47 protein-coding genes (2 of these 47 cut by a window edge) are annotated in these 57,671 nt (G+C 66.5%); 17 read left to right on the top strand and 30 right to left on the bottom strand.

Annotation, left to right across the window (positions count from 1 at the left end):
- From E1832_RS10655 to E1832_RS10625, 7 genes are all read left to right on the top strand, one after another.
- On the top strand, positions 1-287 hold the 3' portion of the coding sequence (locus tag E1832_RS10655; protein WP_133359736.1) for a TRAP transporter small permease subunit. Its footprint begins 265 nt before the window's first position; only the last 287 of its 552 coding nucleotides appear in the window; the start codon falls outside the window, past its left edge; it ends in the stop codon at positions 285-287.
- Complete coding sequence (locus tag E1832_RS10650; RefSeq protein ID WP_133359735.1) at positions 275-1,642, top strand: TRAP transporter large permease; 1,368 nt, start codon at positions 275-277, stop codon at positions 1,640-1,642. Before E1832_RS10655 ends, E1832_RS10650 begins: the two co-directional genes overlap by 13 nt.
- Positions 1,639-2,418: an SDR family NAD(P)-dependent oxidoreductase gene (locus tag E1832_RS10645; protein WP_133359734.1), complete on the top strand. Its 780-nt coding sequence runs from the start codon at positions 1,639-1,641 to the stop codon at positions 2,416-2,418. Before E1832_RS10650 ends, E1832_RS10645 begins: the two co-directional genes overlap by 4 nt.
- 290 nt (positions 2,419-2,708) lie before the next feature.
- Positions 2,709-3,779 carry an extracellular solute-binding protein gene (locus E1832_RS10640; protein ID WP_133359733.1) on the top strand — a complete coding sequence of 357 codons (1,071 nt, stop codon included), beginning with the start codon at positions 2,709-2,711 and terminating at the stop codon, positions 3,777-3,779.
- A 71-nt stretch (positions 3,780-3,850) separates the two neighbouring features.
- On the top strand, positions 3,851-4,951 hold the full coding sequence (locus E1832_RS10635) for an ABC transporter ATP-binding protein (protein ID WP_133359732.1): 1,101 nt from the start codon (positions 3,851-3,853) through the stop codon (positions 4,949-4,951).
- The gene (locus E1832_RS10630; protein ID WP_133359731.1) at positions 4,952-5,809 is read left to right on the top strand and encodes an ABC transporter permease; all 858 of its coding nucleotides are present in this window, start codon (positions 4,952-4,954) and stop codon (positions 5,807-5,809) included.
- Between the two features lie 13 nt (positions 5,810-5,822).
- Entirely contained in the window at positions 5,823-6,674 is an 852-nt protein-coding gene (locus E1832_RS10625; RefSeq protein WP_133359730.1) for an ABC transporter permease, read from the top strand.
- 42 nt (positions 6,675-6,716) lie between these two features.
- Here the strand turns inward: E1832_RS10625 and E1832_RS10620 are convergent, their stop codons facing one another.
- Positions 6,717-7,406 carry an FCD domain-containing protein gene (locus E1832_RS10620; RefSeq protein WP_133359729.1) on the bottom strand — a complete coding sequence of 230 codons (690 nt, stop codon included), beginning with the start codon at positions 7,404-7,406 and terminating at the stop codon, positions 6,717-6,719.
- Positions 7,407-7,551: 145 nt separating this feature from the next.
- Between E1832_RS10620 and E1832_RS10615 the strand changes: the two genes are divergently transcribed.
- The 3 genes from E1832_RS10615 to E1832_RS10605 are packed head-to-tail and all read left to right on the top strand — an operon-like array spanning position 7,552 to position 10,307.
- Positions 7,552-8,673, top strand: coding sequence for a cupin domain-containing protein (locus E1832_RS10615; RefSeq protein WP_133359728.1), 1,122 nt, complete (start codon positions 7,552-7,554; stop codon positions 8,671-8,673).
- A 10-nt stretch (positions 8,674-8,683) separates the two neighbouring features.
- Complete coding sequence (locus tag E1832_RS10610; protein WP_133359727.1) at positions 8,684-9,625, top strand: fumarylacetoacetate hydrolase family protein; 942 nt, start codon at positions 8,684-8,686, stop codon at positions 9,623-9,625.
- A 52-nt stretch (positions 9,626-9,677) separates the two neighbouring features.
- Positions 9,678-10,307: a flavin reductase family protein gene (locus tag E1832_RS10605; RefSeq protein ID WP_133359726.1), complete on the top strand. Its 630-nt coding sequence runs from the start codon at positions 9,678-9,680 to the stop codon at positions 10,305-10,307.
- A gap of 68 nt (positions 10,308-10,375) precedes the next feature.
- Here E1832_RS10605 and E1832_RS10600 read toward each other — a convergent pair whose 3' ends face one another.
- The 5 genes from E1832_RS10600 to E1832_RS10580 form a co-directional block, all read right to left on the bottom strand.
- Positions 10,376-12,490, bottom strand: a complete 2,115-nt coding sequence (locus E1832_RS10600; RefSeq protein ID WP_133359725.1) for a DEAD/DEAH box helicase — start codon at positions 12,488-12,490, stop codon at positions 10,376-10,378.
- Positions 12,491-12,710: 220 nt separating this feature from the next.
- Positions 12,711-13,829, bottom strand: coding sequence for an ABC transporter permease (locus tag E1832_RS10595; RefSeq protein WP_133359724.1), 1,119 nt, complete (start codon positions 13,827-13,829; stop codon positions 12,711-12,713).
- Positions 13,830-13,831: 2 nt separating this feature from the next.
- On the bottom strand, positions 13,832-16,660 hold the full coding sequence (rbbA, locus tag E1832_RS10590) for a ribosome-associated ATPase/putative transporter RbbA (protein ID WP_133359723.1): 2,829 nt from the start codon (positions 16,658-16,660) through the stop codon (positions 13,832-13,834).
- The gene (locus tag E1832_RS10585) at positions 16,657-17,709 is read right to left on the bottom strand and encodes an HlyD family secretion protein (protein ID WP_133359722.1); all 1,053 of its coding nucleotides are present in this window, start codon (positions 17,707-17,709) and stop codon (positions 16,657-16,659) included. The genes rbbA and E1832_RS10585 overlap by 4 nt, the downstream gene beginning before the upstream one ends.
- Positions 17,710-17,895: 186 nt before the next feature.
- Positions 17,896-18,519, bottom strand: coding sequence for a TetR/AcrR family transcriptional regulator (locus E1832_RS10580; protein WP_133359721.1), 624 nt, complete (start codon positions 18,517-18,519; stop codon positions 17,896-17,898).
- A 284-nt stretch (positions 18,520-18,803) separates the two neighbouring features.
- Between E1832_RS10580 and E1832_RS10575 the strand changes: the two genes are divergently transcribed.
- A complete protein-coding gene (locus tag E1832_RS10575; RefSeq protein WP_133359720.1) occupies positions 18,804-19,232 on the top strand; it encodes a hypothetical protein in 429 nt (142 codons plus the stop codon).
- Between the two features lie 118 nt (positions 19,233-19,350).
- Here the strand turns inward: E1832_RS10575 and E1832_RS10570 are convergent, their stop codons facing one another.
- The 4 genes from E1832_RS10570 to E1832_RS10555 all read right to left on the bottom strand — a co-directional run bounded on the left by E1832_RS10570 (position 19,351) and on the right by E1832_RS10555 (position 25,483).
- Positions 19,351-19,695, bottom strand: a complete 345-nt coding sequence (locus tag E1832_RS10570; protein WP_133359719.1) for a hypothetical protein — start codon at positions 19,693-19,695, stop codon at positions 19,351-19,353.
- A gap of 150 nt (positions 19,696-19,845) precedes the next feature.
- On the bottom strand, positions 19,846-22,974 hold the full coding sequence (locus E1832_RS10565; protein ID WP_133359718.1) for an efflux RND transporter permease subunit: 3,129 nt from the start codon (positions 22,972-22,974) through the stop codon (positions 19,846-19,848).
- On the bottom strand, positions 22,971-24,179 hold the full coding sequence (locus E1832_RS10560) for an efflux RND transporter periplasmic adaptor subunit (RefSeq protein WP_133359717.1): 1,209 nt from the start codon (positions 24,177-24,179) through the stop codon (positions 22,971-22,973). The genes E1832_RS10565 and E1832_RS10560 overlap by 4 nt, the downstream gene beginning before the upstream one ends.
- Before the next feature lie 623 nt (positions 24,180-24,802).
- Positions 24,803-25,483 carry an IclR family transcriptional regulator gene (locus E1832_RS10555; protein ID WP_133359716.1) on the bottom strand — a complete coding sequence of 227 codons (681 nt, stop codon included), beginning with the start codon at positions 25,481-25,483 and terminating at the stop codon, positions 24,803-24,805.
- Between the two features lie 222 nt (positions 25,484-25,705).
- Between E1832_RS10555 and E1832_RS10545 the strand changes: the two genes are divergently transcribed.
- The 4 genes from E1832_RS10545 to E1832_RS10530 all read left to right on the top strand — a co-directional run bounded on the left by E1832_RS10545 (position 25,706) and on the right by E1832_RS10530 (position 31,023).
- Positions 25,706-28,060 (top strand): cytochrome P450/oxidoreductase, encoded by a 2,355-nt coding sequence (locus E1832_RS10545; RefSeq protein ID WP_133359715.1) that lies wholly within the window; start codon positions 25,706-25,708, stop codon positions 28,058-28,060.
- Positions 28,061-28,120: 60 nt separating this feature from the next.
- Positions 28,121-29,161: a TRAP transporter substrate-binding protein gene (locus E1832_RS10540; RefSeq protein WP_133359714.1), complete on the top strand. Its 1,041-nt coding sequence runs from the start codon at positions 28,121-28,123 to the stop codon at positions 29,159-29,161.
- Positions 29,162-29,237: 76 nt separating this feature from the next.
- Positions 29,238-29,729, top strand: coding sequence for a TRAP transporter small permease (locus tag E1832_RS10535; protein ID WP_206021040.1), 492 nt, complete (start codon positions 29,238-29,240; stop codon positions 29,727-29,729).
- Positions 29,722-31,023: a TRAP transporter large permease gene (locus E1832_RS10530; protein WP_133359713.1), complete on the top strand. Its 1,302-nt coding sequence runs from the start codon at positions 29,722-29,724 to the stop codon at positions 31,021-31,023. The genes E1832_RS10535 and E1832_RS10530 overlap by 8 nt, the downstream gene beginning before the upstream one ends.
- A 181-nt stretch (positions 31,024-31,204) precedes the next feature.
- Here E1832_RS10530 and E1832_RS10525 read toward each other — a convergent pair whose 3' ends face one another.
- The 14 genes from E1832_RS10525 to clpS form a co-directional block, all read right to left on the bottom strand.
- A complete protein-coding gene (locus tag E1832_RS10525) occupies positions 31,205-31,978 on the bottom strand; it encodes an SDR family NAD(P)-dependent oxidoreductase (RefSeq protein WP_133359712.1) in 774 nt (257 codons plus the stop codon).
- Between the two features lie 40 nt (positions 31,979-32,018).
- The gene (locus E1832_RS10520; RefSeq protein ID WP_133359711.1) at positions 32,019-33,170 is read right to left on the bottom strand and encodes a thiolase family protein; all 1,152 of its coding nucleotides are present in this window, start codon (positions 33,168-33,170) and stop codon (positions 32,019-32,021) included.
- A gap of 18 nt (positions 33,171-33,188) precedes the next feature.
- Positions 33,189-33,614: a Zn-ribbon domain-containing OB-fold protein gene (locus E1832_RS10515; RefSeq protein ID WP_133359710.1), complete on the bottom strand. Its 426-nt coding sequence runs from the start codon at positions 33,612-33,614 to the stop codon at positions 33,189-33,191.
- Positions 33,611-35,170, bottom strand: coding sequence for an AMP-binding protein (locus E1832_RS10510; RefSeq protein WP_133359709.1), 1,560 nt, complete (start codon positions 35,168-35,170; stop codon positions 33,611-33,613). Before E1832_RS10510 ends, E1832_RS10515 begins: the two co-directional genes overlap by 4 nt.
- A gap of 6 nt (positions 35,171-35,176) precedes the next feature.
- Complete coding sequence (locus E1832_RS10505) at positions 35,177-37,243, bottom strand: hydantoinase B/oxoprolinase family protein (protein ID WP_133359708.1); 2,067 nt, start codon at positions 37,241-37,243, stop codon at positions 35,177-35,179.
- Between the two features lie 59 nt (positions 37,244-37,302).
- On the bottom strand, positions 37,303-39,441 hold the full coding sequence (locus E1832_RS10500) for a hydantoinase/oxoprolinase family protein (protein ID WP_133359707.1): 2,139 nt from the start codon (positions 39,439-39,441) through the stop codon (positions 37,303-37,305).
- A gap of 28 nt (positions 39,442-39,469) precedes the next feature.
- Positions 39,470-40,276: a hypothetical protein gene (locus E1832_RS10495; RefSeq protein ID WP_133359706.1), complete on the bottom strand. Its 807-nt coding sequence runs from the start codon at positions 40,274-40,276 to the stop codon at positions 39,470-39,472.
- Complete coding sequence (locus tag E1832_RS10490) at positions 40,273-40,614, bottom strand: acetone carboxylase subunit gamma (protein WP_133359705.1); 342 nt, start codon at positions 40,612-40,614, stop codon at positions 40,273-40,275. The genes E1832_RS10495 and E1832_RS10490 overlap by 4 nt, the downstream gene beginning before the upstream one ends.
- Before the next feature lie 3 nt (positions 40,615-40,617).
- Positions 40,618-42,591, bottom strand: coding sequence for a hydantoinase/oxoprolinase family protein (locus E1832_RS10485; protein ID WP_133359704.1), 1,974 nt, complete (start codon positions 42,589-42,591; stop codon positions 40,618-40,620).
- A gap of 62 nt (positions 42,592-42,653) precedes the next feature.
- The gene (locus E1832_RS10480) at positions 42,654-43,235 is read right to left on the bottom strand and encodes a TetR/AcrR family transcriptional regulator (protein ID WP_133359703.1); all 582 of its coding nucleotides are present in this window, start codon (positions 43,233-43,235) and stop codon (positions 42,654-42,656) included.
- Positions 43,236-43,709: 474 nt separating this feature from the next.
- Positions 43,710-44,606 carry an oxygen-dependent coproporphyrinogen oxidase gene (gene hemF, locus E1832_RS10475; RefSeq protein WP_133359702.1) on the bottom strand — a complete coding sequence of 299 codons (897 nt, stop codon included), beginning with the start codon at positions 44,604-44,606 and terminating at the stop codon, positions 43,710-43,712.
- Positions 44,607-44,796: 190 nt separating this feature from the next.
- Positions 44,797-45,600 carry an SDR family NAD(P)-dependent oxidoreductase gene (locus E1832_RS10470; protein WP_133359701.1) on the bottom strand — a complete coding sequence of 268 codons (804 nt, stop codon included), beginning with the start codon at positions 45,598-45,600 and terminating at the stop codon, positions 44,797-44,799.
- A 24-nt stretch (positions 45,601-45,624) separates the two neighbouring features.
- The gene (locus E1832_RS10465) at positions 45,625-46,635 is read right to left on the bottom strand and encodes a class I SAM-dependent methyltransferase (RefSeq protein WP_133359700.1); all 1,011 of its coding nucleotides are present in this window, start codon (positions 46,633-46,635) and stop codon (positions 45,625-45,627) included.
- Between the two features lie 9 nt (positions 46,636-46,644).
- Positions 46,645-46,986, bottom strand: a complete 342-nt coding sequence (clpS, locus tag E1832_RS10460; RefSeq protein ID WP_133359699.1) for an ATP-dependent Clp protease adapter ClpS — start codon at positions 46,984-46,986, stop codon at positions 46,645-46,647.
- A gap of 98 nt (positions 46,987-47,084) precedes the next feature.
- Between clpS and E1832_RS10455 the strand changes: the two genes are divergently transcribed.
- Together E1832_RS10455 and E1832_RS10450 are read left to right on the top strand one after the other, a co-directional pair.
- Positions 47,085-47,792, top strand: coding sequence for an HAD family hydrolase (locus tag E1832_RS10455; RefSeq protein WP_133359698.1), 708 nt, complete (start codon positions 47,085-47,087; stop codon positions 47,790-47,792).
- Positions 47,793-48,019: 227 nt separating this feature from the next.
- Positions 48,020-49,549, top strand: coding sequence for a D-alanyl-D-alanine carboxypeptidase family protein (locus tag E1832_RS10450; RefSeq protein ID WP_425358967.1), 1,530 nt, complete (start codon positions 48,020-48,022; stop codon positions 49,547-49,549).
- Positions 49,550-49,725: 176 nt separating this feature from the next.
- On the opposite strand, the gene E1832_RS10445 is transcribed toward E1832_RS10450, so the two are convergent.
- From E1832_RS10445 to E1832_RS10420, 6 genes are all read right to left on the bottom strand, one after another.
- Positions 49,726-52,836, bottom strand: coding sequence for an efflux RND transporter permease subunit (locus E1832_RS10445; RefSeq protein ID WP_133359696.1), 3,111 nt, complete (start codon positions 52,834-52,836; stop codon positions 49,726-49,728).
- A 1-nt stretch (position 52,837) separates the two neighbouring features.
- On the bottom strand, positions 52,838-54,178 hold the full coding sequence (locus tag E1832_RS10440; protein ID WP_133359695.1) for an efflux RND transporter periplasmic adaptor subunit: 1,341 nt from the start codon (positions 54,176-54,178) through the stop codon (positions 52,838-52,840).
- Positions 54,179-54,284: 106 nt separating this feature from the next.
- Positions 54,285-55,262 (bottom strand): ornithine cyclodeaminase family protein, encoded by a 978-nt coding sequence (locus E1832_RS10435; RefSeq protein ID WP_133359694.1) that lies wholly within the window; start codon positions 55,260-55,262, stop codon positions 54,285-54,287.
- Entirely contained in the window at positions 55,259-56,110 is an 852-nt protein-coding gene (locus tag E1832_RS10430; protein WP_133359693.1) for an alpha/beta fold hydrolase, read from the bottom strand. The genes E1832_RS10435 and E1832_RS10430 overlap by 4 nt, the downstream gene beginning before the upstream one ends.
- Positions 56,107-57,558 (bottom strand): M81 family metallopeptidase, encoded by a 1,452-nt coding sequence (locus E1832_RS10425; protein ID WP_133359692.1) that lies wholly within the window; start codon positions 57,556-57,558, stop codon positions 56,107-56,109. The genes E1832_RS10430 and E1832_RS10425 overlap by 4 nt, the downstream gene beginning before the upstream one ends.
- A gap of 9 nt (positions 57,559-57,567) precedes the next feature.
- Positions 57,568-57,671 carry the 3' portion of a TRAP transporter small permease gene (locus E1832_RS10420; RefSeq protein ID WP_133359691.1) on the bottom strand. The gene runs 454 nt beyond the window's last position, so only the last 104 of its 558 coding nucleotides appear in the window; the start codon falls outside the window, past its right edge; the stop codon is at positions 57,568-57,570.

Genomic DNA, 57,671 nt, shown 5'->3' with positions numbered 1-57,671 from the left:
TCCGGCTGTGGCTGGAGTTCTGGGTCCTGCTGCTGCTGGTCATCCCGTTCTTCGGCTTTATCGTCTGGTACGGCTATGAGTTCGCCGAGCGCGCCTTTGTCCGCGGCGAGGGCGCCAATGGCGGGCGCGGCCTGCCCTATCGCTGGATCATCAAATCCGTGGTCCCGATCTCGGCGCTGCTGACCATCGCCGGATGCGTGGCAGTGGCGCTGCGCATCCTGGCGGTGCTGCGGCGGCCCGACCTTGTGCAAACACCATTCATCGAGCGGGGCCTATGGAAACGTTGAGCGAGATCCTTCCCGGGCTGATGTTCCTGGCCCTGATCGCAGGGCTGTTCACCGCCCTGCCCGTCCCGGTGGTGCTCTGCGCCATCACCCTGATCTTTGCGGTGATCGCCATGGCCCTGGGCGAGATGCGGTTCGTGCATTTCTCGCTGATCCCCACCCGCATCTACGGCGGGGTGATCGACAACGCGGTGCTGGTGGCGGCGCCGATGTTCATCTTCATGGGCGTGGTGATGGAAAAGACGCGGATCGCCGAGGATCTGCTGATGACCCTGCAAAAGCTGCTGTCGCGGGTGCCCGGCGGGCTGGCCCTTGCCGTGGTGCTGATGGGCACGATCCTGGCCGCCGCCACCGGCATCATCGGCGCCTCGGTGGTGATGCTGACGGTGATGGCGTTGCCGACGATGCTGCGGGCGGGCTATTCCCCGGCGCTGGCGACCGGCACCGTGGCCAGCGCCGGCACGCTGGGCATCCTGATCCCGCCCTCGGTGATGCTGGTGTTCATGAGCGATCTGCTGTCGCTCAACCTGGCCAAGGTCTTTGTCGCGGCCTTTCTGCCCGGGCTGTTCCTGGCCGGGGTCTATCTGGTCTATCTGGTGCTGCGCGCGATGCTGCGCCCGGGCGAGACGCCCGCCGCCGGCGCGCTCAGCTCCGAGGATCGCAAGGGACTGTGGCGCGAGGCGGTGCTCTCGGTCTCTTTCCCGCTGATCCTGATCGTCGCGGTGCTGGGCTCGATCATCGGCGGCTTTGCCAGCCCGACCGAGGCCGCAGGCGTCGGCGCCTTTGCCGCGCTGCTGCTGGGACTGGTGCGCGGCCGGCTGTCGCTGGATGTGCTGGGCGAGGCGACCGACAGCTCGCTGCGCACCATCGCGCTGCTGTTCTTCATCTTCGCCGCCGCCACCGCCTTTTCCTATGTGTTCCGCAAGATCGGCGGTGACGATTTCATCATCGATCTGGCGCGCAGCATGGCCTTGGGCGACTGGGGGCTGCTGTTCGCGATGATGGCGATGGTGTTCATCATGGGCTTTTTCTTCGACTGGATCGAGATCACGCTGATCCTGCTGCCGATTTTCGCCCCGATCGTGAACCTGATGGACCTGGGCACGCATATTCCCAAGGCGGATCTGGTCTATTGGTTCACCATCCTGGTGGCGGTCAACCTGCAGACCTCTTTCCTGACCCCGCCGTTCGGCTTTGCGCTGTTCTACATGAAGGGGGCGGCGGGCGATCTGGTGTCGATGCGCCAGATCTATCGCGGTATCGTCCCCTTTGTGCTGGTGCAGGTGGCGGTCCTGTTCATCCTGATCTGGCAGCCCGACATCGCCATGTGGCTGCCCCACCAGGTGCTGAGCGATTGACCCGGCTCGCGGGCAAGCGTGCCGCGATCATCGGCGCGGGTTCGGTCGGGCCGGGCTGGGGCAACGGCAAGGCGACGGCGGTCCGTTTTGCCCAGGAAGGGGCGCGGGTGCTCTGCGTTGACCGCGACGCGGCGGCGGCGGACGAGACCGCGCAGCTGATCCGCGCCGGGGGCGGCGCCGCCGAGACCCTCGAGGCCGATGTCACCGCCCCCGGGACCGGCGCGGCGGTGATGGAGGCGATGCGACGGCACTGGGGCGGCATCGACATCCTGGATTACAACGTCGGCATCAGCGCGCCGGGCGGCATTCTGGAGACCAGCGACGAGGACTGGGCGCGGATCTTCGAGATCAACCTCAACGCCGCGATGCGCCTCACCCGCGCCACCCTGCCGGCGATGCGCGATCAGGGCAGCGGCGCCTATATCTATGTCTCCTCGCTGGCCGCGGTCTATTCGGCGCCCTACAGCTATCTCTCCTACGAGGTGTCCAAGATGGCGCTGATCCGGCTTGCCCGGTCGGTGGCCCGCGAAAACGCCGCCCATGGCGTGCGCGCCAACGCGATCCTGCCGGGGGTGATCGAGACCCCGCACGTGACGGCCTTTGTCGACGGGCAGACCGACCCGGAGGAGCTGGCCGCAAAACGCGCCGCGATGGTTCCGATGGGCCGCCAGGGCACCGCCTGGGACGTTGCCAATGCCGCGCTCTACCTCGCCTCGGACGAGGCCGGCTTCGTCACCGGGGTCGAGCTGCGGGTCGATGGCGGGCTGACCGCCTGAACCGGGCGCCGCCGGCCCCGGCCGGATCCCGGTCGCACGACCATTCGTGAAAGGATTTTTCCAATCCATCACGTCTCTGTCATTATCTTGACATATGGGCCGGATATCAGGGAAACTCTGAGTGCCGCGCGCGTTTGCGCGCCGGCCCGCTGTGTTGCGTCAGCCCGTCTGGCACGGCTTGAAATGCCGCGCCATGTAATGTGAAACTTTTATTATCCCATTGACATAAAAGGGTTTTTCGCCGAATCTTCCGCCACCGTTAATCCGAAACGTTTCACTGGGAAAGTACGATGAAACATGTTGCCACGGCGGTCTGCTCCGCCCTTACGATCGCCTTTGCCTGCGGCACGACGCCGGCATCCGCTGATACCCTGCGCCTGCTGACCTGGGGCGGTTACGCCCCCGAGAACGTGGTGGCCAAATTCGAGGAAGAGACCGGCCACACCGTCGAGGTCACCAAGTCGAACAACGAAGAGATGATCGCCAAGCTGCGCGCCACCGGCGGCGGCGGCTTTGACCTTGCCCAACCCAGCCAGGACCGGATCGCCGGCCCGCAGGCCGAGTTCGGCATCTACAAGCCGATCGACCTGTCCAAAATCGACGCTGCGCTGTTCATCCCCTCGATGCTGGCGGCCACCAAGGCCAACACCACCGTCGGCGGCGAAATCTATGGTGTGCCGCATGTCTGGGGCACCTCGGGCCTGGTGGTCGACACCAGCAAGGCGCCGTCGGTCAAGGATTACACCGACCTGTGCGGCGCCGACGTGGCAGGCAAGGTTTCCTACCGGCTCAAGCGTCCGACGCTGATCGGTTTCGCCTTTGCCATGGGCATGGACCCCTTCGCCGCCTATGGCGACGAGGCCGCCTACAAAGAGGTCATGGACAAGGTCGAGGCCAAGCTGGTCGACTGCAAGCCCAACGTTAAGACCTATTGGGGCGGCGGCGACGAGCTGATGGGCCTGATGCGGTCGGGCGAAACCGTGGCCGCGATGGCCTGGGACACCGGCGGCTGGAAACTGAACGCCGACAACCCCGACATCACCTTTGTCGCCCCGGCTTCGGGTGCGCTGGGCTGGGTCGACACCTTTGCCCTGCCGGCCAAGGGCCGCGCCGATGATGCCGCCTATGCCTGGATCAACTTTGTGATGCGCCCCGAGATCGCCGCCATGATCACCGAGGCCGCCGGCAACTTCACCGCCTCCAAGGGCGCCGACGAGTTTGCCGCCGCCGACCTCAAGGCGCGCTACCAGGCCAGCTTCCCGCCGGAAGCGCTGGACAACATCAAGTGGTATCCGCCGGTTCCCGCCGGTCTGGAGGCCATCGAAGGTGGTGTGCTGGACCGCGTCAAAGCAGCCCAGTAACCCGAACGTCACGAAAACCAGCGGCACCCGGACCCGGTCCGGGTGCCGCATGTTCAATTCCGGAAGCCTCCATGACCCCCGATCTCGAATGCCTGAACCTGGTCAAGCGGTTCGGTGACACGACCGCAGTGGACACTGTCTCGTTCGACGTGCCGCGCGGCTCGTTCTTTTCCATCCTCGGTCCCTCGGGCTGTGGCAAGACCACGATCATGCGCATGATCGCGGGCTTTCTCGAGCCCACCTCCGGCGACATCCAGATCCGCGGCCGCTCGGTCCTGAACACGCCGCCGAACAAGCGCCCGGTGAACATGGTGTTCCAGCATCTGGCACTGTTCCCGATGATGACCATCGCCGAGAACATCGGCTATGGCCTGCGCCGCAAGGGGATGCCCAGGGACGAGATCGCCCGCAAGGTCGACGAGGCGCTGGAGCGGATCGGCCTGCCGGGCATCGGAAATCGCAAGGTCGATGAGCTGTCCGGCGGCCAGAAACAGCGCGTGGCCATCGCCCGCTGCATGGTGCTGGAGCCCGACGTGCTGCTGCTGGACGAACCTCTGGGCGCGCTGGATCTGAAACTGCGCGAGCGGATGAAGGTCGAGCTCAAGGCGTTGCAGGCGGCCTTTGACACCACCTTTATTTATATCACCCACGACCAGTCCGAGGCGCTGGTGATGTCCGACCAGATCGCGGTGATGAACAACGGCCGGTTCGAACAGATCGGCTCGGGGCAGGATCTGTATTACCGCCCCGCCTCGGCCTTTGTTGCCGGATTCGTCGGCGACACCAACCGCTGGTCCGGCCAGGTCACCCGCATCGAGGGCGACGAGATGGAGATCCGCACCGACAGCGGGCTGCTGCTGCGCGGGGCCAGCCATGGCCGGCCGCTGAGCGCCGGGGACAGCGCCCAGATCTTTGTCCGCCCCGAGGCGATCCGTATCGCCCATGATACCGAGGAGCTGTCCCATTTCGATAACCGGATGACCGGGCGCGTCGCCTCGCTTCTGTTCAACGGCGCGGCCAGCCGGATCATCGTGCAGGATCCCGACGGGCGCGAAGAGATCGAGGTGAACCTGCCGCAATCGGGCGAATTCGCCGGGCTCAAGCGCGGCGCCGAGGTGCATATCGGCTGGTCCGGCGCCCAGGGCAACTGTTTCGCCGCCGGAGTCCGTTGAATGCGCGCACAAGCGAAACTGGGTCTGTTCCTGCTGCTCTCGCCGCTGCTGCTGTGGCTGACGCTGTTGATCCTGATCCCGCATGTGGACATGCTGCTGGTGTCGCTGCGCGAACGCATCGGCGTCGGCCAGTACCAGATCGGCCTGGGCAATTACTTCACCTTCTTTAGCGAACCGCTGTATCTGCGCACCTTCCTGCGCACGGCGGTAATGTCGATTCTGGCCACCGCGATCACCCTTTTGATCGCCTTCCCGGTCTCCTACTACATCGCCAAGATGGCGCGCGGGCGGGTGCGCTCGGCGCTGTTCCTGCTGTGTCTGGTGCCGTTCTGGGTATCGGAACTGGTGCGCACCTTCGGCTGGATGATCCTGCTGCGGGAAACCGGCATCATCTCGAACCTGCTGCAGATCCTGAACCTGACCGACGGCCCGGTCGAGCTGCTGTACAACGACGCCGCGATCATGGTCGGGCTGGTCTATACCTCGATGCTGTTCATGGTGGTGCCGCTAGTGACCACGCTGGAAAGCCTGCCGGACGAGGTGATCGAGGCCGGCTATGACCTGGGCGGCAGCGGCCTCTCCGTGCTGCGCGAGATCGTGATCCCGCACGCCATGCCCGGCATCGTCTCGGGGTGCATCGTGGTGTTCATGCTGAGCCTGGGCAATTACCTGACGCCGACCATGCTGGGCGGCAAGGACAGCCTGTGGTTCACCGAGCTGATCTATTCCCAGTTCATCGTCCGCTTCAACTGGGAGCTGGGCGCGGCCTTTGGCTTCATGCTGCTGATCCTGTCCTCGACCATCGTCTGGGGGATGCTGAAGCTGACCGGCCAGTCGCTGGAAAAGACAATGGGTTGAGGACACTGTACAAATGATCCCCTCGATTCCCCGATCCCGCTTTCTCACGGCCAGCTACACGGCCTATATCGTGCTGTTCTTCATCTTCCTCGCGCTGCCGCTGGTGGTGGTCGCGGTCTTTGCCTTCAACGACAGCCAGTTTCCCTCGCTGCCGTGGGAGGGGTTCACCTGGTCCTGGTTCTTTGGCGATGCGCGGCCGATGATCGGCGTCTTCCACGAGCGCCCGATCCTGCGCGCCATCGGCACCTCGGCCATCGTCGCCGTCTTCGTGTCGATCCTGTCTGTCGGCGTCGGGCTGTCCAACGCCTTTCTGTTCAACCGCTACCGCTTTCCGGGGCAAGGCATCCTCTATGTCTTCATGCTGCTGCCACTGGTGATCCCGGGCATCGTGCTGGGCATTTCGATCCTCGTCGCCTCCAGCCGCGCCGCCGAGGGGCTGTGGGATATGGCGCAATGGGATGTGGCGGCGCTGCGTCCCGGGCTGACACTGGTGATCCTCGGGCAGTTCTCTTTCGTCGCCACCATCGCCACGCTGGTCATCGCGGCACGGTTGCAGAAGTTCGACCAGACGCTGGAGGAGGCGGCGCTGAACCTGGGCGCGAACCGGCTGACGGCGGTGCGCACGGTGACCCTGCCCTATCTGATGCCCGCAATGATCGGCGCCTTTGTGGTGGCCTTCCTGATGAGCTTCGAGAACTTCAACACCACGCTGATGCTGGTGGGCTCGGACGCGCCGCTGACCATCGCCATGTTCGACCGGCTGAAGGAAGGCTCGACGCCTCTGCTGAACGCGGTATCCCTGTTGCTGATGCTGGTCTCCAGCGGGCTGGCGTTGATCATGATCTTTGCCCAACGCCGCGACTGACGCAGCGCGAAATCCCGCCGGAGCTGTTGCGGAGGCGCCGGGTCAGGACGCGGCGGTTCCGGCGTCCTGCAACACCTGCTCCAGGAAATGGCCGGTTTCGCGGTAATGGGCGTCCAGAAGGTCGGCGGCCCGCTCCGGATCACGTGCCAGCGCGGCGTCAAGGATCGCCCTGTGCTCGGCCCCGACGTCGCGTTCGCGCCGCAGCGTGGCGCAGCGCAGGGCGAGGACACGATAGCGTTCGGTCTCGGTGTTCAGCTTGGCGGCAAAATCCAGCAGCCAGGTCGAGCCGCAGGCGGAAATCAAGGCCAGGTGAAATTCCCGGTGCCGCCGCTCCAGCTCTTCCAGCGCGGCCGTGTCGGCCCCGTCGGCCGCACCTGTGCCCAGCCGCTGCACGATCAGCGACAGCGCGTGGAAACTGGCGACCAGCGTCGCCTCCCAATCGTCGCCGCCCTGATCGATCGACAGCCGCAGCGCCTCGGCCTCGATAAGGATACGGCTGTTCACCGCGTCCCACATTTCCGCAACCGAGAGCGAACGGACGCGAAAGCCGCGCTGCGCGGCGGAGACCACCAGCCGTTCCCCCTGCAGCCGGTTCAGCGCCTCGCGCAGGGGCGAGAAGCCAACGCCGTAGTCCCGCTTCAACTGCTCCAGCCGCAGCGGTTGCAGCGGTGGAAACCGGCCCTGCACGATATCGGTGCGCAGCCTTTCATAAACGGTGTCGGACAGGGTCATGATGCCTCCCGCAGGGATGCCCGGCGGCCCCGGGGTTGATCCATCCTTGCCCGGGAAATCGATGTTTGTCCAGATTTTCGAAATTTCTTCTTTACATCGAATATCTGCTCACACAGGCTTGGGCCGATTGCAGAGGGAGGGCCCCATGTCCAGGCATGACCAATACCGCGAGGAGGTGGCCGGCCGGGCCAATGTCGAAGACACGCCCGAGCTGGTCGAATATTATGGCGATCTGAAGCGGAAGGGCGCCGGGGCGCTGTGGACCGTGGCGAACAAGATCGAACCGTGGGAGCCGGCCTCCAGCTCGGTGCCGATGCTGTGGCGCTACAGGGATCTGCGCGCGGACGTTCTGCGTTCGCTCGATCTGGTGACGCCGGAAAAGGCCGGGCGGCGGGTGATCTATCTGGACAACCCCGGCCGCTCGGACGTGGCCGCCGCCGTCGGCTGGATCTATGCCGGGCTGCAGGTGATGCGGCCGGGCGAGCGCGCATCGGCGCACCGCCATTCGGCCAGCGCGATCCGCTTCATCATGGAAGGATCAGGCGCCTATACGGTGGTCGACGGGCACAAGATGACGCTGGGGGCCAACGATTTCGTGCTGACGCCCAATGGCACCTGGCACGAGCATGCCGTCTCCGAGGACGGCAGCGAGTGCATCTGGCAGGACGGGCTCGACATTCCCTTCGTCAACGCGATGGAGGCCAATTTCTATGAGGTGCATCCGGACCTGCAGCAGGCGGTGACCCATCCGGTCAACGACATGACCCGCACCTGGGGCAACCCCGGCCTGAAACCGGGCGGGGGTAAGTGGGAAAAGGGTTACAGCCCGCTGTTCAAATACGAATGGGATCGTACGCACGAGGCGTTGCATAACCTCGCGGGCGTCTGCGACGGCTCGCCCCATGACGGCATCCTGATGGAATACGTGAACCCGGTCACCAACGGGCCGGTGATGCAAACGATGGGCGCCTCAATGCAGATGCTGCGCCCCGGCGAGAAGACCAAGGCCCATCGCCACACCGGCAGCTACCTTTATCAGGTCTGCAAGGGGTCCGGGCATTCGGTGATCAACGGCCAGAGGTTCGACTGGAACGAGCGTGACATCTTCTGCGTACCGAGCTGGGCCTGGCATGAACATGCCAATGCCTCGGCCAGCGAAGAGGCCTGCCTGTTCTGCCTGAACGACCTGCCGGTGATGCGGGCGCTGGGGCTCTACCGCGAAGAGGCTTTGGCCGAAAACGACGGGCATCAGCCCGTGACCGTCTGAGGAGACATATATGAAACTGGTGACTTTCCGCGCCGCCGCCGACGCGGCGGGCCGTCTGGGTGTGGTGCTGGACGATATCGTGGTGGATGTGGCGGCGCTGGGGGCGGCGATCGGCCAGCCCCTGCCCGGCGCCATGCTGGAGCTGATCGATCTGGGCCGCCCCGGCCTGGATGCGCTGCAGGCGGTGATCTATGAGCAGAGCAATCTCTGGCCGATGGGCACGGCGCGGCCGCTGGCCAATGTGACGCTGCTGGCGCCGATCCCGCGCCCGCGCAAGAACATCTTTGGCATCGGTCTGAACTATGCCGAGCATGTAGAGGAATCGAGCCGGGCGCTGGATACCGCCAAGGAAATGCCGAGCGAGCCGGTGATCTTTTCCAAGCCGCCGACCGCCGTCACCGGCCCGGGCGCGCCGGTGCAGCATGACATCACCATGACCCGGCAACTCGACTGGGAGGTGGAGCTGGCGGTGATCATCGGCAACCGGGCCACCAAGGTCCGTGAGGACAATGCGATGTCCCATGTCTGGGGCTATTCGGTGATGATCGACATCTCGGCCCGCGACAACCGCCGCGCCGGGCAGTGGATCTATTCCAAGGGAATGGACAGCTATGCCCCCTTCGGGCCGATGATCGTGACGGCGGATGAAATCGACGATCCGCACGGGCTGGACCTGTGGCTGACCGTGAACGGGGTCGAAAAGCAGCGCTCGAACACCAAGCACATGTACTTCAAGATCCCGGCCCTGATCGCGGATCTGAGCAAGGGGATCACGCTGGAGCCCGGCGATATCATCGCCACCGGCACGCCCGAGGGCGTCGGCGCGGGGCGCGATCCGCAGGAATGGCTCTGGCCCGGGGATGTGATCGAGGCCGGCGTCGAGGGGATCGGCGTGCTGCGCAACCCGGTGATCGCCGCCGGTCCGGCGGAAACCGGCGGCCAGCGCGGATAAATGCACTGGCGCGGGCGGTTTTTCCTGCCCGCGCCGCAACAGGCCGAGGCCCATGTTCTATAACTGCGCGGACCATCCCGACCAATTCGTCTACAAGCTGATGACCGCGACGATCACGCCGCGCCCGATCGCCTGGGTCACCACGCGGTCGGCGGATGGGGTGGTGAACGCCGCGCCCTACAGTTTCTTCAACATGATGGGGCACGAGCCGCCCACCGTGGCGCTGGGGTTGTTGCGCGATCCGGACAAGGGGCTGAAGGACACCGCCGAGAACATCTCGGCCACCGGGGAATTCGTGGTCAATCTGGTGGCGCGGGGGATGGCGGAGGCGATGAATGTCACCGCGATCAACGCGCCGAGAGGCGTGAGCGAGGTGGATCTCGCGGGGCTGGAAACGGCGCCCTCAACCCTGATCGCACCGCCTCGGCTGGCGGAGGCTCCGGTGTCTTTCGAATGCCGGCTGCTCAGCGCGGTGATGACCGGGCCGAAACAGATGATCGCCATTGGCCGGGTGGTGGCGATCCATATCGCCGACCGCTTTATGCTCGATGCCGGGCGGGGCCATGTGGACACGCCCGCGCTGGACCTGATCGCGCGGATGCACGGCAGCGGCTGGTACAAGGCCGGCGGCGCGATGTTCCAGATGGACCGTCCGGTCTATGCGCCGGAGCGGGACGGTTAGCATGGGCGCGACCGCAAAGACACGATAGCGGCCCGCACCCGGATTCCGTCGCCCCGACGCCCTGACCTTTACCGTTTTCCGCGCCGCGGCGTGTCAAAGCCGCCCGGGCGGGCGGCGCCCGGTTTGCGGGGCTTGCCCGGCGCCTTGCCCGGTCCTTTGCCCGCCCCCTTGGGCGAAAACCGCTTGGAGACATCGCGGGCGTCGCCGGGCGATGCCGACGGTTTGCCCTTGGGCTTGTCCTTTGGCTTGTGCGCCGGTTTCCCAGCGGGTTTTCCTTCGAATTTTCCGGCGGTCTTTCCGGCCGGTTTTCCCGGGGACGCCTTGCGTTTTTCCGGTGCCGGCTTGTCCTCGGTCCAGGCACGGGGTTTCGCGGCGGCGGGGCTCGCCGAGTGCCGCGGCTTTTTCTTGCCCTCGGGCTTGGGGGATGGGCCGGCATCGGAGCGCACCTCGTCCCGGACCGGGGCCGCCGGGGTCACCGGGGCCGCCGGAGCCGGCGCGGGCGCCCTGCGCGGGGCGCCTTCGTTTCGGGGTTTGTCCCCGGTGCCGGCAGCCCTGGGCGCGCGCGGCCGTGCGGCGTCCGGCCGCGGGCCGCGCCGTTGCGGCGACAGGTCGGGCGCGCTGTCCAGCAGCCGCGCGGCAATCCCTTTTTCAAGCACCCCATCCGCGCCCAGAGCGGCCATGAACCCCTCGACGCTTGCTTCGGACAACTCAACAAAGGTTTCGCTGTCCTGTACCCGGATGGCGCCGATCGCGGATTTGTCGAGGTTGCCCGCGCGGCACAGAAGCGGTAGGAGCCAGCGCGCCTCGGCCCGGTCTTTGTGACCGGCGGAGAGCGCGATCCAGCGGCTCGGACCAAAGTCTCGGTCGGCGCGCGCCGCGGGTTTCGTGTCGGGCGGAAGCAGTTCCTCGGGGGCCGCGTGGCGCGACCGGTACAGGCGCAGATAGGCGGCGGCGATCACCTCGGGGCTGTGAAGCGCAAGCAGTTTGGCGGCGAAATCGGTCTGCGCCTCGGTCAACGGCTCGTTCCAGGCGGGATCGGACAAAAGACGCTCTTCGTCCTGCCGCAGGATGCCTTCGGCCGAGGGGGCAACCGTCCATTCGGCGGAAATCTTGGCCCATTTCAGCAGCCGCTCGGCCTTGTTGACCGCCTTCGGCGGCACGATCAGCGCCGAGATGCCCTTGCGCCCGGCCCGCCCGGTGCGGCCCGAGCGGTGCAGCAGCCCTTCGGTATTGCTTGGCAAATCGGCATGGATCACCAGGTTGAGGTTCGGCAGGTCGATGCCGCGCGCCGCCACATCGGTGGCCACGCAGACCCGCGCCCGGCCGTCGCGCATCGCCTGCAGCGCGTGCGAGCGCTCGCTCTGGCTCAGCTCGCCCGACAGGCTGACCACGGCCAGGCCGCGGTTGGACAGCCGCGCGGTCAGATGGTTCACCGCCGCGCGGGTATTGGCGAAGACGATGGCGCTTTCATCATGGTGAAAGCGCAGCAGATTGAAGATCGCATGTTCGCTGTCCGGCGCGGCAACCCGCAGCGCCTGATAGGAGATGTCGGCATGCTGCTCGGTGCCGCTCAGCGTATTGATCCGCCGCGCGTCGCGCTGGAACTTCTGCGCCAGCTTGGCGATCGTCGGCGGCACGGTGGCCGAGAACAACAGGGTTCGCCGGTCTTCCGGCGCCGCGCCGAGAATGAATTCGAGATCCTCGCGGAACCCCAGATCGAGCATCTCGTCGGCCTCGTCGAGGATCGCAACCCGCAACCCGCTGAGATCGAGCGAGCCGCGCTCGATATGGTCGCGCAGACGCCCCGGCGTGCCGACCACGATATGCGCGCCCCGATCCAGCGCGCGGCGTTCGTCCCGCATGTCCATGCCGCCGACGCAGGAGGCAACCACCGCCCCGGTCCGCGCGTAAAGCCAGGCCAGCTCGCGTTTGACCTGAAAGGCCAGCTCCCGGGTCGGCGCGACGACAAGGGCCAGCGGTTCTGCCGCAGGGCCAAACACGACCTCGTCGCCCAGAAGCGTGGGGGCGATGGCAAGACCGAAGCCGACAGTCTTTCCCGAGCCGGTTTGCGCCGAAACCAGGAGATCGGATGTCGCGACGTCCGGCGCGATCACCGCCTCTTGCACAGGGGTCAATTTGTCGAAACCACGCTCGGCGAGCGCCTCGGACAGGGGGGTGATCATAAGGGACATTCCATGGACGGCGGAGTAAGGAACCGCGAAGAGGGCCAAAGCGGCACGAGACCCTGCCCCATAGAGGCTGCGGCGGGGGAAGTATACGACATAACGTGACGGATGGGGCGATTTCTTGCCGGCGATCCGATTTGAATTTGGATCCGGCAAGCGACAGGACTTCAAGAGTGCCGGGCATCCATTGGCGTCCTCTGCCGGCGCTGGTCGCGGCCTACAGGCTCATGGACCGGCGAAACAGCGCCAGGCTCGCGCTGAAAAACAGCAGCCCGAGCCCGCCCATGAGAGCCAGTTGCGGCCACACCGCCCCGACGCCCGCTCCGCGGAACACCACGGCCTTGGCGAAAGCCAGGAAATGGCGTGACGGCAGCGCGAGAGTAAGACGCTGCACGATGTCCGGCTGGCTTTCTATCGCCCCCATCCCGCCAGAGAGCATGATGATCGGGATGATCACCATGATCACCAGAAGCGCGAACTGGGCCATGCTGCGCGCCGTGGTGCCCAGGAACATGCCGATGGCCGCGGCGGCCGCCAGATAGACCGCCGTGCCGGCCAGGAGCAACCCGACCGACCCCTTCACCGGCACCTGCAGCAGCCCCTCGACGACGAAGAGCAGCGACAGGGTAAAGGCCGCGAGCACCACCACCACATTCGCAAACACCTTGGACAGGGCGATCTCCAGCGGCGTCAGCGGCATCACCATGAGATGCTCGATGGTGCCCTGCTCGCGCTCGCGCAGCATCGCCGCCCCGGTCAGCACGATGGTGAGCAGCGAGAGCTGATTGAGAAGCGACGAGACCGACTTGAACCAGACCGGATTGCCGTTGGGATTGAAGGCGCGGCGCAGCTCCAGCCGCAGGGACGGGTCGGGCGCATCGGGGCTGCCGGACAGAAAGGCGCGGGTCTCGGAGGCCAGGATATTGTTGATATAGTCTGTGCCGAGCTGCGCCTGACTGACGGCGGTGGCGTCGACCTCGAGCTGCGCCGCGGGGGCAAGGCCCGCGATCACGTCGGCCTCGAAACCCGGGGGAAACCCGAGGACGAACATGATCCGGCCCGCGTTCATCGCCGGCCCCGCCTCATCTGGAGACATCCACACCTGCGGCTGGAACCAGGGCGGACCGAACGCGCCGGCGATCTGGCGGGTGAGCATCGAGCTGTCCTCGTCGACGATGGCGATCGCGGCGTTATAGACGGTATCCCCCGCGCCGCTGGCCTCGAGGATCACGGCGATGATGAAGGACCACAGGATCAGCACCACCATCACCGGATCGCCAAGAACGCTTTTCAGCTCTTTTCCCGCGAGCCAGAAGATATTGGCAAGCCGCCGCATGGCTAGCGTTCCTGTTTCCTGAGAAAGAGCACTGCGAGCGCGGTCAGCACCGGGCCAAAGGCCGCGAGGCGCAGCAGATGCCCCGAAAGCTCTGACAGGCCCAGCCCCTTGGTGAAGGTGCCGACGCTGAGCCCCATGTACCAGGTCGTGGGCCAGAGCGTGCCGAGAATGCGCGCGGGCCCCTCCAGCGATGAAACCGGGGTGATCATCCCCGAAAATTGCAGCGTCGGCATCACCGACAGGATCGCCGCGGCAAAGACCGCAGTGACCTGCGTGCTGGCCATCATCGACACCAGAAGGCCATAGCCGGTCGCCGCCACCGCATAGAGCGTGGCGCCAAGCAGCAGCGCCGCGGGGCTGCCTCTGAGCGGCACACCCAGAACCGTGACCACCAGCGCGGTCAGGATCACGAAATTCAACAGCGTGATCGCGACATAGACCAGTTGCTTGCCGATCAGGAATTCGACGCGGCTGGTGGGGGTGACATAGAAATTGGTGATCGTCCCGATTTCCTTTTCCCGCGCCACGCTGACCGCCATGAGAATCGCCGGGAACAGCAACAGCAGCAGCGGCGGGATCGAGGGGCCGATGGCGGGCAGGCTCTCCATCGTGGGGTTGTAGTGGAAACGTGGCTCGATCCGCGCCGGCGGGATCTGCGCCGGGGTGGCCGCCGGCCCGTGGCCTGCAAGGGCCAGCGCGGACCGCGCCCCGACCGACAACAGATGGTTATGCGCGCCCTCGACATAGCTTTCCACCGTTCCGGCGCGGCTGGTGTCGGTGCCGTCGATCAGCGCGGCGATGTCAGAGGTCTCGCCTCGGCGCAGGGCACGGCCGAACCCGGGCGGGATCTGAAGCGCCAGTGCCAGCTCGCCGCTGGACATGCGGCGATCGAGGTCCGCCGCGCTGCCGATCGGCGGCCGTTCGAGGAACCACCGGGAGTTCTGGAACCCGGACAGATAGGCGCGGCTTTCCGGGCTGCGGTCCTGATCGAGGGCGGCAAAGGGAATTTCGCGGACCTCCTGCGAGATGCCGAACGACATGACCAGCAACAGGACCGCGCTGCCGACAAACGAAAAGACAAGCCGCACCGGATCGCGGCGCACCTGCATCGCCTCGCGGGCGGTGAAGGCCAGAAGCCGTGCCAGGCTGAAGCGCGGCGCCCGGGCGCCGGCTGGCGCCGCCTCGCCGCCGCTCAGCGCAGCATCGCTTTCCGGCGCCTCCGGCGGCATGGCGTCGACCATGTGGGCGATAAACGCCTCCTCGAGCGTTTTCGCGCCGCGGTCCGCGATGATCGCCCGGGGTGCGCCGGTCACCAAGACCTTGCCCGCGTGCATCAGCGAGATCCGGTCACAGCGCATTCCCTCGTCCATGAAATGCGTCGAAATGAAGATCGTCACCCCGTCCTTGCGCGCCAGGTCCAGCAGCATGTTCCAGAATGCGTCGCGCGCCTGGGGATCGACGCCGGAGGTCGGCTCGTCGAGGATAAGAATGTCGGGCCCGTGGATCACCGCGACCGCCAGCGACAGCCGTTGCCGCACCCCGAGCGGCAGCGCGGCGGCGGTCTGATCGAGATAGGGCGCAAGCCCGAAGCGGGGCACCAGATCGGCCATGCGTTCGGCCGTGCCGGCCCTGCCCAAATGGAAAAGGCGGGCGTGGAGCAGTAGGTTCTCGCGCACGGTCAACTCGCCATAAAGCGAGAAGGATTGCGACATGAACCCGACCCGGCGGCGAGCGGACAGGTTCTGCGCATCGACAGGCTTGCCAAAGAGCCATGCCTCGCCCTCGGTGGCGGGCAACAGCCCGGTCAGCATCTTCATGGTCGTGGTCTTGCCGCAGCCGTTCGAGCCGAGGAAACCAAAGATCTCGCCGCGGGCGATCTCGAAACTGACGCCATCGACAGCGGTGAAACCGTCAAAGCGTTTGGTCAGGTTTCGCGCCCTGATCGCCGGTTGTCCATCGGCGCTTGGGGCGGCGGGGACCGGTGCGGGTGGGGTCCGTGCCGCCGGGAGTTGCGCGCCAGGGATCGGTGCGCTCAGGCTCCGTGCGCTCGGCGCCTCGCCCGGGGCAGGCTTTTCGCCATTGAGCAGGGCAACATAGGCGGCCCCGACGTTGGCGGCGCCGGTCCGTGTCATCAGCGCGGCGGGGCTGGCCTCGGCCAGTATCCGGCCCTCGTTCATGGCGATGAGGTGTTCGAACCCCTCGGCCTCTTCCATATAGGCGGTCGAGACCAGGACGCTCATGTCCGGGCGGTCCTTGCGGATCGCTCCGATGAGATCCCAGAACTGGCGCCGCGAGAGCGGATCGACGCCGGTCGTCGGCTCGTCCAGCAACAAAAAATCGGGATCGTGAATCAGCGACGCGCAAAGCCCGAGTTTCTGTTTCATGCCGCCCGAGAGTTTTCCGGCGGGGCGGTCGAGGAACGGCGCAAGACCGGTCGCACGGGTCAGACGCGCGATCCGCGTGGCCCGTTCGGTCCGTCTCTGGCCGAAGAGTTTGCCGAAAAACTCGAGATTCTCGCGGATGCTCAGATCGTGATAGAGGTTCCGGCCCAGACCCTGCGGCATGAAGGCCACCCGCCGCCCCATATCGGCGCGGAATCCGGCGCTGGACAAGTCACCGCCGAGCGTCCAGATGCGACCGGTCTGCAGCCTCTTTGCCCCGGCGATCAGCCCCATCAGTGTCGATTTCCCCACGCCGTCCGGCCCGATCAGCCCCACCATCCGGCCCCTGGGGATGCACAGTGTCACCCCGTCCAGCGCGGTGACCTTGCCATAGCGATGGCTCACCTCCCTGAGGCTCGCAACGCAACCGCTCTCACCGGGGTCGGTCATTGCCCTGTTTCCGCATCGGACCCGGCCTCAGCCCCCATCGGCGCCGGCAGAGACACCGCGAGGGGGGGTGTCAGCCCTTCGGGCCAGCCGGGCAGATTGCCGTCCGGTCCGACCAGCCGGACCCAGGCCACGCCGCGCACCCCGGTCTTGACCTGCGCGAGGCGGGCCTTGACCAGATCCGGCGGAATCCGCACGCGAATGCGGAACATCAGGCTTTCGCGCTCTTCGATGGTTTCGACCTGCTTCGGCGTGAACTGGGCCTGCGGGGCGACGAAACTGACGGTGGCGGGGATGGCCGCACCAGGCATCACATCGGCCACGATGCGCGCCTCGTCGCCCAGCCGCACCCGCGGCGCCGCCGTCGCCGGCAGGAAGAATTCCATGTAGACATTGCCCAGGCTGACCAGCGTCAGAACCTTGCCGCCGCCGCCCAGCACCTCGCCGGGCTGCGCCAGACGATAGAGGATGCGGCCCGCCTCGGGGGCATGCAGCGTGCTGTCGGCGATCCGCGCTTCGATCTCGTGCAGGACCGCAAGGTCCGCATCGACCGCGCGTTCCTTTGCCCGCGCCTCGGCCCGTGCGGCGGCAAGGCCGGCCTCGGCCACCTGCGCCTCGGTCCGGCGAATATCGAAGTTCGCCTGCGAGATGACATCGCGGCGGCTCAGGGTCTCGGCGCGGGCGAGTTCGCTATTGGCGAGCGCAAGGTTCGCCCCCGCCCTGGTCACCCCGGCCCGGGCCACCGCAACCGCGGCCTCGGCGCTGTCCACCGCGGCCTGCGCGCGCGCCTTTTGTGCCTCGAGTTCGGCCGTGTCCATCACCGCAAGAACGTCACCGGCCGCCACCAGATCACCCTCCTGCACGGTTATCTTCGCCACCCGCCCCGAAAGCCGAGTAGAGACGTCGATGAGGTCGGCCTCGATCCGGCCGTTGCCCCGCGCGAAACCGTCGGGGGGCAACCCGCTCGGCGCCAGGAGCGTCTTCCAGAGCGTGTAGCCGAGGAATGCCGCCAGGACGGCAACAACAAGGGCGATCGAGATTTTTCGCGACATCGCTAGGCACCTCCCTCTGCGCCGGGTTTCGCCACGACCCCCGTCCGATCCGGGGGGCGGCCGCCATGGACGTTCGTCAACACGACGGCGGCCTGTTCCGCGGTCCCGACCACGCTGAAGAGTTCGCGATCCCCGGTGACTTCGCGCGCCGCGCCGAGAAAGCTGATCCTCATGACGCCGTCTTCCCTATGCCCCGATGTCCGGTGGCATCGAGATGCCCCGCAGATAGATCGCGAAGACCCGCGGCGCGTCGACGCGCATCTTTCCCAGGTCGTCCGCGATCAGGGACTGCATGACCAGCCCCTGAATGGTGCCGACAAACAGCGTCGCCGCCGCCGCGTCATCCAGGTCCGGGCGCAATTCTCCACGCGCCTTGCCGGCCGCGATCAATTCGCACAGGCGTGCCGCGTATTGTTTCATCATGTTCTGCGCGAGGCTCTTTGCCGGCGTCTTTCGCGCGCTCTGAAGCTCGCCGAACAGCATGCGCGGAACGCCGGGATGGTCGGCCACAAATCCGACATGCGCCATGAACATCGCCTCCATTTTCCCAAGCGGCGTCTCGGCGTCCCTGGCGGCCCGATCGATCCGGGCCATCAGGTTCTTGGACACCCAGGTGATGACCGCCATCCAGATCGCATCCTTGTTGGGGAAGTGGCGAAAGATCGCGCCCTGCGTCAGCTTCATATGCTTGGCGATGGCGGCGGTGGTGATGGAATCCGGGTTGGTAGAGCCGGCAAGCTCGATCACCGCCTCGACGGTGACGTTCCGGCGCTCTTCCGCCGGGATCTTCTTCGGTCTGGTCCGGGTCACTGCAATCCTCCATCTTCCAGGCTTGGACAGCCGACCGCGCCCCCGAGAGGGCGCCGGCGATCAAATGCGTCACAATCCATCATGGCTTGATATAATATAGTAATCAATTACTATCTTGATTCGAGCGCATCCGCCAGCGCCGACTCGTGGGAGAGGGCGGGATGTCGGCACCCAGCCGCCGAGCCGTGCAAGGCAGAGGGCACACACCTTGCGATAGGAGCTGGATGACTTGGAAACAGGCTGCGGACATGTGCCGGACCGTTTGGCTGAAAGAGGATAGGATAATGCAAACCAGACAGCGGGGATTGGCGATCGCGGCGGCGGTTGCCGTCGTTTTCGGGCTTCTGACTGTATTCTCGGGGTCACGCGCGCTGTTCGGGGACGCCGCGGCGCGCGCCGCAGTCGGCAATGCGGTTCCGTTCGTGCTGTGGTTCAATTTTCTGGCCGGCTTTGCCTATGTGGGCGCTGGCATCGGCCTGTTCCGGCGGCGGCGCTGGGCGGTGCGGCTTTCGATCGCGATCCTTGTTGCGACGATACTGGTGATGATCGCCTTCTGGGTGCATGTGGCGCTTGGCGGCGCCTACGAGATCCGCACGGCGGGCGCGATGGGCCTGCGCACACTCGTCTGGGCCATCATCGTTGCCGTGGCGCCGCGCAAGCCGGCAAGGTCCGTTTCCGACGTGGCGCAAACCAAGGGCCGAAACCCGCTTTGAAACGGCAAGGTGGCGAAACGGCGAAGAACCTCGCGCCCCGGGCCGAGCTCATCGCGCAAGACCTTGAGGCGGCGATCTTGCAAAGCACCTCAGCCGATGCGACAGGCCCGCACGCGCCTCACTCTGCCGGTGTCAGCCGCATGCCGTTCGAGGCGCGGTAGGTTCCGTCGGACAGGCGGGTGAACGTCAGGCATTCGTCCATTCTGCGCGGACCGGTGACGATCTTGACGCACAGCCGGTTGTCCGACAGCGACCAGGTTCCCGCCCCTGCGCCGACCGGTGCCCGCATGGTCACGGTGCCGTCCTCGGCGTACCGCAAGGACACCGACATGATCCCTTTCCTGCCGTGAAAGCTGTGACCGACGATCCGGGACCGGATGTCCTGCCCCGAGAGAATGTCCTGCGCGCTCCCCTCGACGCAGAAGGCGGCCAGGATCGCGACCGCCAGGGCCGCGGTCTTCACACATTGCACCAGGGCGCCTGTGTTTCTTTCGGCGACCGGCGCGCGCCGCGTCGGGCGCGGCGCACCCGATTTCAGCGCAAATCTCTGGCGGGCATGTCCTGAACGCAACCCGCAATTGGTTTCACCTCGCATGGTCAGCTCCCTCCTGCGTCAATTTGATTTCCGGCCGAGATCCGGCGCGTCGCTGTGTTTTCTCTGGACCTGCGCCAGGCCCAGATCGCCAAGGATGGCGTAAAAGGCGGGCAGCACGAGCAGGACCAGTAGGGTTGACGAGAACAGGCCGAAAACCACCGAAATCACCAGCGGCTTCAACGTCTGCGCCTGCGTGCTGGTCTCCATCAGCAGCGGAACCAGCCCCATCATCGTGGTCGACACCGACATCAGGATCGGGCGGAACCGCTCGCGACTGGCCTGCCCGGCCGCCCGCGCCAGATCCATCCCCGCGCCGGCATGCTGTTTGACAACCTGGACCAGCAGGATCGCGTTATTCACCACGATCCCGGCCAGCGACGCGGCGCCGATCAGCGAGGGCATCGAGATGTTGTACCCCATGATCAGATGGCCCTGCACCACGCCGATAAAGGCCAGCGGGATCGACACCATCACGATCACCGGCTCGACGTAGCTGCGGAACTGGAACGACAGAACCACATAAATGCCGACCAGCCCAATCAGGAAACCGCGCAGGATCGACGCGACCGTTTCCGCCGAATTGGCGCTTTGCCCGCCGATCTCGAAATGCAACCCCGGCGTCGCGGCCGCGAGCTGGGGCAGAAACCCGGTCGCCAGCTGGGACACGATGGCGTCGGCGTTTCCGATACGGGTATCGACGTCCGCCTGAACGGTGACCGTGCGTTGTCCGTCAACATGGGAAATGGAGGACCAGCCCCGCGCCTCGTCGATCTGCGCCACCGTTGACAACGGCACCTGCTGCCCGCCCCGCAGCGTCACGGTGAAATCGCGCAGATCGTCGCGGGAATCGCGGTCCTCGGGCGATTGCTCAAGCTCGACCTCATGCGCGATGTCCCCCTTCTGGACCGTCGTTATGACCCGGCCCAGAAAGGCCGCCCCGATCTGATCGGCGACCTCGCGCGCGCTCAACCCCAATCCGGTCGCCCCCTCGGCGAGCCGCAACCGAAGCTCCGGCTTGCCGGGGCGCAGATCGTGGGTGGCGTTGAAGACCCCGGCATAGGTCCGGGTTTCGGTCAACAGCCGGTCCGCCGCGACTGCGAGGTCATCGAGGTCCGGCGCGGACAAACGAATTTCAATCGCGATCCCCTGTGGGCCGATGCTCGGTTCGGTCAGCAGGATGGCCAACGCGCCGGGCACCTCGCCGATCGCCTCGTGCCACTGCGTCACGATCTCGTCCAGCGTCACGGTCCGCGTCTCGGCGCCCAGAAGATCGGCGCTGATCGTCGCCACATGCGGGCCGGATTCGCCCGCCGTGGCGTTGTGGTTGAAGCGGGCCTGCACGGATTTCACCAGCGCCGCGCCACCGGGCTGATCCGGGGCAAAGGTGGCGTCGACCAGATTCAGCGCGGCGGTCACCCGGTCCACCACCCCGGTTGTCCGGGTCAGCGGCGTGCCCTGCGGCATCAGGATGCGGGCCTCCAGAACGTCGCCGTCGATGGCCGGAATCGCCTCGCGTTTGAGATAGCCGCCGGCCATCAACCCGACGGTCACGATCAGCGCCGCGATGGTCGCGCCGGTGACCAGGTATCGGTGGCGGATCGCCAGATCGGCCGCAGCGCCGATCCGCCTTTCGCGGAACCGCTCGAACCAGGCGTCGAACCCTGCACGGAACCGCGACGGCGGCTTGTCCGCGCTCTTCAGCCCGTGGCTCAGGTGGTGCGGCAGCACCCAGAACGCCTCGGCCAGGCTCGCCGCCAGCGCCGCGATCAGGACCAGCGGCACGACCTCCAGAACCGCGCCCAATTCCCCGGCGAGAAAGGCGAGCGGCCCGAAGACCGCGATGGTGGTCGCAAAGGATGACAGCACGCCCGGCATCACGGCGCGGGCGCCGATTATGGCCGCCTCGGTCCGCGAGGCACCACGGGCGGCGGCCTCGGCGATTGAATCGGAAATCACGATCGAATCGTCCATCACGATCCCGATCGCCATCAGAAGGGCGACAAGGGTCATCATGTTCAGCGACAATCCCTGAAGCGCCATCGCCGCAAAGGCACCCATGATGGCCACCGGCAGCCCCATCGCGGCCCAGATCGCGAAACCGGGTCGGAAAAACAGGCTCATCACCGCGATCACCAGAGCCAGCCCGATGATCCCGTTCTGCACCAGCATCACCAGCCGGTCGCGCACGATGCTGGTCATATCCTTGACGATTTCGAGCCGCAGCGTGTCGGGCAGGGCCGCACGTTCTTCCGCAACCAGTCGCTCGACGCTGTCGAATACCTCCAGCGCGTCCGCGCCCAGCGCCTTGTCGACCTGCAGGAACACCGCGCGCTGACCGTCGAGAAAGGCGCGCTCCTCTTCCGGCGCGTAGCTTTCGGAGATGGTCGCGATCTGGCCCAGTGTCAGCTCGGCGCCGTTCGGTTCGGAGAGCACCACCAGATCCCCCAGTCCGGCCAGGCTGCGGCGTTCGTCGGTAAAGCGAAGGCTGATCTCGCGGTCGCCGGTGTCCAGGCTGCCGAGCGGCCGGTCGACGCTCTGCGCGTCGATTGTCGCGGCCAGCGCCGTCACCGTCAGACCGTGCTGTTCCATCACCGCGCGCGGAACCGTGATCCGGAACTGCCGCGTGCCGAACCCGGACATCGTCACCTTTGCCACGCCCGGCAGCGCCGACAGACGATCCTGAAGCGCTGCCGCATACCGTTCCAGATGCGCCGCCGGCAGATCCCCCGCCACCGCGACGGAGGTCACGTTGTCGGTGCGATGCAATTCCCGCACGATGGCCGGATCGGCCTGGTCGGGGAAATCATCCACCGCCGATACCTCGGTGCGCAGATCGTTCACGAAACGCGCGCTGTCACCGCCCGGCGCCATCGTGGCCGTGGCCCGGCCGATGCCGGCCTGCGCATTGCATGTCAGCTCTTCCAGGTTCTCGACGCTTTCGACCGCGTCCCAGATCCGGCGGCAGATCGCGTCCTCGACCTCTTCGGCGGCGGCGCCGCGATAAATGGCGCTGATCTCCGCCTCGACCGGCCGGAAGTCGGGAAAGGTCTCGCGCCTGAGTGTCGGCGCGGCCATGAGACCGGCAGCGAAGATCAGCACGATCAACAGGTTGGCCGCGGTCGGGTGTTCGGTGAACCAGCGGATCATTCCGACGCCCCCACCGGGTCGACCCGCAGGCCCGGAATCGCCGGCATCAGATCATCGAGAATGACCTCCTCGCCGGGGGCCACACCGCCTGCCAGCACCGCCTGCCCCGACTGCCGCCAGGCGACCGAGACGTCGCGCAGCTCAAGCCGGCCGTCGCTGTCGCGCAGATAAACCAGGCCGCCCTCGTGGATCGCGCTGTCGGGGAGGGTGACGCGCGCCTGCGCGTCCGGTCCAGTCAGCACGACCTCGACATACATGTTCGGGACCAGCGGCAACCGCAGGGGCGGATTGGCCCCGGCATAGGGGTTGTCCACCTCGATCACGGCGGGAACGGACCGGGCCTGCGGGTCCAGCGCGCTTTCCACCCGCACCAGACGGCCGATCCAGCTCTGCGACGGGTCGGAGACGAGCCGCACCTCGGCGGACACCTTTGCCAAACGCTCCGCAAGACCCGAAAACGTCATCGTGTCACCCGGCGCCGTGCCCGCCAGCAGGCGCCGGAACGACATCACCGGGATCTGTGCGGCGATCTCGACACGATTGATGCCATCTGCGCTGATCAGCGGCTGGCCGGCCCCGACGAACTGATGCCGTTCGACATGCACCCGGCCGACCCGCAGATCGAAGGGCACGACGATGTCGGTCTTTTCAAGATCGCGCCGTGAGCGGGCCAAAATCGCTTTGGTCCGCGCCATCTGCGAGTCAAGCCGGGCGCGCCGCGACGGGATCAACGCGTGCGCATTGCGCAGCTCCTCGACACCGCGGCGGACCTGCAAGGTGGTGCGTTCCTGTGAATCCAGCGCCGATTGCGCCGCCACGCCGCGCTCGACCAGATCCCGGACCCGCGCCAGTTCGGCCTCGGCAAGGTGCAGGCGGCTCTCTTCCAGCGCCACGAGACGGCTGGTGTTAGCCTGATCGACATCGAGCTGGGCCAGATCCGCCGCCAGCGCCCTCAGGTCCGCCTCGGCCTCGGCCACCGCCAGTTCGTATACCGTCGGATCGATCTTCAGGACCCTTGTGCCCGGTGGAAGGATGTTGCCCGTCTCCAGATCGGGGTGACGCCGGATGATGGTGCCGGCGACTTCGGCCACCGCCTCCCAGCTGCGCGCGGCCTTGACGTTGCCATAGCCGCGCACAACCGTCCGCAGCGACACGGCCTCGGCCGTGATCGTGTGCGCGACCACGCTGCGCTCTGCATGCTTCACCCGCCCCGGAGGCTCGGATGTCGAGATGAACCATGCCGCGACGCAAACCCCGAGTGCGATCGGCGCAATCAGTCGTAATCCGCGCGGTATCTTCACGGCCGAGCTTCCTCTTTGTCCGGGTCGAACCGGCGCCTGATCCCTGGCAGCGCTTGCGCGCCCTGCCAGGCACAGAATTGCCCGAACGGCTCCGCCGGGCGCAGGCCAGCCCGCCCCGTGAAAACCAGCGCCAGCAAACGAATTCCCTGGAAAGTCGACACTGTGGAAAGCGGCGGGTTGACCTGCCGCAACTCAGGCCCGGTTCCTGTCAATCTTCCTGCGATCATTTCGACCCTCACACTTGATAGTAATTGGTTACTATCCAATTGACCGCCCCGCAAGGCGTTGTTGCAGCCCTCACGCCAGGGACAGGATGATCCTCCCCCCCCATTGACCTCATGCCGGCGAAAGATCCCGGTGGCGGCGAGGCCGCTCAAACGGACGATGAAAATGTGGGTTTCGACGGGTTCCCGGTCATGCCTTTTGCGGCGATGCGACCGCCAAAGGCCTTGAAACCGCGCATCCGGGAAATTGCGCTGCCCCCCCGTTCGACAAATGCCGCGCCCGGACAAGGGACAAAGGCGTTGTCAGACGAAGCGTTCGGACAGGGTGCGGGCCGCCTCCAGGACGGCCTGGCGCGCAGTTTCCTGATCCAGCGTCTCCAGCGCGACGACGCCAATGGAATACTCCATCCCGGCAAAGGCCTCACCGGGCAGGCGCACAGGGCTCGACACGCCGACGGCCCCCTTGTGCAACTGTCCACGGGTTGCACTGTATCCATGCGCGCGGGCGAAGAGGATCTCTTCGGTGTCGTCCGGCCGCGCGGGACGCGCCGAGAGAATGGCAATGCCAGCCGCCCCGCGGCTCACCGGGTGCCGGGTGCCGACCCGATAATGGATGTTGACCATCGCCTGCCGCGGCTCTGCGGTCTGGACCACGACACATTCGTCGCCCTCGGCCATGGACAAAAAGGCGGTCGCGCCGGTCCTTTCGGCCAGATCCTCCAGAATCGGGCGGACCTGCGTCCGGATGCTGTCGGCAGCCTGCGCCCCGAGCTGGAACGCTGCGGCGCCGAGCACGATGCGCCCGTCATCCAACCGCCGGACCATGCCATGCCCCGACAGGGTCGCAACGATCCGATACGCCACGGCGCGGTGCAGGGAGAGCCGCTCCGCGAGGTCGCCCACCTTGAGCCCGCCCGGCGTGCGGGCGACCAGCAAAAGCGCCTCGATCCCGCGATCCAGTGTCTGGAGCGTTCCCTGTGCCATTCAGCTCCCTGTCCTGCCCTGTCCCACGGTTCTGCGGTTCTGCGGTTCTGCGGTTCTGCGGTTCTGCGGTTCTGCGTCGGGGCCGCAAATAGCCATATTCCGCCCCCCGGGCAACAACGCATCTCTATATCCGCACATACCGTAACGATATTGGCGATTGCATGTTCACTATTAGCAAATTAAACGAGGCACCGGACATCATAACCGGGAGGAGACGGGACGATGACGGATTCGGCGCAACAGGCATCAATCGGTTCGCAGACCTGCCCGTTCGGCGGCGCCGGCGCGGAAAAGGCGGCGCAAGACGGCTGTCCGGTCACCGACCCGGCCGCCATGGCCCGCGCTTTCGATGCCTTCGAAGGCCCCTATCAGCTCGATCCGGCCGAGGCGCTGCGCTGGTCGCGCGACCAGCTGCCGGTCTTCTACAGCCCCAAGCTCGGCTACTGGGTGGTCAGCCGCTATGACGACATCAAGGCGGTGTTCCGGGACGGCATCCTGTTCTCGCCCCGCAACGTGCTGGAAAAGGTCACCCCCGCCACGCCCGAAGCGATGGAGGTGCTGAAAAGCTACGGCTATGCCATGAACCGCACCATGGTGAACGAGGACGAGCCGGCGCATATGGAGCGACGCCGGGCACTGATGGATCACTTCATCCCCGCCAATCTGGAACACCACCAGGAGATGGTCCGCCGCCTGACCCGAGAAAAGATGGACGCCTTTATCGACCAGGGCCGCGTCGATCTGGTCGAGGCGATGCTCTATGAGGTGCCGCTGAACGTGGCGCTGCATTTCCTCGGCGTTCCCGAGGACGAGATCGCGGTGCTGCGCACCTTCTCCGTCGCGCATTCGGTCAACACCTGGGGCAAGCCCACCGACGATCAGCAGATCGCCGTCGCCCACGACGTCGGCCGGTTCTGGGAATATGCCGGAAAGATCATCGAAAAGATGAAGGCCGAGCCCGAGGGGACCGGCTGGATGCATGAAACCATCCGCAAGAATGCAGAAATGCCCGACGTGGTCACCGACAGCTATGTGCATTCGATGATGATGGCGATCATCGTCGCGGCGCATGAGACCACCTCGCTCGCCTCCGTCAACATGTTCAAGACCCTGCTGTCCAACCGCGAGGCATGGGACGACATCTGCGCCGACCCGAGCCTCATTCCCAACGCGGTCGAGGAATGCCTGCGCTATGCCGGCTCGATCGTCGCCTGGCGGAGGCAGACCACCGCCCCCACCACGCTGAACGGCGTCGATCTGCCCGAGGGGGCAAAGCTGCTGATCGTGCAGGCCTCCGGCAACCAGGACGAGCGGCATTTCGAGGATGGCGACAAATTCGACATCTACCGCGACAACGCCGTCGATCACCTGACCTTCGGCTATGGCAGCCACCAGTGCATGGGCAAGAACATCGGCCGGATGGAGATGCGGATCTTTCTTGAGGAGTTCACCCGCCGCCTGCCCCACCTGCGGCTGGCCGAGCAGGCGTTCACCTATCTGCCCAACACCTCGTTTCGCGGCCCGGATCACCTCTGGGTCGAATGGGATCCGGCGCTGAACCCGGAGCGGGAGCACCTGCAACTTGCCCACGACAATCTGTATTTCCCGGTCGGCGCGCCGTCTCGCCGCGACATCGCCCGCAAGGTCCGCGTGGCAGACGTGCGGCAAGAGGCGGACGGCATCGTCGGCCTGACACTGGAAGACGCCAAGGGTCGCCCGCTGCCGCGCTGGAGTGCCGGGGCGCATGTGGAGCTGGTCGCAGGCGGGTACGACCGCAAATATTCGCTCTGCGGCCAGGCCGACGCGCCGGGCTACGACCTCGCCATCCTGCGCGAGGACGAGGGGCGCGGCGGTTCGCGCTATATCTGCGACCATCTCCGCGAGGGGATGGAACTGCGCCTGCGCGGGCCCAGTAACCTGTTCCGCCTGGACGAGGAGGCGCCGGCCTATGTGCTGATCGCAGGCGGGATTGGCGTGACCCCGATCCTCGCCATGGCCGACCGGCTGAAGGCGCTGGGGAAACCCTATGCGATCCACTATTGCGGCCGCGCGCGCGCGACCATGGCGCTGCTTGGTCGGCTGCAGGCCGATCATTCGGACCACCTGAGCCTCCACATCAAGGACGAAGGCGCCCGCGCCGATCTGCCGGCAATCGTCGCCGCCCTGCCCGAGGGCGGCCAGATATATTGCTGCGGCCCGGAGCGAATGATCACTGCACTGGAGGATCTGACGGCGGACAGGCCCGAGGGCACACTGCATTTCGAACACTTCTCGGCACATGATACCGGGCTCGACCCGGACAAGGAACAGGCCTTCGACGTCGAGTTGAAGGACTCCGGCCTGACCCTGACCGTCGCCGCCGACCAGACGCTGTTGGACGCGATGCAGGCCGCCGGCATCGACGTCGCCTCCGACTGCTGCGAAGGTCTGTGCGGCAGTTGCGAGGTCGATGTGCTGTCAGGAGAAATCGACCACCGCGACATGGTGCTTACACGGGCGGAACGGGCGGAAAACCGCCGCATGATGGCCTGTTGTTCGCGCGCAAAGAACGGAGGCCGGATCAAGCTGGCGCTCTGACGCCCGGTGACCGGCCCAAGCACCCCTAAACCCCCGAGACATCACAGGGAGGATTCTCAGATGACACGCAAACCCAATCTTCTGGCCAGCGCGGCACTTTCCGCCATCATGGCCCTGACCGGCACGGTCGCCGCCGAGGCCAAGACCAAGCTGAAGGTCAGCCACTACCTGCCGGCGGTTCACGGTATTCACACCGATTTCATCGTGCCCTGGACAGAGCAGATCACCGCCTGCACGGGCGGCGAGGTCGAGTTCGAGATCTTTCCAGCCGGCTCGCAGCTGGGCAATGTCGCGCGCCAGCAGGAACAGGTCATGGCCGGGGTGGTCGACATCGCACATGGCCTGCACGGCATCCCGCGCGGCCGGTTCCCGCGCACCTCGCTGATCGACATGCCGTTCCTGACCGATGACGCCGGCGCGGCAAGCTATGCGCTCTGGTCTCTTTACCCCGAGTATCTCTCCGAAGAATACCGGGGGCTGAAAGTTCTGGCGCTTCATGCCCACAACGGCGGCCTGCTGCACACCGGCAAGAAGAAGGTCGAGACGATTGAGGACATGGATGGGCTGCGCATCCGCACCCCCAGCCCGGCGGTCTCCGAGATGCTGTCCTTTCTGGGCGCCGATCCGCAGGGTCTGCCGCCGGGAGAGGTCTATGAAAGCCTGCAGCGCGGCGTCATCGACGGCACCGTTTTCCCCTGGGATCCGGTCAAGAGCTTTGGCCTGAACGAGGTGCTGAACTACCATCTCGATCTTGGCGCCTATACCGTTTCGTTCTTCTACGTGATGAACCAGCGCTCTTACGACCGGCTGAGCGACACGGCCCAGGCCTGCATCGACAAATATTCGGGCGCCGATCTGGTCGCGAAATTCGGCGACTGGTGGGATCAATGGGATGCGCCCGCACGCCAGGAGGCGATCGACGCGGGCCATGAGATCATCACCCTCTCTGACGAGCAGCGCACCCGCTGGGAAGAGACCCTGCAGCCCATGATGGCGGCCTATCTTCAATCGGTCGAGGATGCCGGCGTTGATAACGCCGAAGATATCTACAAAGCCATGCAGGACAAAATCCGGGAGTATGAGGCCGCGCATCAGGAGTGATGCCGGTCACGGCCTGACAACTGTTCCGGCCCGCGTCGTGACGCGGACCGGAGCCTGACGGGATGGGGGAAAGAGATTGGCAAGACAGCTTGCGAAACGGGCCAGGGGCCTCGTCTCGGTGATGGCGATGGCGGGTGTGACCGCCTACGGCGCCGCTGCGGTGGTGACGGTCGCCGATGTTCTGGGCCGCCGGATCGGCCTGCCGATCGAAGGCGTGGTCGATCTGGTGCAGCTTTTCGTTGTGACCGGCGCCTGGCTTGCAATGCCCTATGCTTTCATGTCCGCAGCGCATGTGAGCGTGGATTTCCTGCTGGCACTGATGCCGGACAGTCTGGCGGTCTCGCTCCGGCTGATGGCCGCCGCCCTGACCCTGAGCCTACTCGCGCTGATGCTTTGGCAGGGCTTTCTCACCTTCCAGACCCGCACGATGTTCGGTGACAAGTCCCAGCAACTCGGGATCCCGGTCGCGTTGTACTGGTACCCGCTGCTGGTCGGGCTGGCCGCCTCCATGCTTGGCGTATTGCTCGAACTGCACCAGGCGCTGAAAGGGACACCGGATCATGAGTGACGCAATCCTCGGGCTGCTGGGTTTCACCGCCGCACTGGTCCTGATCGGCCTCGGCCTGCCGGTGGCGGTGTCCATGGGCGTGATCGGCACCCTCGGCTACTGGTATCTGAACGGCTGGATGGGGGCGTCCTACATCCTTGGGTCCAGCCCCTTCGAGTCGATCTTTCCCTATTCCTTTTCGGTGATACCGCTGTTCGTCATGATGGGGGTGTTCGCCTCGCATGCCGGCCTGTCGCGATCGCTGTTCAACGTGATCAACGCCTACATCGGACACCGCAAGGGCGGGCTGGCGATCACCACGGTCGGCGCAAGCGCGGTGTTCGGCGCGATCTGCGGCTCGTCGCTGGCCACCGTGGCCACGATCGGCCGGGTCGCTCTGCCTGAGATGAAGCGGCACGGTTATGATCCGTCGCTGTCCACCGCCACCGTCGCGGCCGGCGGGACGCTGGGCGTCCTGATTCCGCCCTCGGTGCTTCTGGTCATCTACGGGTTGCTGACCCAAAGCTCGATCGGCCAGCTCTTTATCGGCGCCCTGGTGCCGGGGCTGCTGGGCGCGGCGCTCTATGCCGGCGCGATCATGGTACGGGTCCGGCTGACGCCCGGGATCGCCCCGCGCGCCGAACGGACAGGCTGGCACGACCGGCTGCGGCGCACCGGGCAGGTCTGGCCGGTGATGGCGCTCTTTTTCGTGGTGATCGGGGGCATCTATCTGGGATGGTTCTCGCCGACAGAGGCCGCGGCTGTGGGCGCAGTCGGCGCCTTTCTTCTGGCGCTGTTCTCCGGCGAGTTGAACCGCACGACGCTGAAGGCCTCGGTGTTTGAGACCACGGGTCTGACCGGGATGATCTTTTTCATCCTGATCGGGGCGGCCCTGTTCAATTTCTTTCTTGAAAACACCGGCCTTCCGCAATTCCTGATCGAGCAGATCCGCAATTCCGGCCTCGGGCCGACCCCGGTCATGATCCTGATCCTGGTCTTCTACATCGTTCTGGGCTGTTTCATGGATTCGATGTCAATGATCCTGCTGACCGTGCCGCTGCTGGCGCCGGTCGCCGTGGACCTGGATTTCAGCCTGGTCTGGTTCGGGATCGTCGTGGTCACCGTCGCCGAAATCGGGCTGATCACGCCGCCCATCGGGATGAACCTGTTCGTCGTGCAGGCTGCGGCGCGGGACGTGAAACAGGCGACCGTGGTCCGGGGCATCGTGCCGTTCATCCTCGCCGATATCCTGCGGCTGACGCTGCTGGTGGCCTTCCCCGCGCTTGTGCTCTGGCTGCCGTCGCAGGCGTTCTGACCCCCGGAGAGGCGGTCGGCCCGCCGGGCCGGCGGTGCCGCCCCCCCGCGCGAGACTTCGGAGCGCCCGCGAAGAGGCGCTCCGGTTTTCTGCGGGCTGTCCTTGCGATGACGAAGGAGGGCGCGCTCTGTTTGAGCCGGGCCCGGCCGCGCACCCGGCGCCAAGCCGCGCCAGGGCCCGGTCAGACGGTGGTGAAACCGCCATCCACGGTCATCACCGCCCCATTGACGAAGCTGGCCGCGTCGGAGCCGAGGAAGCTGACCAGTTCGGCCACCTCAGCGGGCGTGCCGTAGCGCTGCATCGGCACCATCTGGGTCATCATCTGGCGCACGGCACCGTCGGGCATCCCCGCGCCCATGCCCTTTTCCACGTCACTCATCATGCGCGACTCGATGGGGCCGGGATTGACCGCGTTCGACCGGATACCAGCGGCGCCGCATTCGGCGGCAACGGTGCGCATCAATCCCAGAACCGCGTGTTTGGTCGCGGTATAGCCGCAGATATGCGGGGTGCCGATCAGCCCGCCCACCGAGGAGGTGACGATGATCGAGCCCTGGCCCGCCTCCAGCATCCGCGGCACCACGTATTTGTAGCCCATAAAGACACCGATCAGGTTGATGTCGACGATCTTGCGGAAATCCTCGGTCGGGTAGTCGCCGATGGGGTGGAAATCCCCCTCGATCCCGGCGTTGTTGAAGAAGATGTCGATCTTGCCATGCGCGCCGATGGCGGCATCGACATAGGCTTTTACCGCCGCCTCGTCGGTCACGTCGGCCACCACCGTGGTGCAGCCGGGGATATCCGCCGCCAGCGCCTCCAGCGCGGCCGGGTCGCGGTCCACTGCCACGATCTGCGCCCCGCGCGCGGCCATGAGGCGCGCGGCGGTGCCGCCGATGGCGCCGCCGGCGCCGGTGATCAGGGCGGTCTTTCCGCTCAGTCTGGTCTTGTCTTCCATGTCTCGGTCTCCTCCATGAATGGTCACAAGTCACAGCGCCTCAGGCGGCGCAGCGTTCTATGATGGCGATGGTGCAGGATTTGGTGTCGGCGTCCTTGTCCCCGCCCATGCAATGGGCGAGGCCCAGCTCCCCGGGCTTGGGATGGCTGCCCGCATCGAGAAAACGCGCAACCTCGATGATCTGCGCGACCCCGGTGGCGCCGATGGGATGACCGCGCGACATCAGCCCGCCCGAGGGGTTCACCGGCGTGCAGCGCGCCTCACCTGCCAACAGACGCTCGGCATAGCGTCCGCCCTGGCCGGGCTCGCACAGGCCCAGCCCCTCGTAATGCAGGATCTCGGCGATGGAAAAGGCATCGTGGCATTCCACCACGCTCAGGTCCGCCGCCCCGATCCCGGCGCGGTCATAGGCCATCTGCGCGGTGCGGCTATCGGTGTGCCATTCCGACAGATCGGTGACCCGGTCGTATTCGCCGCTGGTCAGTACCGAGGCGCGCACCCGCATCTTCGCCCCCAGTTCCCGCGCCAGCCGGTCGTTCACCAAGACAACCGCCGCCGCGCCATCGGCGATGGGCGAGCATTGCAGCCGCGTCAGCGGATCGACCACCATCGGCGCGGCCAGCACATCGGCCAGCGTGATCGGCTCGCGCATCATCGCGCGCGGATTGCCACCGGCGGCGCGGCGGTTCTTGACCGACACGGCGGCAAGCTGCTCGGCCGTGGTGCCGAAGCGGTCCATGTGCCGGCTGGCGCGCAGGGCAAACCCCGCGGGCGTCACCCGGCCCAGCAGCGTATCGGGCAGCGTCTTGCCGGAATCGATCAGGCCAAGCCCGGGGTGAAACATCTTTTCCGCCCCCACCACCAGCGCCGCCTCGACCTCGCCGGCGCGGATCGCCATGCAGGCGACATGAAACGCGGTGGAGCCCGAGGTGCAGGCGTTTTCCACGTTCAGAACCGCGCATCCCGAGAGCCCCACATGCGCCAGCGCATCCTGCCCCACGGTCAGGCTGCCGGACAGGCGGGCGGCCAGCGCATTGGCAAAGACCGCCATGCCGATCCGGCCCGGCGCGATCCCGGCCTCCAGCAGCGCCTCGCGCGCCGCAGTCGCCGCCAGCACCTCCAGCGGGGTCTCCTCATGGCGGCCGAAAGCCGTCAGGCCAAAGCCTGCAATCCAGGGGGTTGTCATGGTCATCTTATCCTTTTGACGGGCTCATGCCGCGACGAAGACAGGCCGCAGGCAGGGGGTGCCCGCGTTGTCGGTGCCCAACGGTTTCAGCGTCAGCGACACCGGACGACCCGGCGCCATCGCATCGGCATCCTCGGGGTCGAACAGGCCGAACACCCGCACCGGGGCGGCGTCGAGATCGACAAAGCCGATCATATAGCCCTGCGGCAGGTCATAGGGCGGGCGCACCTGCACACGGGTGACGCAGTTGACCCGGCCGGCGCCCGGCAGCAGCACCTCTTCGGGGTCCGACAGCGCATCGCCGCAATAGCGGCGCGGCGGAAACACCACCGCACCCGCGCAGCGCGCGGCGCGCAGCCAGACCCCTCCGCCTGCGTCCACATGGAACTGCCGGGCCAGTTCCGGCGGCAGTTCGGGGGCCGCCCGCGCCGCAGAGGGGGTGCCGGTCATGCGCCCACCTCCGCCCGGTCGGCATCCCAGGTGTCCGCCGTCACGCCTTCGGCCTTGAGCTTGTGCTTTTCAACCCGGGCGGTCGCGGTCTTGGGCAACGCGGGCAGCACCCGCACGTAGCGCGGCAGCATGAAATCGGCCATCCTGCCATGGCAATGGGCGCGGACCGCGGTCCCGGTCACCTCGGCCCCGTCGCGGGGCACGACGCAGACCATCACATCGTCCTCGCCCAGGTCCGAGGGCACCGGGATCACCGCGCATTCGGCCACCTCGGACATCTCGTTGATCACCCGCTCCACCTCGAAGGAGGAAATATTCTCGCCCCGCCGCCGCAGCGCATCCTTGTCGCGGTCGACAAAATACCAAAAGCCGTCGGCGTCGCACTGCAGCAGATCGCCGGTGTGAAACCACAGGTCGCGGAAGGCCTCGACGGTCTTGTCAGGCATCTCGACATATTCGATCATCATGCCGTTGGGCCGCCTGGGCCGCACCAGCAGCTCGCCCGGGGTATCCGGTGCGGTGACCGGCTGGCCGTGGCGGTCCACCAGCATCAGGTCATACTGCGTGGTCTGCCGCCCGCAGGAACCGGGACGCTTGCGGTCGGGATCGCTGGTGATCGGCACGCCGATCTCGCTCATCCCGTAGCCCTCGATCAGCGACACGCCGAAACGTGCCTCAAAGGCCTCGAACAGCCCCTTTCCGGCACCCGCCCCCATCATCACCCGCAGCGGGTGGTCGCGGTCGGCGGCGCTTTCGGGGGCCTTCATCAGCACCGACAGGATGGTGCCGATATAGTTGAAGGCGGTGCAGCCATGGGCGCGGATATCGTCCCAGAACCGGCTGGCGGAGAAGCGATCGCAAAGCACCGTGCGCGCGCCGGCCATCAGCGCCGGGAGTGTGCTGAGCACCTGTGCATTCCCGTGAAACAGCGGCAGCGCGTTATAAAGACAATCGGCCTCGCCATAGCCGGTCGCCTCGCAGATCTGCCGCGCCGCGTTCAGCGCATAGCCCTGCGGCATCAGCGCCCCCTTGGACAGACCCGTGGTGCCGGATGTGAACATGATCGCATAAGGATCGCGGGGCGAAACCGCCACCTCGGGCAGGGCGTCCCGGGTTGTCATCAGCGCATCGAGCGAGACCGCGGATTCGACATGCCCGCGCCCGCGCACGACCATGCGCGGCGGCTGGTTCAGCTCGACCGCAGCCTCTTCAAAGGCGGGGATCAGTCCGGCCTCGATCACGATCACGCGGGCCTTCGACAGCCGCAGCATATGCGACAGCACCGCACCGCGATGGCCGGTGTTGAGGGGCACCTCCACCGCGCCGAGGCGCGACAGCCCGAACCAGAGCGCCAGATACTCGACGCAATTGTCGAGCATCAGCGCCACCCGGTCGCCCTTGGCCACGCCCATCGCGGCAAGGCCGGCGGCGGCGCGGCGGCTCATCGCGTCGAGATCTGCAAAGCTGTGGCGCTCCTCGCGGAAGGTCAGGAACGGCGCGTTGTCGTAGCGGGCGGCCTGCTGGTCCAGCAGGCCGTGAATGGTTTGCGCGGTCATGGTCGCCTACGCCTCCTGCGCCGCGGCCCCGTCCCAGGGACCGTAATATTTCAGAACCTCGGCGGGCGGGGTTAGCTTCGACCATTCCGCCACGAAGGCGTCATAGGGTTTGGCCCGCGCCAGACGCTGCTTGCGCACGGCCTCGCGGCGGGCGGCGGTCGCCTCGGCGTCCGCAAGCCCGGTGCGGTCGTCGATCGCAACCGCGTAGATGTCGCGTGCCGCCTGCGCCGAGCATCGCCCGCTGGACACGTCGCGGGCCACCGCCTCGGGCTCGCGCTGCAACGGATCGCCATAGCCCGCGCCGCCGGAGACCGGCGCATAGACGGTGTCCCCACCTTCGTAGAGGGCCGGCGGATGAGCAACACTGAGGAAATCGCGCGTGCCCTCCTCCGGCGTGCCGCCGGGGGTATAGAGATCCTCAAGACGGCGCGGCAGATCGCTGCCCCCCTGCGCCATCAGCGCATCGAGGTTGGAGCCGCGGACCGTCTGCACAAAGGCCGGCGGCGCCGCGCGTCCGCCGAAGACGCCCAGGGTCGCCGGAAAATGCGAGCCGAACCCCATCGAGCCCAGCGCCACCATCGGCACGCCGTGCACCTTCAGCCCCAGCCCGACGCCGGAGCCGCCCCGGTATTTCCCATGACCATAGGAATTGTTGAAAAAGTTGCGGAAAGTGTACAGAAACGGCCGCTCCGCCTCGGTCGTCTCGACATCGCCGCAATCGCTCATCGTGGCAAAAAAGGCGCCGGCCACGTCGACCCCATCGGCGCCGGGCCGGCCTCCGGACCCGGTGGCGTTGATTTCCGGCGTGATGTCCGCGATCGGTTCGCCCCACTGGTTGTAGCCGGCAAAAACCGTCACCGCGAAGCCGGTATACCAGGCCCCCACCGCCCGGCTGGGATCGGTGGCATAGGTCATCTTGGCCCCGGCCATGAACATGCCCTGGGCGAACGCCACCTGGGTGGCCGGCGCATAGGAGACCGGCACATCGCCCTGCGGGTTGACGAAACTGCCTTCGGGAAACTCCCACTCCACCGCTTCGAGCAGCCCGTTGTTGGCGGGAAGTTCGGGAAACAGCCAGCCGCAGGCATAGACCATCGCCATACCGATCAGCCCCTGGAAATAGGTGTTCATCGGCCGGTCGGGCAGCATCGGCGACGAGCCGTGGAGGATCAGCTTGATCCGGTCGCCCCGCTTCTCGATCGTCAGGTTGATCTTGAGCAGCGCGGCCTCGGGGCCGGTGGTGTCGATGAATCGCGGCTGGCGGTAAACGCCGTCGTTCAGCGTGGCGATCTTGGCGCGCGCCGCCTCACCGGTCTGTTTCAGGATGCGGCGCAGCCCGCCGACATAGAAATCCGCACCCATCTCGTCCATGAATTCATGCACCCGGCGTTCGGCAATCCGGCTGGCGGCGAGCCGCGCCTTGATGTCCAGGACCATGGTGCGCGGATCGCGCGTCGCGGTCGCGAGCAGGCCCAGAAGATCCTCTTTCAACTCGAAATTCTCGCCGATCTTGATCGGCGGGCACATCAGCCCTTCGTCATAGCGGGACCGCGCGCTGTTCACCATGCCGCCAGGCTCGGAGCCGCCGCATTCGCCGGTATGGACCGCAGCCCCGATGAAGCAGACCAGCTTGCCGTCGGCGAACACCGGCACGCAGAGGCCCATGTCGGCGTTATGCACGCCGCCGTAATAGGGGTCATTGTAGAAGAAGGCGTCGCCCTCTCTCAGGCCCACGGTGGGGTCGCCCGCCAGATGCTTGATCAGGTATTTCACCGGCAACTGGCTGAGAACGGCATGGTGATAGATGCCGGTGGCGCAGACCGCCAGATCGCCCTGCGCGGTATAGATGCCGAAAGCCACATCGCCCCAGCGCATGCCGGTCGAGGCGCCGAGTTTCATCGTGGTCTCTTTGCCCTCGAGCGCGATCATGTGCATCTTGTGGGTGAAGATCTCGTACTCCAGCGGGTCGAGCCCCTCCATCGTGCGCGCCTCCCAGTCGCTGGGCGGCTCGGGGCGCAGATGCTGTACGATCTCGGGATCGCGGCTGTATTTGATGGTGTTGAAAGCGTTCATGGTATCCTCCCTGCCGCCGCCCCGTCCCGCCGCAGCGGGACCGGGGGCGGATGTTGTCCTCAGCCGGCGTCAGCGGTGACGATGCCGTTGCGGAACTCGTTCATGCGATAGCTCCAGCCCGGTTCGATCACATAGGTGGTGTCGGGGGCCTCGATGATCGCCGGGCCGGTGATGGTGTCGCCGGGGTTAAGCGCGGCCCAATCATAGACCGGGGTGTCCACCATCCCCTGCGCCGGATCGAAACAGGCCGGGCGCGTGGCCGTAACCGGGGCCGGGCGTGCCGCCGCCTCGCCCGCCGCGATCAGCCTGCGCGGCTCTTGCCGAACCCGGGCGGTCACGAAAACCGCCTCGATATTGATCCCCCCGGAGGGGAAAGCGGCCTCGGGCGAATAGGTGGTGGCGTATTGCGCCTCGAACAGATCGCAGAGCGCCCTGGTGTCCTCGGCGCCCTCGAAGCCGAGCTTCGGCGCGGTCACCCGCGTCAGGTGGTATTGCGAGCCATAGCGCATGTCGTAATCGAGGGTGAAATCGACCCTGTCGCCGTCGAATCCCTCCAGCCTGAGGTCGCGCATGGCGCGGTCCTTCAACTCGTCGATCAGCGCGTTGAGCGGCGCCGGATCGGCCAGATAGGACTGGTCCATGAAGTTGAACACCTTGAAGCTGCGCGACTGTTCCCAGACCTGGCGGATCTCGATGCTCGACGCCCCGAACGCACCGGAGACCGAGGACATCGCCGGAACGATCACCGTGCCCGCGCCGATATGGCGGGCAAATCCGCAGGCGTGCCCGGCCCCGGCACCGCCGCAGGCAAAGACGACGAACTTGCGCGGGTTGTGGCCCTTGAGCGCCACCTCGTTGAACATCTCCTGTCCCATGCGCGCGTCGACCAGACGGCGGATGCGCCAGGCGGCCTCGAGGTTGGATATCCCCAGCGGCTGCGCGATCTTCTCGCCGATCACCTCTTCGGCGGCGTCCGGATCGAGCAGCATCGCGCCGCCCAGGTAGTTGTCGGGGTTGATATAGCCCAGCACCAGATCGGCATCGGTCACGGTCGGCTGGATGCCGCCCTGATCGTAGCAGGCCGGTCCGGGCACCGATCCCGCCGATTGCGGTCCAACCTCGAGCTGGCCGCCCATCGCCGCGTTGATCCAGGCGATGGATCCGCCGCCGGCGCCGATGGATTTCACCTCGATCGCCGGGATGTTGGTGCGCCAGCGGTCGATGACGGGAATGAAATCCTGCGCCTTGAGCCGGCCGCCCGCCAACACCCCGATATCGAAAGAGGTGCCGCCCATGTCGGCGAAAATGATGTTCTCGTGCCCCTCCTGCGCGCCGATCAGCGCGGCACCGTACATGCCCGCCACCGGCCCGGCGTTGTGGGTCAGCACCGCCCGGGTGCGCGACACCTTCTTGGAGCCCCCTGTATTGTGCACCAGGATCAGCGGCCGGCGGTAATTGGCGCGGCGCAGGTTGGTTGTCAGATCCCCCAGTTCCTGCGTCATCACCCCGTGGATATAGGCGTTGACCAGCGCGGTCATGGTGCGGGTGTATTCGCCGGCCTTGGGAGACACCTCGCTGGCCAGTGTCACCGGCATCGAACCGAGGAACTCTTCGGGGTATTCCTGTTCGATGATGCGGCGGACCTCGTGCTCATGCGCGGGGTTCAGGAACGACCACATCAGCGACACCACGATGCCCTGCACGCCCTGATCGACCAGTTTCTGCAACTGCTCGCGCAACTCGTCGGGGTCCAGCGGGCGCACTGCCGCGCCGTGGCAATCCATCCGCTCGCAAAGGCCCACGACCATCTCGGGCGGAACCAGCGGCGCGGGTTTGGCGATGGTGGCCATGTCGCGGATTTCATGGACCGCCATACCGTCCGCCCAGCTGCGGCTGCGGCCGATGAAGATGGTATCCTCGAACCCGGCTGTGGTGATCAGGCCCAGACGCGGCCCCTTGCGCTCGATCAACGCATTGGTGCCGATGGTGGTGGAATAGCGCAGCGCCTCCACATTGCCCAGAAACACCTCAGGCTCCTGCCCGGCACGCCGGCCAAGATCCTTGAGCCCGCGGATCAGCCCGACCGAAAGATCATAGTGGGTGGTCGGGGTCTTGGCGGTGATCAGGTTCCCGTCCGCGCCAATGGCGCAAAGATCGGTGAACGTGCCGCCGATATCGATGCCAACATCGAATGTCATGATTGTCTCCTCCTGTTGGACGCGCGGATCAGGCGCGGTCCCGTATCCCTTGGACCGTGTTGCGGACCGTTTCCGGATCCTGTGTCGCTGACAGCCCGGCGCGCCCCGACACGATAAGCGCGGCCCCCTCCCGCAGCGCCGCCGTCAGGGCGTCGTCAACCGAGCGGGCAAAGGTCTGGGCCGCGCTCCAGTCCGGCGCGATCCCGTGGGCGCGGCCGGTTCGCCCCGGGCTCAGCGCATCGCCAAAGTCCAGGTCCGGTGCCCCCGGGCCGGTCATGCCCGGCTGGGCGGGGGCCATGCCCTTGAGAATGTCGTAATGCTCCGCCAGCCGCTTGAGCGCGCCATAGATCCGGGCCAGCGCGCGGCTTTCGGCCTGGGGCGGGTCCGCCCGGGGATCCGCCAGCACGATGATGTCCGGGCGCAGCTTGGCGATGGCCTCGAATTCGGCGATCATCGCAGGTTTGACGACCTTGAGCGCCGCATCCAGATCGCCGCCGACCTCGAGCGCGCGGAACAATGGGCCGCGCAACTCGACCGCCGCGCCCAGACGGGCGGTGCGGGCGGCCGCGATGGCGCGCATCGCCGCATCGTGCAGGAAGCCGGCCGCGAAATCCGCCCCCTCGTCGGGGGCCAGCGCCGAGATCCAGACCGCATCCGCGTCGAGAAACCGTGCCGCCGACAGGCAGGCGTCGGCCAGACCCTGTGCGCTGCCGCGCAGATCCGAGGCCGCGCGCCCCTCCAGCCGGGCGCCGAGTCCGGCCGCCGAGGGCATCAGGATCGGGGCCGGCCAGGCGGTTTCGTGCCGCAGGGCCGCGATCGCCTCCGCCCCGCTCATGGCGCGGTGTCCGCCGCGTGGCGCGCCTTGAGCGCGTCGATGTCGAGGTCGATGTCATGGGTCAGCGGATGGCCCGGCGGCAGATATTCGTTTTCCAGGACCGTGCCGCAATTGGGACAGTAGAATTCGACCAGCCGGCAGAAATCCGGATTGGGCATGAAGCTGAAGGCAGCCCCTTCCAGCAATGGCGGATGCGCCTCTTCCATCGGCACTTCAGCCACGAGGCACCCGGTCTTGTAGTTTTCCCGCGCCTTGGCGAGCCGGTGATTGCAAGCGACGCAACACCACTCCTCGCGGGCCAGATCGATGCAGAGGTTCTCGGTGATCCGAACGGTCATGACTCAGCCCTCCGTCAGCATGAGATTGGAATATCGGTCGACCGCGGCGCTCCAGCCCGGCGCGACCCACACGGTGGTCTTGGAGCTTTCCAGAAGGGCCGGCCCGGTCAGGGCCTGGCCCGGCACCATCCGCTCCAGGTCAAAGACCCGCACCTCGTGGGGGGCGGCGCCCCCCTCGGTGACCACCTCCCGGACGCCGAGCCGGGCGGTCTCCGAGGCAGCCGGGGTTAAGGGCTGTTCCTCGAACCGGAAATGCGGAACCGGGGCCGAGACGAAGAGGCCCACCGCACCCAGCGCGACCGCGTCGGGCACATCGCGGCGGATCGCCTCGTGCAGCGTCTGCCGCGCCTCGGCGGACAGGGGGTTGACGACATCGACTCGCACGCGCCCCTCGGATCCGTCCTCCCGGCTCAGAATGGCGTCCATCTGCCAGGACAGGCTGGCCGTATCGAAACCTTCGCCGCGCATGTCGCGCAGGGCCGCGCCCTGCATGTCGCGCAGAACGCCCTCGACGGTTTCGGGCAATGCCTGATCGTCGGGACGCATATCTACCGCCCGCAAATAGCTGTGCCCCACGTCCATCAGAGACGAGGAAAACGCCGAGAACACCGCCGAGTAGGGCGTGACCACGATCCGTTTCAGACCCGCCGCCTCGGCAACCCGGCAGGCATGCAGCGGCCCGGCGCCGCCATAGACGGTCAGCAGCGGACTGTCGCCGACCGCCTGCTGCCTCAGCGCGCCGATGGCCCGGCCCACCTCCTGATCGACGCGGGAGATCACGGCGAGCGCCGCCGCCTCCACCGAGAGGCCCAGCGGCTCGGCCAGCGCGCGCGTTATTGCCGCCCGGGCCTTGTCAGTGTCGAGTTGGCGCGCGCCGCCCAGAAAGTTGTCGGGGTCGATCCGGCCCAGCACCAGATTGGCGTCGGTCACGGTGGGTTCGGTCCCGCCAAGCCCGAAACAGGCCGGCCCCGGCACCGCGCCCGCCGAACGCGGGCCGACGAAAAGCGCGCCGTCCCTGACCCCGGCGATGGAGCCGCCGCCAACGCCCAGCGCCGAAACCTCGGTCATCGGCACATTGGTGCGATAGCCTTCGATCTGAGGCCGCAGGGCAACGTTGAGCCACCCGTCGCTGACCAGCCCGATATCGAAGGAGGTGCCGCCCATATCGGCCGAGATCACATCGGCCTCGCCATAAAGCGCGGCAATCGCGCGGGCGCCCACCAGGCCCGCGGCCGGGCCGGAGTTATAGGTGCTGATCGCGCGCGTCTTGGCCACCCGCGCCACCGCGCCGTCGTTATGGCCGATCAGGAACGGCCCGCGATAACGCAGCCCGCGCAGCTCCTGCTCGGCCTTGTAAAGGAGCCGCGCCAGACGGCTGTGGGAATAGGCAGAGACCACCGCGCTGTTGATCCGCTCGCCATAGCCATCGCGCACGGTGATGTCAGACGACAGGAAGACCGGGATCGAACCCAGGAAATCGCGCGGGTATTCACGCTTGATGGTCTCACGCACCGCACGTTCGCGGGCGGGGTCGGCGCCGCTGCCCTCCAGCGCCACGACCAGGCATTGGGCGCCGGCGTCGATCAGCGCCTGCGCCTGGGTCAGAACCTGATCCATCGGCAGATCCGGCGCAATCTCGACCAGCATGTCCGGGTCGATGAGACCGCGTCCCGCCTCCCCCGCCAGCGGCGCCAGCGCCCCGCCGTCCCGCGAGAGGATCAGACCGATCCTGGCGCCGCTGCGCTCGATCAGCGCGTTGGTGCCGACGGTGCTGGCGAAGCGGATCACATCGGTCCGCTCGAGAAACCCCTCGACGGACAGTTTCACGGCCTCGGCTCCGGCCCGGACGCAGTTCAGAAAACATTCGGTCAGGTCATGCGGGGTGGTCGGTGTCTTGACCGCCCAGGCCCCTCCCTGCCCGGCAACGAAGCCATCGGTGAACGTGCCCCCGGTGTCGATATCTATGGTGTAACCCAATTCTTCCTCCCTTCTGCGCGGATGCTCCGCCCAGTTCGTTTCGGCCCGGCTGTGACCTGTGTCTAAGCGTCGTGGCAGGCGCCACGCAGGACGAATTCCAGCACGTCCTGATGAATTGTCTCCACGTCCAGCGGGCCATCGGAGCGGTACCAGCGCAGGTACCAGTTGATGACGCCGAGAATGTTGAAGACGGTGATTTTCACATGTTCGGAATGCAGCGCGCCCTCGGCGCTGAGCCGTTCCAGAATGCCCGAATAGATGCTCAGGATGTCGCGCTGGATCTCGACAGTGTCATGACCGATCCCGGCCTCCAGCTGCCCCTCCTGGACCAGCAGCATCAACAACTCTCTCTGGTGGTCGATGGCCACGCGAAGATGCGCGCGCACCACCGCCTCAAGCTGGGCGCGCGGCGCGGTTTCGCCGGCCTCGGCCTGGCGCAGGACGTTCGGTAATTCGCTGACCGACCGCTTCAGGATTTCGCGCCAGAGCCCCTCTTTGCTGCCGAAATGGTAGTAGATATTCGACAGGCTGACGCCGTGAACCTTGGCGATGTCCCGGATCGAGGTTCCGCTGAATCCCTTTTCCGAAAAGATGTCGAGCGCCGTCGACAAAAGGCCTTCGCGCATATCCGCCTGGCTGGTCATTTCCGGTCCTCCTCCTGAACGCCGAAAAGAATCAATCGAACGTTCGATCTAAATTCACCACAACAAATACCACCTGTCAATCGACATTCACGCAACTTTCGTTCCCACCGCGAAGCTTCGCCGCTATCTCATTGGTTCGTGTGAATTTATCCGGGCAGCCCAGCCACCGAAGGCGCTGCACCTCTGGGGCGAAACGGTGGGTCCCGCCCCGCGTCTCGCGATCCGGCAACCTCACCCGGAATAGGATCGGCACAGATGATCATGCCCGTTTCGGGCATAGCGCCGGCCTCGGCGTCGTGGCCGTCACCACGATCCGTCAGATCGGCCATGTTCCGGCCCTACCGCAGCTCTGAATGATCGCGGGGCTCTCGGCGAGATCTGTTGCGGACCGTCACGGACGCCGCATCTGAGTCCCGGGCGCGGCAGGCGCGCCCGGACGTCATGTTCGGGACAAGGTTCGGGGTTTCCCCCGGCTCAGGGCCATTTGGCCAGCGGCGGCAGGCTCATCAGAACGGCATTGGCGTCGTGGCCGGTCTCCAGCCCGAACTTGGTACCGCGGTCGTAGACCAGGTTGTACTCGGCATAGAGGCCGCGGTGGATCAGCTGGGTGTCGCGGTCGGCCTCGGTGAAGCTCTGCCCCCGGCGTTTCTCGACCAGCGGCACGAAGGCGGGCACAAAGGCGCGGCCGATGTCCTGGGTCAGCGCGAAATCGGCCGGCCAGTCGTCGGTGCAGTAATCGTCCATGAAGATGCCCCCCACCCCGCGGGCGCGGTGGCGGTGGGGAATATAGAAATATTCGTCCGCCCAATCCTTGAGCCGCGGGTAATGCGCCGCCCCATGGGGGTCGAGGTGGGCCTTTTGCACCCCGTGGAAATGGGCGGTGTCCTCATCATATTCGATGCAGGGGTTAAGGTCGGAGCCGCCGCCGAACCACCAGGCGTGCGGGGTCCAGAACATCCGGGTATTCATATGGACAGCAGGGACGTGCGGGTTCTGCATATGGGCGACCAGGCTGATGCCAGAGGCCCAGAAGCGCGGGTCGTCCTTCATCCCCGGCAGGCCCTTGCGCGCCATCATGGCGGCCTGGGCACGTTCGCCCAATTGCCCGTAGACGGTCGAGACATTGACGCCGACCTTTTCGAACACCCGGCCGCCGCGCATCACGCTCATCAGCCCGCCACCGGCGTCGGAGCCGTCGTCAGAGGCACGTCTGGTTTCACTCACCTCGAAACGGCCGGGGGCGGCGGCATCGGAGAGCGGGCCCTCGCCGTGGCTGTCCTCCAGCGCCTCGAAGGCGGCAACGATCCGGTCGCGAAGCGTGCGGAACCAGGCCGATGCGGTGGCTTTTTCGGTGTCGAAATCGGTGGTCATCTTGGGCATCTCCGGGGCTATCGGTTCTGGGGCGCCAATCTAACCGGGATGGCGGCGGGGGCCAGCGGTTTTCCGGGGGTCTGCGATTTGACGCAGGGGCGGACGGACTCGCGTGCCCTGCCGCGGCGTCGCCGGTTCGGCGCTGAAACGTGCCGCCCGAGGTTTTCCCGGGCGCGCGCCCGGGAAAACCTCAGTGCGCCGGGGCGGCCACCGGGTCAAGCAGGGTGCGGCCGCCGTCCAGCGTAAGGATCTGGCCGGTCATGAAACCGGCGGCGTCGGAGGCCAGGAACTGGGCCGCATCGGCCAGTTCAGTCGGGGCGGCGATACGGGCGAGCGGCGTGTGATCCTCGATGTCCTGGCGAAAGGCGCGGTTTTCCTTAAGCGTGGATTTGAGCGAGGCGCTCATCACCGAGCCGATGGCCACCGCATTGACCCGGATCCGGTGCGGCGCCAGCGCCACGGCGAGCGAGCGGGTCATCTGGTCGAGCGCAGCGGTCGACACCGAGTAGGCCATCAGGTCCGGGTGGGTGCGGCGCGCGGCGATCGAACTGAGGTTGATGATGGCCCCGGCGCTGGCCCCCTCTTCGCGGTCCTCGGCCTGCCGGATCATGCGCTTGGCCACCATCTGGCTGAGCCGCAGCGCCGGCATCAGGTTCTGATTCAGAAGCGCGGCGACCGACTCGTCGTCCGGGTCCAGCGGATCCGAGGGGATCACCTGGCGGGCGCCGTTGACCAGAATATCGACCTGATCGAAGGCATCCAGCGTAGCCGAGAGCAGGTTGGCGATGGTCAGCCGCTCACGCAGGTCGCCGGCGAAATAGCGGACGTTGCTGTCCTCGGCCTGTTCGCCGAGTTCGTCGATCAGCCTGGCCTCGTCCATGTCGGCAAACATGACGTTGGCACCCTTGCGGGCGAACTGGCGGCCGATCGCCAGGCCGATGCCGTTGGCGGCGCCGGTGACGATGGCGGTCTTGCCGGCGATGGAAAAAGACATGGGATCTCTCCTAGCGGAATGGGGTCAGCCACGCACGCGGCGGGGCCGGGCCGCGCGCAGCACCTTGAACCGGCCGTCGCCGGCGACCTCCTGGGTCTCGGTGAAACCGGCCTCGAGCGCGGCCTCATAAGGCAGGTGCCGGTTGGCCACCAGCCAGAGTTGGCCCTGCGGGCCGAGCAGGCGCGCGGCGGCCTGGATAAAGCTTTGCCCCAGCGAGGGGTCGGCGGCGCGGCCGGTGTGGAAAGGCGGGTTCGTGACCACAGCGTCGAGCGGACCGGCGGCGCGGAACAGCGCGGCATCGACCCAGTGGAATCGCGCGCGGGGATCGCGGACATTCTCCATCGCGCAGGTGAGCGCGATGCGGTCCGCCTCGATCAGGTCGAGCGATTCGAGCCGGTCGTCGGCCAGCAGCCGCGTGGCGAGATAGCCCCACCCGGCGCCCAGATCCGCAACGTGGGCGCCGAGATGCCTGGGCAGCGCCTGCGCCAGCATTTCCGAGGCCGGGTCGATCCCGTCGGCTGAAAACACGCCAGGCGCGGTGACAAACCCGCCCACGCGCTGGGTATCCGCTTCGGCCCAGTCCGCAAAGGCGGACGCGTCGAATCCCGCCGCGTCGGTCCGGAACCAGAAAATCCGGCCATGCGATTTCGATAGCGCCCCGTCGAGCGGCACCCGCTTGCGCACCTCGCGCATCAGGCTGTCGGCGCCATCGGTCTTGGCACCATCGACGATCACCACCCCATCGGTCTGCCGCGCCGCCTGGGCGATCAGAGCCTGCGCCTGCCGCTTGGCCCGCGGCAGGCACACAAGGGCGGCGGCAAAGCGGTGTGCCCCGGGCGCCATCCAGGCGACATTGGGAAAACCGCTGGCGGTCAGAAAATCATGATCGGGACGGAACGGCTGAATCAACAGGGTACGTTCCCGCGGCAGCGCAGCCAGATCGGCACCGGCGCGCGGATGCAGCACCAGGATCGGGCCGCTGGCCGGAAGGGTCAGCCCCTCCTGCTCGATGGCGAGTGACAGGCGCGCGGACAAAGCGCTTCCCTATTCCTCTTTTTCCATGGTGCATTGCAGCGGATGCTGATGCCGCCGGGCGAAATCCATCACCTGCCCCACCTTGGTTTCGGCGATCTCGTGGCTGAACACGCCAACCACGGCGACGCCCTTTTTATGCACGGTCAGCATAATCTCAAACGCCTGGGCGTGGGTCATGAAAAAGAACCGCTCCAGCACGTGCACGACGAATTCCATCGGCGTATAGTCGTCGTTGAGCAGCAGAACCTTGTAAAGCGGCGGCCGCTTAGTCTTGGGCCGGGTCTTGAGCAGGGTCGACGCCTCGCCTCCGCCGTCCGGCTTGTCGGTCATCATCAATGGCTGTAGCAGCATCAAGAGGCTTCTCGTCCGGTTACGGTCATGCGGTGATTGTCAGCGCTCTTATATAACGTTCCGGCGGGTTTAGAAAAGGGATAGCGAACAGACAAGCCATGATGCGCAAACTGACCCTTGTCGGATTCGACGCCGATGACACGCTTTGGCACAATGAGCGGTTCTTTCAGCTGACCCAGAACCGCTTTGCCGAATTGCTGGCCGACTATGCCGAACCCGGGCATCTGTCGGCGCGGCTGCTGGCGGCCGAGCGGCGCAACATCGGGCGCTATGGCTATGGCATCAAGGGCTTCACGCTGTCGATGATCGAGACCGCCATCGAAGTGACCGAGGATCGGGTCCCGGCCCGCATCATTCGTCAGCTGATCGGCGCGGGCCAGGACATGCTGGCCCATCCGATCGAATTGTTACCCCATGCGCGGGCGACGGTGGAGGCGGTGACCGAGACTCATCGCGTGGTATTGATCACCAAGGGCGATCTGCTGGACCAGGAGCGAAAGCTGGCGCAGTCGGGGCTGGGCGATCTGTTCGACGGGGTCGAGATCGTGTCGGAAAAGACCCAGGCGGTCTATCAGGAGATCTTTGCGCGGCACGGCGCCGGGGCGGCGCAGGCGATGATGGTGGGCAATTCCATGCGCTCGGACGTGGTGCCGGCGATCGAGGCGGGGGGCTGGGGCGTGCATGTGCCGCATGACCTGCAGTGGGATCTGGAACACGCCGAGGCGCCCGAACAGGCGCCGCGATACCGCAGCATCGGGGATCTGGGCGCGCTGCCCGGCCTGGTGGCACGGATCGAGGCCGGCTGAGGTCGCCGCCGCGCATCGATTCCGCGGCCTTGGTTTTGCCTCAATCCCTGGTATTGCGGGCAGACTCCTTCCGACCTCAAGATGTTGGAATTCCGCCGGGGACGAAATTAAGAATTCCTCGCAACCACTGGGTTTATTTTGATTATTCCCTGTGTTAGCCTTGGCTCAACAAATCAAGAATATGCGCCCGGACAACCGGGGGCGACGAGGCAGACAGAGGCAATATCGTGCAGGTCCGGCGTATCCGTCCGGCCCGTTCCGGGCCGAGTCATTTTCCAGCGAACCCGGCGCCCGCGCTATGGGCGCTGGTTCTGGTCGCCCTGATGGTGGGGCTGACCGCAGCGCCGGCCCGCGCCGCGCCGTATGCGGCCATGGTGATGGACGCGCGCACCGGCGAGGTGCTGCATGCGCGCAATGCCGACACCCGGCTGCATCCCGCCTCGCTCACCAAGATGATGACGCTCTACATCGCCTTCGAGGCGGTGCGGAACGGCGAGATCAGCATGGATACCATGGTGCGGGTGTCGCAGAACGCCGCCGCGGAACCGCCTTCGAAACTGGGTCTGAAGGCGGGACAGAAAATCGCCCTGCGCTATCTGGTGCGGGCGGCGGCGGTGAAATCGGCCAATGATGCGGCCACCGCCATCGGCGAGGCGATCAGCGGATCGGAGGCCGCCTTTGCGCGGCGGATGACGCGCACCGCCAAGGCGCTGGGGATGACGCGCACCACCTTTCGGAACGCCCACGGGCTGACCGAAAACGGTCATCTGTCGACGGCGCATGACATGACCATCCTGGGGCGGCATCTGCTGTACGATTTCCCGGAATACTACAATCTGTTCTCGCGCAAAAGCACCAGCGCCGGAATCAAGACGGTGACCTCGCACAACCGCATCCTGAACACCTACAAGGGGGCTGACGGGATCAAGACCGGCTATACCCGCGCCGCCGGCTTCAACCTGGTGGCCTCGGCCCAGCGCGGCGACGAGCGGGTGATCGCCACGGTGTTCGGCGGCAAATCCTCGTCCTCGCGCAATGCCAAGGTGGCCGAGCTTCTGGATCTGGGTTTCCAGCGCGCCCCGTCGCGGGCGCCGGTGCGCAAGCCGCCTCCGCCAGCCTATGCAGCCAATGTGGAAGAGGGTGCTCCGACGGGCCGTATGGTCCGCCTGGTGGGCGCCGTGACCTCCAGCCCGCGGCCGATGGCCCGGCCCGGCGACGGCGCGGTCCTGATCGCCAAGGTCGACGATGCCGATGCCGCGGTGATCGCTGCGGCGGTTGCCGAGGCGATGGCGACCGCGGTGCCGCTCTCTGAGACCGTGGAAACAACCGCGATCGAAACGGCGGCGGTGACGGAGACCGCGACCGGGGCGGACAGGGTGTCGAACACGACGGTGGCGCCCGTCGAGGTGCCCCGCCCGGCGCTGCGTCCCCAGGATCTGGTGGAGGATCTGGTCGAGGTCTCGCAACCGGTGCCGGAGGAGGATCAGGAGATTGTCACCCGGCTGTCGACCTCGGGTGAACGGCACTGGGGCATCAACGTGGGCCGTTATACCAGCCGGTATCAGGCCGAAAAGACACTGTTGCGCACGGCCCTGTCGGAGATGGAGACGCTGGACGGCACCCTGCGCAAGGTGGTGCGCAGCAAGAAGGGGTTCGATGCCAACTTCATGGGCATGACCGAAGAGACCGCCGATCTGGCCTGCCGCCGGCTGATGGCGCGCAACGTGACCTGCAACGTTCTGGGGCCGTCCTCCTGAGACGCCTGGAGCGTGAGATCGGGGAAAGGCGGGGCTTTGGGGCCGCGCCTTTCTCACTTCAAAGCCTCATCTGAAAACCCGCAGTATCGTGCTGAGCCGACCTTGTGGCCGGATCCCGCGGCCGCCACGTCAGCGCCGGCTGGTTCGATCGCCGGGCCTGGTCTGTTGCTCTGCCGCTATTGTGCGGGTTCTTCGTCCGATTCATTCCGGAACCGGCCGATCCATTTGCGCAGGGAGAACATGTCGAAATAGATCGACAGCAGCGATGGGAACACCAGCACCACCAGCACCATCGAGGCCAGCAACCCGAAGGCGACCGAGACGACCAGTGGCACCATCGTCTGCACCTGCGGACTGGTGTCGAACATGATCGGCACCAGCCCGGCAAAGGTGGTGGAGGTCGACAGCAGGATCGGCCGGAACCGGTCGCGCACCGCGTTGAGCGAGGCCGAGACATAGTCGTCCCCCTCCAGATGGGTCTGGAAGAAGGTCAGGAACAGGATCGCGTTGTTGACCACGATTCCCGACAGCGAGGCAAAGCCGATCATCGAGGGCATCGACATATCGAGCCCCAGCGCCAGATGGCCCAGCACCGTGCCGATCAGCGCGAAGGGGATCGACAGCATCACCACCAGCGGCAGGGAATAAGAGCGGAACTGGAACGCCAGCACCAGATAGACCCCGACCAGTCCCAGCAGCAGCGAGCGCATCATCGATTGCTGCGATTTCTGCTGTTCCTCCGTGGCGCCGCCGATGCGAACGGAAATGCCGGGATACTCCGCCTCAAGCTGCGGCGCGATCTGGGTCAGCGCGACGCCCGATATCCGCGACGAGGTGGTGGCGCTGCGGTCGATCTTGCCCTCGATCCGGGCGGTGATCTGGCCGTCCTTTCGCGTGATCGAGGGGTAGCTGACGCTGTGGGTGAAGGCCGCAACACCGGCCAGCGAGACCTGCGCGCCGCTGGGCAGGATGATGGGAAACCGCTCCAGCTCGCCCAGGGTGGGGACGGTGTCGCCCAGTTCGATCCGGACGGTCATGGTGGAAAAACCCACACGGAAACTGTCGACCTCGGCTCCGGCAAAGGCGTTGCGCAGCTGCGCCGCGAGGTTTTGCGGGGTGAGCCCGACGGAATAGCCGAACGGCGTCAGCGCCATCTGCACCTCGCGCCGCCCGCCCTGCAGGTCGACAAAGGCCTCGGTCACGTCGGCGCGGGACACCAGCGCCACCAGCATCTCGTTGGCGGCGGCCTCGACCACCTCCAGATCATGGCCCAGAATCTCCACGTCCAGATCGGCGCCACCGGGGCCACGCTCGGCCTGCGAGAAGCTACCCTGCACCAGGTCCGGGATAGGCCCGGTTTCGGCCCGCCAGAGCGCCAGAACCTCGTCGGCGGTGACGTTGCGCCGGGCGCTTTCGAGCAGATCGACGGTGATCGTTGCGGTGTTGGAGCCGTTGGCGGTGACGTCGCTGTTGACGGCGTATTGCACCAGCACCCGCTGTACCAGCGGCGCGGCGCCCTCAGTTCCCGGGGTGAGCTGCGCATCGAGACGGCCCAGCGCGGCGACGATGCGCCCCACCTCGGCGACGGTGCGGCCGCGCTCGATGCCGGGGGTCAGCGCGACGCGCGCGATCACCGTGTCACTTTCGGTGGTCGGAAAGCCGATCACCTTGACCGAACCCGACGCGATCAGCCCCACGGTCAGGATCAGCGCCGCGATCACCGTGCCGAAAGTCAGGTAGCGCACCCGCACCAGCCGTGTCGCCATCGGCAGCAGAACTCCGTCCTTGAAGCGGTTCAGTACCCGGTTGGCGCGGCGCTCGCGCGGGACGGCATCGCCCTTGCCGCCATGGCTGAGGTGGTGGGGCAGGATCAGGAAGCCCTCGACCAGCGACAGCGTCAGCGTCAGCAGCAGCACCATCGGGATGAATTTCAGGATCTGTCCGAAATCGCCGGTGAGAAACATCAGCGGGCCGAACACGCAGGCGGTGGTCAGGAAGGAGGAGACGACGCCGGGCATCACCTCCATCGCGCCGCGGGCGGCGGCCTCGAGCCGGCCGACCTTGCCGCGCCATTTGTCAATATTCTCGGCGATGACGATCGAATCGTCCATGATCACGCCCACCGCCATCAGCAGCGCCACCAGTGTGATCATGTTGATGGTGATGCCCAGCACGCTCATCAGGAACAGCCCGCCGAGGAATGAGACCGGCAGCGAGGCCGAGATCCACAGAGATTCGCGCATCGAAAAGAACAGCCACATGGTGCCGAACACCAGCACCAGACCCATGGCGATATTCTGCAGGATGAGGTTGAGCCGTTCTTTGACCACGTCGGTGCGGTTGTTGATCACGGTCAGGCGGAACGGATCGGGATAGCGCGCCTGTTCGGCGGTCAGCAGGGCGTCGACGGTCTGAAAGACGCGGATGCTGTCGTCGTCCTTGGATTTGTAGATCGAGATGATCGCGGCCTGGTCGCCGTCGACGAACGATTGCACGTTCTCGTCGCTGTCGACCGCGACCACCCGGGCCAGATCGCGCAGCAGCACCACGCCGCCGCCGGCGTTCTGGAGCACGATCAGATCCTCAAGCTCGGTCACCGTGCGGCGCACATCGGAGTAGCGCAACACAAAACTGGTATCGCCCATCAGGACATCGCCCAGCGGCTGCCGCAGGCTGCGCGTCTCGATCGCGTTCAGCAGGTCGCTGGCAGAAAGGCCGTAACGGCGCAGCGCCTGCTGATCGAACACCACACGCAACTCGCGGCCCGAGATGCCGGAGACGACCGCCTGCGCCACACCGCCCAGGGCGAGCAGCCGGTCAGCGAGCTGGTCGGTGTATTCGATCAGCCCCTGTTTGCCGGTCACGCCGGAGACGGCGATCAGCGCCACAAGGTCGGTCTGGCCCTGAACCTCGACGGTGGGCGCCTCGGCGGCATCGGGGAAATCGGTGATACCCGAAACCGCCGAGAAGATGTCATTGAAGAACTGGATGATGTCGCCGCCCTCGTCCAGCTCGGCGGTGGCGCTGGCGCGGCCGTCGACCGAAACGCAGTCAAACTCGGCCAGGCTGGTGACGCCGGTGACGGCATCCTCCAGCGGGATGCAGATTTCCTCGTCGACGTCGCGCGCCGAGGCGCCGGGATAGACCACGCCGACACTGACGGTCGATGCGGCGAATTCGGGGAAGGTCTCGCGCTCGATCCCGGTGGCCACGGCGATGCCGAGGATACAGACCAGCCCCATCAGCAGGTTGGCCGCGACCGGATGGCGGACAAAATAGCCGATCATCTCAGCCCGCCCCGCCGGGAGTGACCGGGATCAGCCTGATACCCGGAACCGAGGGGGTCGGGGTCGAGAGCACCAGCGTTTCGCCGCCCTCGAGCCCGCCGGTGATCAGCACGTCGCCGCCCAGCGCCGGGCCGGTCTGCACCGGGCGGATTTCCAGCCGGTTCTCGGCATCGGCGAGATAGACAAAGGGCGCGCCGGCATCGTCGAGATGCAGCGCGGTGCGGGGCACGGCGATAACGCCGTCGAGCGGCGGGGCGCTGAGGGTGACGGTGACAAAGCTGCCGGGGTTGAGCGGCGGGCGGCCGCCGGCGCCGTTGGCGATATAGGGATCGTCGACCTGAACCACCACGCCGATGGTGCCGGTCTCGCTGTCCACGGTGCCGCGCAGGCGCAGGATGCGGGCGTCGTAACGGGCGGTGGTGCCGGCCACGTCGAGGGTGACGGTGGCGGTGATGCCCCGGTCCTGCATCAGGCCGCTCAGGCGGCTGGTGTCGACCAGCGTGCCCTCGGGCATTTGCCCGCCCACCGAAGCCATCGCCAGGGCGCGAAAGGCGCGCGGTGCGATCTCGGCGGTGATCTGTGCGGCGGCGGCGCTGTCCAGCGTCAGCAGCGTCTCGCCGGTGCGGATGAACTGGTCCGGGTCGACGTTAAGCGTATTGACGCGGCCCCGGAAGGGCGCGGTGATGGTGGTCTTGGACAGCGCGCGCTCGGCCTCGGCCAGCTCGGCCTGGCGCACCGCCAGCGTCGCCTCGGCCGAGGCGCGCTGCGCCGGGAAGAGGGCCAGCGTATTGGTCACATTGGTGAGCGCGTTCTGCTGGGCGAAAAGGGTCTTTTCGGCGGCGTTGAGCGCGGCCTGGGTGCTGGTGCCGCTCTCGACCAGCGACTTGACGCGGTCGAATTCGGTTCGCGCCACCTCGAGCGTGCGCTGCTCGATCTCAAGATTGCGGCGGCTGTTGGCCTCTTTCCGGTCAAGCTCGGCCAGGGTCGCCTCGGCGGCGGCGATATTGGCGCGGGTCTTTTGCACCGAGAGATCGTAATCGGTGCGGTCGACCTCGACCAGCATGGCGCCCGCATCGACGAAACTGCCTTCGGCCAACCCGTCGGTCAGGCGGGCGATGCGGCCCTCGACCTGCGAGACGGCCGACCAGCGATGCGCCGGTTCCACCCGGCCATAGCCCTCGGCCGTGGGCGCGATCGACGCCGGTGTGACGGACATCACCCGCACGGCCACCGTCGCCTCGGGCTCGGCGGCGGCGGGAGGCTGGCCGCTCCGCGTCATCCAGATGAAACCGATCACGCCGAGCGCAAGCGGCGGAATGATAAGCAAGGGGCGCAGGTTCATGGGCGTTCTCCCGCCGGGTCAGGGCCGCGCGCCGGGCCGGATCCGGCGCGCTCGTCCCGGTATAGCCCAAGCGCCCCCTGGCATGAAGGCGCAGCATGCGTCTCCGTCAGAAAGCCACGGGTTGGCCGCGCCCCTCGGCCCTTGCGCGCTCCAGCACGTGATGCGCCGCCGCCAGATCCTGCGCCGCGACGCCGAGCGAGCGGTAGACGGTGATCTGGTCGGGGTCCGCGCGCCCTGCGATCTCGCCTGCCAGCAACGCGCCGATCTCGCCCTTCAGGTCGGTTTCGGAAAAGGTACCGGCAGCGATCATCTCGACGATCTCACCGGCCTGGGCCAGCGTCGAGGGCAGGTAGTCGACCCAGATCGCGCCGCGCTCGACCATGCTGTCGTCGACCTCGCGCATCGAAGGGATGGAGGACCCGACGACATTGACATGGGCCCCCGGCTTCACCCAGTCCCCCATCACGATGGGGGTGGGAGCGGCGGTAACGGTGCACACGATGTCGGCGTCCGCGATGGCGGTGTGCAGGTCGGTTCCGCTGGAAAAATCCACCTCCGGGTAATCGGCGGCGGCGCGGGCGGCGAAACCGGCCGCCTTTTCAGCCGAGCGGCCTGCGACCGCGACGCGTTTGATCGGGCGCACCGCCAGCATCGCGGTCAGGTGATGTTCGGCCTGTTCGCCGTAGCCGATCAGCGCGAGGCTGCCGGCGTCCTCTCGGGCCAGCGCGCGGGTGGCCACGGCGCTGGCGGCGGCGGTGCGGATCGCGGTCAAAAGGCTCGCGTCCATCATCGCCACGGCGCCGCCGGTCTCGGCCTCGAACAGCACGATGGCGCCGCGGTGAGAGGACAGACCGCGCGCGGGATTCTCGGGAAACAGACTGACCAGCTTGACGCCGAAACAGGCCGGATCGGCGATGGCGCCGGGCATCACGCCCATCTTGTTGTTCCCGCCCACCGGCACCACCGCGCGCAGCGGCAGTTGCGCCGAGCGCGCCGAGACGCCCTTCATCACCCCGGCCACCACCTCGATCGCCTCGTCCATCGGCAGCAGCGCCGCGACGTCGTCTTGGGTCAGAACGATCATTGCGCGCGCTCCTTTTCGCTGCCCCAGTCGGGGCCGGTGACGGTCAGGCCCAGCGCCTGTTCCAACAGGGCGGCATAGGCCTCGGGGCGCGCGACATAGGGGAAATGCCCGCCCCAGGTAAAGCGGTAGGCGGCGGCGGGCCGGACCCGGGCGCGGACGGCGGCCCGCATCTCGGGTGGGATCAGCGGGTCGTCGTCGGCCTCGATGGTAAAGCGCCCGCTTTCCGACAGGGTCAGCGGCGGCAGCTCCGGCGCGGTTTTCAGCGCCTTGAGCCGCATCCGCAGCTCGGGTTCGGGAATCCGGCCGCCGACCTCTTCCAGCAGCAGCTCCACCAGATCGGCCTGATCGGGGTGGGCCTCGGCCCAGGCGCCCAGCCCCTGGCCGAAACCTGCGCGCAGATCGGCGATGGGGGCGGCGTCGAGATCCAGCGCATAGGGCATCTTGTCGATGAGGCCGGCGACCGAGTGCAGCGTGTTGGCGGCAAAGAGGGTGTCCACCCGGCCAGGATGCGCGGCGGCGAAATACTGCGCCAGATATCCCCCCAGGGAGGAGCCCAGAACCGAGGCGGTTTCAATGCCCAGATGATCGAGCAGGGCGGCGAGGTCTTCGGCCCATTCCGCGATGCCGCCGGTTTCGGGGTAGGTGACCGCGACGACGCGCAGCCGATCCGACAGAGCCGTGATCTGTTGCCAGAAGATGTCGCCGCGTCCCAGCGTGCCGGGGATCAGCAGGAGCGCGGGCCCCTGCCCGGTGTCGATATAGCCCCAGTCCCGCACGTTCAGCACCACGCGGCGCTCGGGGAAGCCCATGGCAAAGGCGTTTCGGGCGGCGATCAGCGGATTGCTCATGCGAAGGGGTCCTCCACCACCGGGAAGTAGGTTTTTGCCCGGTTCTTGTACGGAATATTGGCGAAATCGGGAGTGATGGAGCCGGGGGTGGCGACGCCAATGACCTTGGCGGCGATGGGGTTGAAGCCCGCCTCGTAGTGGTTCGAGGACTTCACGCAGACATAGCGACGCTGCGAAAGGTCGATGCCGAGCTGCTCGAACGCCTCGGGGTGGAAGGTCTGGGTGCGCAGGTCGTTCAGCACGATGTCGATGCCGTTCGATTCGATCCAGACCACATCGCCCATCGGCGCGGGCAGTTTTCCGAAACGCTGGGTCAGACCAGAGGCGATCTTTTTCACCGTGACGGTCAGGTCCAGCGGATCGCCCGACATCGGGCCGCATTTGCCCCCGATGCGCAGGTTCAGCGTGGCCCCCTCGCCGGCCTCCTTGCAGATGCGGACGGCGATGGGATCCCAGAACAGGCCGGTGGCGACGCCGGTCATGCCGCGTTCGATCATCGCGCGCAGCAGAAAGGTGGCGTCAGACGGCGCGCCGCCGCCGGCGTTGTCCGACATGTCGGCGAGCACGATCGGACCCTTGGCCTCGGCCTCGGCGATGTCGAGGGCCGTGTCGATATCGGGCAGGGAGCGGTGCAGCTCGTGGCGCAGGGCAAAGATCTTGCGTCCGAGCGCCTCGGCCTCCTCTGCCGCCCGCTCCGCACTGCCGTCGCAGATGGCAACGGCGCGGGTGCCGGTGCGGGGGTGGTCGGACCAGGGGAAGCCGTGGATCAGGGAGAGCGACAGCAGACCCCCCTGCCCCTCCGCCGCCATCATCTCGTCGACGAAGCCGCGCATCGGCTGTTTGGTGGTGGGCATGGCGATGATCATGCGGCAGTCCCAGTCGCGCATCACCGGTTTGATTTTTCCTGCGGCGGTGTCGGCGGCGAGGCGGAACAGGTCGGCGGCGCGCTCGGGCACGTCGACATGGGGGTATTCCTTGAAGGCCACCAGCAGGGAGGCCTGGGTCATCATCTTGTCGGTGAGGTTGGAATGGGGGTCCAAGAGGCCGCCGATCACGGCATCCGGGGCAATGGCGCGCAGGTGGGCGATCAGGTCGCCCTCGCAATCGTCATAGCCGTCGGCGATCATCGCACCGTGCAGCGCCAGCAGGATCACATCAGCGCCGCCCGCCGCCCTGAGGTCGGAAGCGATCTCGTCGCGGAAGCCTTCGTAGACGGATTTCACCGTGGGGCCGGAGGGCTGGGCGTGGGCCGACAGGCTCTCGATCACCTGCCAGCCGTTTTCCCCGGCCTTCTCGCGCCAGATGTGCAGCGGCGCGGTCCAGTACATCGGCGCGTCTTTCGTGGCGTCGCCGTGATGGATAGACCCCTCTTCGAAACTCGCCATGCCGGTGGGCAGCGGGGAAAAGGAGTTTGTTTCGGTGCTCAGACCGGCGATGAAGATCTTCATTTTCGTGTCCTATGGGGTCTTGGGAGAGGGCTGGGAAACCGGCCGGGAGACCGGAAGCTGCCCGGTCGCCTGCATCATAAGCCGCGCGGCCAGATGGATCAGGATCAGTGCAA

Source organism: Antarcticimicrobium luteum, assembly GCF_004358185.1.
In the GTDB taxonomy this organism is placed as follows: domain Bacteria; phylum Pseudomonadota; class Alphaproteobacteria; order Rhodobacterales; family Rhodobacteraceae; genus Antarcticimicrobium; species Antarcticimicrobium luteum.
The sequence above is the reverse complement of the archived record's forward strand: the minus strand, read 5'-3'. Positions and strand labels throughout refer to the sequence as shown.

What these genes read in the sequence shown, in the direction of transcription:
- E1832_RS10495 (WP_133359706.1), bottom strand. Translation starts at nt 40,276, where the DNA reads ATGAGCGGGGCGGAGGCGATCGCGGCCCTGCGGCACGAAACCGCCTGG.
- E1832_RS10525 (WP_133359712.1), bottom strand. Translation starts at nt 31,978, where the DNA reads ATGGAAGACAAGACCAGACTGAGCGGAAAGACCGCCCTGATCACCGGC.
- E1832_RS10585 (WP_133359722.1), bottom strand. Translation starts at nt 17,709, where the DNA reads ATGTCGCGAAAAATCTCGATCGCCCTTGTTGTTGCCGTCCTGGCGGCA.
- E1832_RS10620 (WP_133359729.1), bottom strand. Translation starts at nt 7,406, where the DNA reads ATGACCCTGTCCGACACCGTTTATGAAAGGCTGCGCACCGATATCGTG.
- E1832_RS10440 (WP_133359695.1), bottom strand. Translation starts at nt 54,178, where the DNA reads ATGAACCTGCGCCCCTTGCTTATCATTCCGCCGCTTGCGCTCGGCGTG.
- E1832_RS10430 (WP_133359693.1), bottom strand. Translation starts at nt 56,110, where the DNA reads ATGAGCAATCCGCTGATCGCCGCCCGAAACGCCTTTGCCATGGGCTTC.
- E1832_RS10515 (WP_133359710.1), bottom strand. Translation starts at nt 33,614, where the DNA reads ATGACCGGCACCCCCTCTGCGGCGCGGGCGGCCCCCGAACTGCCGCCG.
- E1832_RS10505 (WP_133359708.1), bottom strand. Translation starts at nt 37,243, where the DNA reads ATGAACGCTTTCAACACCATCAAATACAGCCGCGATCCCGAGATCGTA.
- E1832_RS10605 (WP_133359726.1), top strand. Translation starts at nt 9,678, where the DNA reads ATGTTCTATAACTGCGCGGACCATCCCGACCAATTCGTCTACAAGCTG.
- E1832_RS10425 (WP_133359692.1), bottom strand. Translation starts at nt 57,558, where the DNA reads ATGAAGATCTTCATCGCCGGTCTGAGCACCGAAACAAACTCCTTTTCC.
- E1832_RS10615 (WP_133359728.1), top strand. Translation starts at nt 7,552, where the DNA reads ATGTCCAGGCATGACCAATACCGCGAGGAGGTGGCCGGCCGGGCCAAT.
- E1832_RS10595 (WP_133359724.1), bottom strand. Translation starts at nt 13,829, where the DNA reads ATGCGGCGGCTTGCCAATATCTTCTGGCTCGCGGGAAAAGAGCTGAAA.
- E1832_RS10610 (WP_133359727.1), top strand. Translation starts at nt 8,684, where the DNA reads ATGAAACTGGTGACTTTCCGCGCCGCCGCCGACGCGGCGGGCCGTCTG.
- E1832_RS10555 (WP_133359716.1), bottom strand. Translation starts at nt 25,483, where the DNA reads ATGGCACAGGGAACGCTCCAGACACTGGATCGCGGGATCGAGGCGCTT.
- E1832_RS10530 (WP_133359713.1), top strand. Translation starts at nt 29,722, where the DNA reads ATGAGTGACGCAATCCTCGGGCTGCTGGGTTTCACCGCCGCACTGGTC.
- E1832_RS10565 (WP_133359718.1), bottom strand. Translation starts at nt 22,974, where the DNA reads ATGATCCGCTGGTTCACCGAACACCCGACCGCGGCCAACCTGTTGATC.
- clpS (WP_133359699.1), bottom strand. Translation starts at nt 46,986, where the DNA reads ATGCTGCTACAGCCATTGATGATGACCGACAAGCCGGACGGCGGAGGC.
- E1832_RS10625 (WP_133359730.1), top strand. Translation starts at nt 5,823, where the DNA reads ATGATCCCCTCGATTCCCCGATCCCGCTTTCTCACGGCCAGCTACACG.
- E1832_RS10520 (WP_133359711.1), bottom strand. Translation starts at nt 33,170, where the DNA reads ATGACCATGACAACCCCCTGGATTGCAGGCTTTGGCCTGACGGCTTTC.
- E1832_RS10540 (WP_133359714.1), top strand. Translation starts at nt 28,121, where the DNA reads ATGACACGCAAACCCAATCTTCTGGCCAGCGCGGCACTTTCCGCCATC.
- E1832_RS10575 (WP_133359720.1), top strand. Translation starts at nt 18,804, where the DNA reads ATGCAAACCAGACAGCGGGGATTGGCGATCGCGGCGGCGGTTGCCGTC.
- E1832_RS10480 (WP_133359703.1), bottom strand. Translation starts at nt 43,235, where the DNA reads ATGACCAGCCAGGCGGATATGCGCGAAGGCCTTTTGTCGACGGCGCTC.
- E1832_RS10600 (WP_133359725.1), bottom strand. Translation starts at nt 12,490, where the DNA reads ATGATCACCCCCCTGTCCGAGGCGCTCGCCGAGCGTGGTTTCGACAAA.
- E1832_RS10490 (WP_133359705.1), bottom strand. Translation starts at nt 40,614, where the DNA reads ATGACCGTTCGGATCACCGAGAACCTCTGCATCGATCTGGCCCGCGAG.
- E1832_RS10545 (WP_133359715.1), top strand. Translation starts at nt 25,706, where the DNA reads ATGACGGATTCGGCGCAACAGGCATCAATCGGTTCGCAGACCTGCCCG.
- E1832_RS10455 (WP_133359698.1), top strand. Translation starts at nt 47,085, where the DNA reads ATGATGCGCAAACTGACCCTTGTCGGATTCGACGCCGATGACACGCTT.
- E1832_RS10640 (WP_133359733.1), top strand. Translation starts at nt 2,709, where the DNA reads ATGAAACATGTTGCCACGGCGGTCTGCTCCGCCCTTACGATCGCCTTT.
- E1832_RS10635 (WP_133359732.1), top strand. Translation starts at nt 3,851, where the DNA reads ATGACCCCCGATCTCGAATGCCTGAACCTGGTCAAGCGGTTCGGTGAC.
- hemF (WP_133359702.1), bottom strand. Translation starts at nt 44,606, where the DNA reads ATGACCACCGATTTCGACACCGAAAAAGCCACCGCATCGGCCTGGTTC.
- E1832_RS10445 (WP_133359696.1), bottom strand. Translation starts at nt 52,836, where the DNA reads ATGATCGGCTATTTTGTCCGCCATCCGGTCGCGGCCAACCTGCTGATG.
- E1832_RS10630 (WP_133359731.1), top strand. Translation starts at nt 4,952, where the DNA reads ATGCGCGCACAAGCGAAACTGGGTCTGTTCCTGCTGCTCTCGCCGCTG.
- E1832_RS10500 (WP_133359707.1), bottom strand. Translation starts at nt 39,441, where the DNA reads ATGACATTCGATGTTGGCATCGATATCGGCGGCACGTTCACCGATCTT.
- E1832_RS10435 (WP_133359694.1), bottom strand. Translation starts at nt 55,262, where the DNA reads ATGATCGTTCTGACCCAAGACGACGTCGCGGCGCTGCTGCCGATGGAC.
- E1832_RS10510 (WP_133359709.1), bottom strand. Translation starts at nt 35,170, where the DNA reads ATGACCGCGCAAACCATTCACGGCCTGCTGGACCAGCAGGCCGCCCGC.
- rbbA (WP_133359723.1), bottom strand. Translation starts at nt 16,660, where the DNA reads ATGACCGACCCCGGTGAGAGCGGTTGCGTTGCGAGCCTCAGGGAGGTG.
- E1832_RS10470 (WP_133359701.1), bottom strand. Translation starts at nt 45,600, where the DNA reads ATGTCTTTTTCCATCGCCGGCAAGACCGCCATCGTCACCGGCGCCGCC.
- E1832_RS10650 (WP_133359735.1), top strand. Translation starts at nt 275, where the DNA reads ATGGAAACGTTGAGCGAGATCCTTCCCGGGCTGATGTTCCTGGCCCTG.